Here is a 56,089-nt window from a genome sequence, read left to right on the forward strand (position 1 = left end):
TAATTGGGCCCCCGGCCAACACCCCAGTGGTGGTGGCCTCTCGGCGGGGCGCCTAAAACGCCCCCGCCCCGGTCTTCCAGGCGGCCGGCCTGGTCGAGCACCTCGTCGGGGCCGCCGACCCGCATCACGACCTGCTCATCACCAAGGGCCAGGCGTCCGTCCTGCACCCCGCCTTCGGCGGCCTGGCCACCTCGATACTCCAGGGCTCAAGGCCCGACGCCGTCGTCTTCGTGCACGACCCGTCCCGCCGGACGCGCTACCACTGGGAACACCTGCCGGTGGCGTCCCCGGAGCGGGAGATTCCGCTGGTGGAGGCGCTTGGCGGCGCTCCCGTGGTGGCCGTGGTGACCCGGGGCCGGGAGAACGTACGAGCCCTGGGCGGCCTGGGACTTCCGGTCGCGGACGTCCTGGACGGCGGCGGCGCCGACCTCGTCATCGACGCGGTGGATGCCGCGCTGGCCGGGCGGCCGGAGTTCCGCCTCTGATCGACGTGGGCCAGGGTCGATACCCCGCCGTGTACTTCCGCCGTTGCGTCCCCGTGTCGTTGCGTCCCCCTAAGGAGTCTCCATGACCACCCCTCAGGTCGCGCTGGCCGCGCGGGCTTCGTTCGCCGAGTGCCCCGCGTGGGACGCCGTGGACGGCACCCTGCTCTGGGTCGACATGAACGCCTGCGCCGTCCACCGCTTCGACCCCGCCCGGGGCCCCGTCGCGACGTGGACGTTCGACCAGCCCGTCGCGGCGGCGCGGCCCCGCGCGGGGGGCGGCCTCGTACTCAGCCTGCGCGACGGGATCGCTGTCACCGAGGCGGACGCCAACTCCCTTCGGTGGCTGGTGAACTGGTCCGACCGTGGCGTACGCGGCAACGACACCGGGATCGACGCGGCGGGGCGGCTGTGGGCCGGCACCATCGCCGGTGAGTCCGCCCCGGGGTGGCTGTCCCGGGTCTCCCCGGACGGGACGCTGGACGTCGCGGCCGACGGCGTACGGCTCAGCAACGGCATCGGATGGAGCCCGGACGGCAGCCGGATGTACTTCGTGGACACGTTCACCCACCGTATCGACGTCTTCGACTACGACGCCGGGACCGGGCGGGCCACGGGGCGGCGTGTGTTCGCCGAGGTCGCCGATACCGCGGGGGCACCGGACGGCCTGTGCGTGGACGCCGAAGGCGCGGTGTGGGTGGCTCTGTTCCGGGGCGGCGCGGTCCGCCGGTACACCTCCGGCGGGCGCCTCGACCGGGAGATCTCCTTTCCGGTGTCGCTCACCTCGTCCTGCGCGTTCGGCGGGCCCGGCCTGACCGATCTGTACGTCACCTCGGCACGGCGCGACCTGGGCGACGTCGAGCCCCTCGCCGGGAATCTGTTTGTGATCCCCGGCGCGGGCCAGGGCATGGCGTCCGTGCCCTTCGCCGGCTGAGCGGCCCGGCCCGGCCCGGACCGGCCCGGAGCCGGCGGACCTTTCCGCCGGCTGAGCGGTCGGCCGTGCGCGCGGGGTCAGCTGCGCGAGGGGCCGGTTGTGCGAGGAGCCGGTTGTGCGCGAGGTGCCGGTTGTGCGTGCGGGGTCAGCTGTGGGTGCGCGCGTACGCGCGCGAGACCGACGTCAGCCATGCCACATCGGCGGAGAAGTCCTGGATGCCCGTCTCCGGTGTCGGCCTCGTTCCACCGGGCGCGGCGGAGGGCCGCGCGTCGGCTCGCGCGGACCGGGTCTCTGGTCCCCCCGAGGAACCGGTCTCCCCGGAGGAACCGGTCCCCCCGGAGGAACCGGTCCCCCCGGCGGGCCCGGTCTCCCCGGCGCGAACGGTCTCCGCGACGCGACCCGGCTCCCCGGCGCGGCCGGTCGCCAAGGCCGCCGCGATCCAGCCGGCCTCCCGTTCCGCTTCGGCTTCCGCTTCCGCGCGCCGCCCGTCGCGTGGGCCTTCCGACGCCCCCGCGACGCCTTCCAGCGCCAGATAGCCATCCCGGATCTCGATCACTCTGCGGTGCAGATGGAAGCGGAGATCCCGCACGGCGGCGATGTCGTGGGCGAGAGGCGGCTGGAGCAGGATGCGCGGATAGGCGCGGTGCAGTGCGCACCACAGGGGCCGCAGCCTGCGGTAGTCGCGGTAGTCGCGGCACCAGGCGAGGACGGCCGAGGCGCGCGTGCCCCACAGGGGGGCGGTCCAGCCGACGATGTTGAGGACCATGCCCACCGTCAGGGCGCTCCGTGAGACCACCGCCCACTGCGCGGAGTTCCAGCCGTACGAGGCGAGAAAGATGTCCGCGAACCGGCCCAGCGGATAGAGGAGTTCGACGGCGGCGCCGACGGCCGCGGTCCGCAGGCCGCGCCGCAGCCAGCTGCCCTCGTGCTGCTGTCCGTACAGCCCGTTCTGGCGTACGTACAGCTCGCTCTGTCGGGCGAAGGTCCAGCAGGCGCGCGCCACCAGGGCCTTCCCGGTGGCCAGCGTGGCGAGGTAGACGACCTGGTACGCGACGAAGAACGGCTGGTCGGCCGGGCGGTACCCGGGCAGGTCGATGAACGAGTTGTGCGGGGAGCCCTGGAGGGTGGCGCAGAGGAAGAGAGCGGCCATCACCGTCGGCACACAGGCCAGGACGAGCATGCGGCGCAGGGCGACGGTCCGGGCACGGGCGACCGGGTGCGTCCAGTGGACGAGCAGCACCTGCTGGCAGGCCAGCGTGGCGATCATCCACATCTGGACCGAGACGTTGTACCAGGTGACCGTGCCGAAGAGGGTGCCCGTCCAGCGCTTGGGGACCGAGAGCAGCAGATACATCGCCTGGCTCCCGAAGGCGGCGCACAGCGCGATGACCGGCGGGTCGCGGCGGTAGCCGTGCAGCAGCGGGATCAGCGTGCAGGCGAAGGCGACCCAGCAGGCCAACGAGCCGACGAGATACCAGGGGTTGGTCATGTCTCGTCCCGCCGTCGCCAGTCGAGTGAACTCTGTATCCGGCCCAGGGTGCTGTCAGGGGCGGGGGCCCGCCCCGTGGAGGCGTCCGTGGCCCGCAGCCGGGTGCCGATCAGGAAGGCCATCACCTCGGCCTCCTGCTCCTGCACGTCCGAGTAGTGCTCCCGGTAGAGCAGGTCCCGTACGAGACCGGGGTCGAGATCGGGGAAGAGCAGGGCCGCCGCATCGCCGGATGCGGCGGCGTCCGCCTGGTCCGCGGTGCGGTGTCCGCAGATCAGGTGGGCCAGCTCGTGGGCGATGATGTGCTCCTGGTGGTGGCGGCTGGTCTGCACCTCGTACACGACGTAGTCGGCGCCCGGCAGGGAGAGCACGATGCCGCACGGGCCCGTCGCGTCCATGTGCATCGGCACGAGGTGGATGGTCCGGCCGCGTGCCCTGCCCACGTGCTCGCAGAGCAGGGGCAGATCGTACGAGCGCGGCAGCGTCAGGGTCTCCAGGCGCCGCCGGCAGCCGCGACGCAGGGCGCCGATGGCGCGTCGCTGGTTCGGTATGCCGCCTTCGCCGTCGTGGCGTCGCGTGGGGTGGAACACCGGGCCCCCTACTCCTCGTTGTCGGGCGGCTCGTGGTGGTGGGGATCGTCGGCGGGCCGCGCGGCGTGCAGGATGCTGACCTCGTGGATGATGCGGGCCAGGGATTTGCGGCCCGCGTCATCGAGACTCATCGCGCGCAGGGCGATGTCGCGAACGTCCGCGTTGCGCATGGCGGTGGCCACGGCCAGCTGGGAGTCGACGCGTTCGGTGGTGCCGTCGTCGAAGAAGTAGGCCACCGGGACCCGGAAGAAGGCGGCGAGTGCCTCTAAGTGGCGCTTGGTCGGGTTGTCCCGCAGACCGGTGCGCAGCTGCCAGGCGTACGTCTTGGAGAAGGTCCCTCCAGTCAACTCGGCGCAGCCGCGCGCCACTTCCTCGTAGGTGTACTCCCGGCCCTCCTTGCGTACCGTGGTGAAGAGTGTGTCGAGTTTTTCGGACAGCGTCGGCATCCGTATCCCCTCCTCGGTGCCGGTCGGTGCCGGGCTTCGTGTGGCCGTTCATCTTAGTTGACAGTGCATTGAGGCGTCTCTAGGGTCACATGGCGTCAGCGGAAATGGGCGGACAGCTGTTCTTCTGTTAGCTCAAATGGGCGGATGTGGTTCGGCTCGATCTGATCCCGGCACCTCGTGGGGGAGACCGTTCACCGCCGCGGGGGGGGGGGCCCCCGGCGCCGGCGCGGGGACGTGGCGCCGGGGGGGCGGGGGGCGCCCCAGCAGAAGCTTGGGTCGGTTGGGGGCGCGCCCCGCCCGCGGGGGGGCGCCCGCGTCCCCCGCGCCGCGCCCCCCCCCCGCCGGGGGGGGTTCGGGGGGCGGGGCCCGCGCCAGACCTTGCGGGCCCGCTGACGCGGGGTGTCCGAGTCGGCGGGGCGCGCGTGCTGGTTCAGGCCACCGTGTATTCGGTGTCGCCGAAGTCCGCGACCACGCGGAGCCGCCCTCCCAGGGCCTGGACGTACGACCGCATGGTGGCGATCTCCGTACGGTCGACCTCGCCGTTCTCGATGGCGGACACCCGGGGGGCCGAGACGCCCATGCTGGAGGCGACATCGCGCTGGGTCAGATCCTGCTCCGCGCGGATCTCGGCGAGCCGGTAGGCCCGTACCTCGGCGAGGAGCTGGTCCATGGCCGCCTGCTTCTCCTCGGGAGACTGGACGGGCAGTCCGGCTGCCACGCGCTCCTCGTGGATGCGGCGCTTGAAGTCTTCCCACCTCACCGTGCTCATTCGTACTCCCTCGTGTCCAACTCGGCGATGTGGTCCTGGTACCGCTGTTCGGCGAGCGGAACGTTGGTGTCGTACCAACCGCGCCAACTCCCTGTCTTGTCCCCTGCTGTCAGGAGGACGGCCCTGCGTACGGGATCGAATGCAAAGAGGATCCGAATTTCGCTGTTTCCTCCGGACCCTGGACGAAGCTCCTTCATGTGGTGCTGTTCGCAACCCTTGATCCGGTCGACAAGAGGCCGTCCCAGCACAGGGCCGAAAGCGGCGAGGACATCGATGGCGTGCTCCACCTGCTTGGCGCTCTGCCAGTCCGTCTCGATCAGTTTCTCCATCCATGTCGCCACTTCTGCGACGAGGAGCACTTCCCATTGAGCCATGCCCCGGAAGTTAACGCAAGCGTTAAGTCGCGGGTTGCTGTTGCCCTGCCGCTCACCCCATCGGGTGAGGCCGTCTACCCCCGCCCCAGCACCACCGTCCCCGACGAGCAGAACCAGCCGCCCGTCCCCGACGCCACCGCCAGTTCCGGCAGTCGGCCGCCCGCCTTGTGGACCTGGCGGTTCTCGCCTGCCTCGCCGCGCAGCTGTCGTACCGCCTCGACCAGCAGGAACAGGCCGCGCATCCCGGGGTGGCAGGCCGAGAGGCCGCCGCCGTCGGTGTTGACGGGTAGGTCGCCGTCGCGCAGCAGGCGGCCCTTCCCGACGAACGCGCCGCCCTCGCCCTTCGCGCAGAATCCCAGGTCCTCCAGGGTCACCAGCGTCATATAGGTGAACGCGTCATAGATCTCCGCGAGATCGATCTCCGCCGGGCGGACCCCCGCACGCTCGAAGGCCAGCCGGCCGCTGACCGCCGCGGGGGAGACCGTGAAGTCGTCCCACTCGGACATCGTGGTGTGCGAGACGTGTTCGCCCGTGCCCAGGACCCATACGGGGGTCTTGGCGCAGTCCGGTACGTACTCCTCGGCCACCAGCAGCACCGCGCAGCCGCCGTCGCTGCGGATGCAGCAGTGCAGTTTCGTGAACGGGTCCGCGATCATCGGGCCGCCCAGTACCTCGTCCACGGTGATCGGCGTGCGGTACAGGGCGTCCGGGTTGTGGGCCGCGTTGGCGCGGGCCTGGACCGCGACCGACGCGAGCTGTTCCAGTGTCGTCCCGTACTCGTGCATATGGCGGCGGGCGGCCATCGCGTACTTGGCGATGAGCGAGTGGCCGTACGGGACCTCGAACTGGAGCGGGCCGCGCGCGCCGAAGGAGAGGTTCGATGTGCGGCGGCGCGCCTTGATGTCGGCGCGGGCCGTGGAGCCGTACACCAGCAGCACCGCGTTGGCGTGGCCCGCGGCGATGGCGTCGGCCGCGTGGGCGGCCATCACCTCCCAGGTGGAGCCGCCGACCGATGTGGAGTCCACCCAGGTGGGTTTCAGGCCCAGGTACTCGGCTACCTCGACCGGTGCGAGGGTGCCCAGGCCCGCCGAGCCGAAGCCGTCGATCACCTCGCGGCCGAGGCCCGAATCGGCGAGCGCGCGGCGCGCCGCCTGGGCGTGCAGGGCGTACGGGGTCGCGTCGTCGGCCTTGCCGCAGTCCGACAGGGCGACACCGGCGACGGCGACCCGCCGCCGCGGACGGGCAGATATGACGGTGGATGACATAAATCTGACGGTACATCAGATCAGTTGCCGGGCAAGGGTGCGGAGCAAGGGTGCCGGGCGGCCGTCGCGCCTCTCGCGTACCGCCTCTGGGCATCTGGTTCGGCGCGCTCTACTATGACGCGCCGTCAGATCAGGAGAGGGGCCCGCCCATGGATGCCGCCTTCACCGCGGAGCAGGACGAGATCCGCCGCACCCTGCGTGAACTGCTGACCAAACGCTGCGGCCCGGACGGGGTCAGAGCCGCAGCCGCCACCCCCGCCGGGTACGACCAGGAGCTCTGGCGCACTCTCGCCGGACAGCTCGGGCTGCCCGGCCTCGCGATCCCCGCGGAGTACGGGGGAGTGGGGTGCGGCCCTGCCGAGCTGGTGCTCGCCTGCGAGGAGACGGGGCGGGCGCTGCTGCCGTCTCCGCTCCTCGCGACGGCCGCGCTGGCCACACCGCTGATCACCGCGCTCGGCACCGATGCCCAGCGTGCGGAGCTGCTGCCGGGCATCGCACGCGGTGAGCTGACCGCCACCCTGGCGGCCCCGCTCGGCCCGGCGCTCGGGCTGCTCGGCGACAACGCGGGCGACTGGGCGGGCGGCGGCCGGGCCGGCGGTGTCCAGGCGCGGCCCACCGACGACGGGTGGCGGCTGTACGGGCAGGCCGACCAGGTGCTCGACGGGCACAGCGCCGGGGTGCTGCTGGTCGCCGCACACACCGGGGGCTTCGCCCGGAGCCGTACCCTGCTCTTCCTGGTACGGGCCGGCGCCGCCGGGATGTCCCGGACACGGCAGACCGCACTGGACGCGACCCGGCCGCAGGCCCGAATCGAACTGCGCGACACAGAAGCCGAGTTGCTCGGCGATGAGCCGGAGCGCGGCGGGGCGGGCGGGGTCGCCGGTGTGCCGGGAGCGCTCGCCCGTACCGGATGTGCGGCGGCTGCCGTGCTGGCCGCCGAAGCGGTGGGCGCGGCGGACCGTGCGCTGGAGCTCACGGTCGAACACGTAAGGCAGCGCGAGCAGTTCGGACGCCCCATCGGCTCGTTCCAGGCCGTGAAGCACCGGCTGGCCGGGCTCTATGTGCAGGTGCAGGCGGCCAGGTCGGCGGCGTATTACGCGGCCTGGGACCCGGCAGCGGGCGGGCTCGCGCTGGCGCAGGGCCTGGAGGCGCTGCGCGGCGCGGCGTCCGACGCGGTCCAGCTGCACGGCGGGATCGGCTTCACCTGGGAGCACGACATCCAGCTGTACTTCAAACGGGCGTCGTCGGACGAGCTGCTGTTCGGCCCGGTGCACGGGCTGCGCGCGCACGCGGCGGAGTGTGCGGGGCTCTTCGCGGGCCGAGCGGCGGTCGCGGTCTGATGACGCGGGGGACCCGACTGGTGCAGAAGGTGTCGTCCACCCGTACGTTCGCCCGGTTCGCGCCGCACGTCGTACCGGCGGTGGACCGTGCGGTGCACCGGCTGACCCGGGGAAAGGTGCTGCTCAGCGCGCGGATGCTGCCCGGCGTGATCCTCACGGCGACCGGTGCGAGGAGCGGGGCGCCGAGGGTTACGCCATTGGCGTGCATGCCGGAGAAGAGGGGAGTGGGGAGCGGTGTCGAGGGCGCACCGTGGCCGTCGTCATGGGTCCTGGTCGGTTCGAACTTCGGGCGTCCCGGCCATCCGGCGTGGACGGCCAACCTGCTGGCGCACCCGGACGCCGACATGAACTGGAAGGGCGAGGACATCCAGGTCAGGGCGCGGCTGCTGGAGGGTGCGGAGCGGGCCGAGGTGTGGGCCACGGCGCTGGCGTTCTGGCCGCCGTACGCCGCGTACCAGGCGAGGGTGGACCGGGAGATCAGGCTCTTCCGCCTGGAGCGCCGCTGAGGCGTGTGCCGCGCGAAATACGCCCCGTATGCCGCACTCCACGCCGCGGGTACGCGGACGGCGGACCACCGATGTGGTCCGCCGTCTGCGCGACAGGACGAAGGACGTGGTGGCGCCCCGCGGTTACTTTGTCGGTTTCTTGCCCGTGATGCCCAGGTGGACCAAGAGGGCGAGGTTCGGGCGGAGTTCGGCCTGTTTGACGCCCCAGGTCTGGAACCCCTTCTGGTGCGCGGCCACGGCGGCGAGCATGGCGACCAGGGAGCCCGCCATCGCCGCGGGGCTGACGTCCTTGTCGACGCGGCCCTTGGCCTGGAGCTCCTTGACCGCGTCGGTCAGGGAGTTGGTGACGGAGTTCAGGATCTTCATGCGGATCTTGTAGAACCGCTTGTCGCCCTCGGCCGCACCGAGGTCGACGACGCGGAGGATCGCGTCATGGCGGCGCCAGAAGTCGAGGAATCCCTCCACGAGTTCCTCGGACGTCTGCCAGCCGGCCTTTCCGGTCCAGGAGCGCCCGGAGACCAACTCGGTGAGCCCCGCACCCTCCTTGGCCATCTCCTCGGCGATTTCGAGGACCGCGCCCTCGACGTCCGGGAAGTACTGGTAGAAGGTCGCGGGCGAAGTCCCCGCCTTCCGGGCCACGTCGATGACCTTGACGTCCCGGTACGGCGATGAGCTGAGCATCTCGCTGAGGCAGTCGAGCAGCTTCTGCCGCGTCGCCTGACCTCGGCGGCCGGCCACACGGCCGTCGACGGTGCGTACTTGTCCTGTCATGCCGTCAGCTTACCGAGGGGTGATCGGAGCGCGATTCGGCCGACTGCAAATGGGGTCCCGGCCGGTATTCGTGCTGGTGCCCGCGCCGCTCATGGGGCGGCCCGGGGCGGCCCGGCGGCTGGATCCGCATTGATATTGTTATCAACAGGCTGTGGATAACTTCCGTGGACAACTCTGTCAAACCTGTCCGCGCTGTGACGGGCATCACTCCTGAGCGGCTCCACCGTACAAGAGCGGCAGCCCCGGCCCGTACGGTCCGTGGGTCCCCGGTGGGCGCCATGTCCGGATCGCGGTGAGACACCCCGATCCGCCCCCGGGTTCGCAACGAGCACCTCGGACAGGAACAATCGGGGTGCGCACCGCCGGGCGGTGCCCAGTGGTGAGACGCTGAACTCAGCTGTATTTCGCGGTCCCCCTTCCCCGGGGCCCGTACGGGGAGGTGGGAGGCGCGTGGTGGAGCAGCTGACGCAGCACGATCCGAGGCGGATCGGCCCGTTCGAGGTGCTCGGGCGGCTCGGGGCCGGCGGTATGGGGCTGGTCTATCTGGCGCGCTCGGCATCGGGCAGGCGCGTGGCGATCAAGACCGTACGGACCGAGCTCGCCGAGGACCAGCTGTTCCGGGTCCGCTTCTCCCGCGAGGTGGAGGCCGCCCGCGCCGTCAGCGGCTTCTACACGGCCGCCGTGGTCGATGCCGACGCACGCGCCGCCGTGCCCTGGCTGGCCACCGCGTATGTGCCCGCGCCCTCGCTCGAAGAGATAGTGAGTGAGTGCGGGCCGATGCCGGCCCAGGCGGTCCGCTGGCTGGCCGCCGGGATCGCCGAGGCCCTCCAGTCGATCCACGGCGCGGGCCTCGTCCACCGGGATCTCAAGCCGTCCAATGTGCTGGTGGTGGAGGACGGGCCGCGCGTCATCGACTTCGGTATCGCGTCGGGCGTCTCCAACACCCGGCTGACCATGACGAACGTCGCGGTCGGCACCCCTGCGTACATGTCACCCGAACAGGCGAAGGACTCGCGCAATGTGAAGGGCGCGAGCGATGTGTTCTCGCTCGGCTCGACGCTGGTCTTCGCGGCGACCGGCCATGCGCCGTTCCACGGGGCGAACCCGGTCGAGACGGTGTTCATGCTGCTGCGCGAGGGCCCCAATCTGTCGGGCCTGCCCGATGAGCTGCGCCCGCTGATCGAGGCGTGTATGCAGCAGGACTTCACCCAGCGGCCCAGCCCCGAGGACCTCCAGGCGCAGCTGGCCCCGCATCTCTTCGCGTCCGGCGGCGACGACAGCGGCACCGCGTCCGCCTGGCTGCCGGCCCGCGCCACCGCGATGATCGAGACCCGGCGCGGAGGCCGCCCGCCCGCGCCCGTGCCGCGTCCGGCGAACCCCTCGCCGCCGCCGAGACCGTCGTACGACCCACCGCAGCCGGCCCAGCCGTCCAGGGCCGCCCAGCCTCAGCCCCAGCCCCAGCCGCAGTCGGCCCAGGCGCAACAGGCGCCCGCACAGCAGCCGCAGCCCGCCCAGGCACAGCAGCGACACCAGCCGCAGCCGGCTCACGCGCAACACCAGCCCCAGCCGCAACACCAGCCGCAGGCCCAGCACCAGACCGGGTGGCGGGACGGATCCGTACGGCTGCCGGGCGCCCAGGTGCCCATCGGGCCGGGGCCGCGCGTCGCCGAGGCCCGGGCGCACGCCGCCACGCCCGCCGGATCGGCCGGTCCCGCGACCGGGTGGGTACGCCCCCCGGCGGGCCGGCACGGAGCGGAGGCGGCGCCCGCGACGGCCGCGCCACCCGCCCCCCGGGCCCCCGAGGGGGCCACCCGCTGGCGCCCCTGGCGGTTCCGTATGTCGAACGACGTCTGGGGGACCCCGGCCGTCGAGGGCGAGCTGCTGTACGTCACCTCCTTCGAGGTGCACGCGCTCGATGTGGGCAGCGGGCGGCGCCAGTTCAAGACCAAGGACGTGGCGTGGGCGATGGCCGTGGCGGGCGGTCTGATCCACGCCTCCGACGGCCCGACCCTGTACGCGCTCGACGGCACCGACGGCACCGACCGGTGGCGCCTCTCGGCTGACGCGTGGGTCTACTCGCTCCAGGCCGAGCGCGGCACCGTCGTCACCGGCACCCGGGGCGGCGGCGTACAGGCATGGGAGGCGTCCAACGGCGAGAAGCTGTGGGAGCTGAGCGGAGCCCAGACGGATTTCGAGACACCGGAGTCAGGGCCGGCGATCCACGGGGACACGGTGTACGTCTGGAAGGACGCCCGCCTCTTCGCACTCGACCCGCGTACCGGCACCGAGCGCTGGTCGTACCCGGTGGGCGACGCGGCGGCGTGCGGGGGAGTGCCCGTGCGGGTGACGTCCGCCGACGACGGCTGTGTGTACATCGCGGCCGGCACCCGCGTCCTGTCGGTCGACCGCACGTCCGGCCTGGTGCGCTGGCACTTCGAGGCCCCCGCGGTCTTCCTGTCGGCCCCGGCCTTCGCCCCCGGGCCCGCGGTGGCCGGGGGCGGTGTGTACCTCGCCGACTACCTCGGCACGGTGTACGCCATCGACGCGGCGACCGGCAAGGACCGCTGGCGCATCGCCACCGAGTCCCGGCAGTCGCTCCACCCGCTGCTCGTCGCCCAGGGCAACGTCCATGTGGGCAGCGGCAGCGCGCTCTACACGCTGGACGCGGTGACCGGCACCCCCAAGTGGCGTTTCGCCGCGGGCGGCGAGGTGGTCGGAGCGCCGGTGGTCGCGGACGGCAGAATCCACTTCGGCTCGGCGGACCACTGCCTGTACACGCTGGACGCGGTGGGCGGCCAGCTCCGCTGGAAACTGGCCACGGGCGGCGAGATCACCGGCTCACCGGTGGTACGCGGGGGAGTCGTGTACGCGTGCAGCAAGGACCGCTGCGTCTACGCCCTGGACGCCGCCAAGGGGACGGGCACGGGCCGGGCCAGTTGAGGAGCGGGGGTCCGGAGGCGGAGCCCCCGGAAGCGGTCACTCCCCCGGGGGCCGAGCCCGCGTGGCCCCACCGCCCGAACCGCCGCGCTCCCCCGGCTCCTCAGGAGCCGTGAGCTCCGCAGGCAGATCGGCCGAACTGAACGACAGCGTGTCGTGCTCGTCCTCCGGCTGGTACGGCCGGTCCAGAGGTGCCCCGGCCGACCCGGTCTCGTACGGCCGGTCCAGAGGTGCCCCGGCCGACCCGGTCTCGTACGGCCGGTCCACCGGCGCCCCCGGCCCGGTCCCGTACGGCCCGTCCACCGGCGCCCCCGCCCCACGATCCTCGTACGGCGGAGGCGCCGCATACGCCCCCGTACCCCCGGTCCCCGCCCCCGGCGCCCCCGGAGGCGCGGGCGCGGGCGCGGGCGCCCGCCGTCCGCGCATCAGCCCCGCACCCAGCAGCATCAGCACCCCGCCGATCAGCGCGTCACCGACACCGAGGCCGAGCCCCCGCCCACCGGAGCTGATGGCCAGGCTGTGTTCCGCGATGCCTACGCGGACCATCCACAGCACGGTGAAGGCGATGGTGATCAGGCCCGCCAGCGTCACCAGCAGGCGCGAGCGCAGCAGAATGCCGATCACGGTGATGAGCGCCGCGAAGGCGAACGGGATCAGGATCGAGCCGCCCGCGTCGGGCTTGTGCGCCGTGATGCCGTTGAAGAGGTCCTGGATGCGGTACTCGCTGCCGTGGCGACCGTCGTACCAGTTACGGAAGGGGCTGTATACGGCGGCCGCCGCTCCGACGAGAGCGACGAGGGAGCCCAGGGCGTTGCGCATCATCTTCGGTCTCCTCCGCCGGATCTCGTTTTCGACGCTACGCCGGGCTTCCGGCACCTGCCACCACAGCGGTGTGCCTGCTGCTACCGTGTCCGCCGAACGGGGGAGATGACATGATCATGCGACGTTTGCGGTTCGGTGCCGTCCTGGTGGGGGTGGTCCTCGCGCTGACGGGCTTCTCGCGCCACAGCAGCCACAGCCACAGCCACAGTTCCGGCGGCGGCTGCTCCAGCAGCAAGAGCCACAGCACTTCCACCACGCACCACCACTACAGCGACAACGACAGTACGTACGACAGCACATACGGCTCGTCGAGCGGTTCCACCACAGGTCACACGAGCGGCACCCGCCGTGCGCCCGACCCCAAGGCCACCGGCACCGTGGTGACCTGTGCGAAGAAGGGTGCGGCCGCCGCCACCGTACGGGTGTCGGCCCGTAAGGCGAGCGGCAGCAACAGCTACCGGGTCAGCATGAGCTTCCTCGGCAGGGGCGGTTCGGTCGTGGACACGGGCAGCGCGACCGTCCAGGTGTACGGCGACTCCAGCGCCACGGTGAAGGTGCCGATGTCGGTCCCGTCGGACGCCGGCTCGGTCACCAGGTGCCGTATCGACTCGGTGCAGTACGCCTACTGACCCGGCACGCGGCATCCGGCACCCGGCACTCGCCACCCCGGTCACCGCACCCGGAAATCCCCTTTCCTGCCCCCGAAGAGCGCCGACTGCCGGTCCGGTGGCAGGTTGCCCAGGGCCACGAGGTGGGGGGCCTGCGCCAGCGCCTGTGCGCGGGCCGCCTCCTTCGCCGCCCACACCGCCCGTACCGTCCCCTGCACCGCATCCGTCGGATACGAGGCCATCGTCTCGGCGCAGCCGACCGCGGCGGCCAGCTCGTCGCCGGGCGGTGTCACCTCGCTGACAAAGCCCGTCTCGTACGCCCGTCGCGCCGAGATCCGCTCGGCCGTCCCCATCAGCGCCATCCGGGCGACCTCGCCGAAGGGCATCCGCTGGGCGAGGTAGATGGTCTCGTACGCGCTGACCATGCCGTACGTCGTGTGCGGGTCGAAGAACGTGGCGTCGTCGGCCGCGATCACGAACTCGGCCTCGCCCAGCAGATAGAACGCCCCGCCGCACGCCATGCCGCGCACCGCCGCGACCACCGGCTTCCACAGGTCGTTGGCCTTCGGGCCGATCGCGATGAGCGGATCGTCGACGGAGTACGGGGACGGGGGCTGCGGCACATCGGCCGCGCGGTCGATCCCGGTGCAGAAGGCCCGGGTCCCGGCCCCGGTGACGACGGCTGCCCGTACCGAGGTGTCGAAGCGGAACTCCTTCCAGACGGCGGCCAGTTCACCGGCGGTCGCCAGGTCGACGGCGTTGAGCCGGCCGGGCCGGTCGAGGGTGACGACCGCGACCCCGGTCTCCTGGTTCCTCTCGACGCGCAGACTCATGGCCGCTCCAGGAGCCAGCGCGGCAGGGTCGCCCCGTCCGTCTCGGCGAAGGTGACCTGCACCCGGGCGCCGATCCGCAGCCGCTCGGGGTCCACCGAGTTCAGCGGGGCGTCGGGCCCGGCGACCACATTGCCGACGAGCCGGATGTGCGGGGCGTCCGCCAGCTCCACCACGACCGCGTTGTACGGGGCCTCGGCCGCGTAGTCGGGCAGCAGCGGCGGATGCGGGACGACGTACGACCAGATGCGGCCGCGCCCGGACATCCGCTGCCACTCGCTGTCGAAGGACTGGCACCGCGGGCAGCAGGGGCGGGGCGGGAAGCGCAGCGTCGAGCAGCCGGCGCAGGACTGGACGCGCAGTTCGTGCCGGGCGGCGTACTCCCAGAAGGGGGCGCCGTCGTCGTCGGTGACGGGCTGGAGCACCGGGCTCAACTCCTCAGCAGGATCGCGGATGTGGGGACGCACTCGCCCGCCGTGACCAGGCAGGTGCCGGCGCCGGGCACCTGGGCGGTGGAGGTGCCACGCAGCTGTTTGACGCCCTCGGTGATCAGGTTGAAGCCGTGCACATAGCCCTCGCTGAGACCGCCGCCGCCGGTGTTGAGCGGCAGCCTGCCGCCGATCTCCAGCGCGCCGCCCTCGGTGAACCCGGCGCCCTCGCCGCGCCCGCAGAAGCCGTACCCCTCAAGCGAGAGCGGGACGAGCGGGGTGAAGGCGTCGTAGATCTGCGCCACGTCGACGTCGTCGGGGCCGAAGTCCGCGTGCTTCCAGAGGTGACGGGCGGCCGTCCAGGCGGGGCCGGTCAGCGGTTCGTCGGTCCAGTAGTTGACCATGCCGTGGTGCTGGGCGGGCAGGCCCTGGGCGGCGGCGTGTACGTAGACGGGCCTGCGGCGGCAGTCGCGGGCGCGTTCGGCGGAGACGATCACGCAGGCGAGGGCGCCGTCCGTCTCCAGGCAGTTGTCGAAGAGGCAGAGCGGTTCGCTGATCCACCGGGAGGTCATATACATGTCGCGGGTCAGCGGGCGGTCGTACATGATCGCGGCCGGATTCTGGTTGGCGCGGTTGCGGCAGGCCAGCGCGACGTTGAAGAGGTGGTCGCGGGTGGCCCCGTACTCGTGCATGTACCGGCGGGCGAGCATGCCGATCTCGTCGGCGGGCCGCAGCAGGCCGAAGGGGCGGGTCCACTGGGCAGGGGTCGGCAGCTGCACCGCCGTGTTGCTCCAGGGGCGCGGGCCGCTGCCGCGTTTGCGTGAGCGCCAGGCGACTCCGACGTTGGCCTGCCCGGTCGCGACGGCCGCTGCGAGGTGGGCGACGGTCGCGCAGGAGCCGCCACCGCCGTAGCCGACCTTCGAGAAGAAGGTGACATCACCGGCTCCGACCGCCTTGGCGACCTCGACCTCGTCGGTGTCCTCCATCGTGTACGAGGAGAAGGCGTCCACCTCGGACGGTGCGATCCCGGCGTCATCCAGCGCGGCGAGCACGGCCCGGCAGGCCAACGCCTTCTCGGATTCCTGGAGTTGCCTGGCGAACGCGGTCTGGCCTATCCCGACTATCGCCGTTGCGTCTTTGAGCGTCGCCACTGCCATCGCCACCTCCGGGGACGTCATGACTGCTGACAGCGGGGAAGGCTACAGCTAATCTGACGGATAGTCAGCTACGGCGTTCCGGCTACTGGGTGTGGGAGGCAGACGATGCGCGGGGATGTGGAGTGGGGCAGTATTCCGGCGCTGGTGCGGTCCGCCGCCGAACGGTACGGCGAACGGGAGGCGGTCGTCGACGGCCGTACCCGGATCTCCTACACGGAGTTGGGCGAGCGGGTCGAGCGGGCGGCGGCCGCGTGTATCGCGTCCGGGGTGGAGGCCGGTGACCGGGTCGCGGTCTGGGCGCCCAACACCGTCGACTGGATCGTCTCCGCACTCGGCGCGGTGACCGCGGGGGCGGTCCTGGTCCCGCTGAACACCCGCTTCAAGGGCACGGAGGCCGCGTACGTACTGGAGCGCAGCCGGGCCAGACTCCTCTTCGTCACCGGCACCTTCCTCGGCACCTCCTATGTGGCGTCGCTGCGGCGCGCGGCGGGCGGGGAGGGCGGGGGCGCTGCGGGGAGCGCGGACGGTGCGGGGGACGGGGCCGGTACGGGGAGTGCGGACGGTACGGGGAGTGCGGACGGTGAGAGGAGCAGAACCGGCGCCGGGAGCAGGGCCGGAGCCGGGAGCGGGACCGGAGCCGGGAGCGGGGCTGCCGGGCCGCTGCCCGCGCTTCCGCAGCTGGAGCAGGTGGTGGTCCTCTCCGACGACGCCCCGGAGTCCTTCCGCACCTGGAAGGACTTCCTGGCGGGCGGCGAGCAGGTCTCCGGCGCCGAGGTACGGGCCCGCGCGGACGCGGTGGACTCCGCGTCGCCCTCGGACATCATCTTCACCTCCGGCACCACGGGCCGCCCCAAGGGCGCGGTCATCAGCCATGCGCAGACCCTGCGCTGCTACGACATCTGGTGCGAGCTGGCCGGGCTGCGCGAGGGCGACCGCTATCTCATCGTCAACCCGTTCTTCCACACCTTCGGCTACAAGGCCGGCATCATCGCCTGTCTGATGCGCGGCGCGACGATGGTGCCGCAGCCGGTCTTCAATGTGGACACGGTGCTCGCCAACGTCACCGCCGAACGCATCTCGGTCCTGCCAGGACCGCCCACCCTCCACCAGTCCCTGCTCGACCACCCCGCCCGCGACCAGCACGATCTCAGCCCGCTGCGGCTGGTCGTGACGGGCGCGGCGGTCGTCCCGCTCCAGCTGGTCGAGCGGCTGCGCACGGAGCTGCACATCGCGACGGTGATCACGGCGTACGGCCTCTCCGAGGCGAGCGGCATCGTCACGATGTGCCGCGGGGGCGACAGCGTGGAGGTCATCGCCTCGACATCGGGCCGCGCGATCCCGGACACCGAGGTACGGGTCTCGGCCCCACCGGGCGAACCGGGCGAGGTGCTGGTGCGTGGCTTCCACGTCATGCGCGAGTACTTCGAGGCCCCGGAGGCGACGGCGGAGGCGTTCACCCCGGACGGCTGGCTGCGCACCGGCGATGTGGGCGTCCTGGACGAGGCAGGAAATCTGCGGATCACCGACCGGATCAAGGACATGTTCATCGTCGGTGGCTTCAACGCCTACCCGGCGGAGATAGAGCAACTGCTCGGCCTCCACCCGGACATCGCGGACGTGGCGGTCGTCGGCATCCCGGACGGCCGCCTCGGCGAGGTCGGCAAGGCGTACGCGGTCCGGCGCCCCGGGGCGACCCTGACGGCGGACGACCTGATCGCGTGGTCCCGCCGCGAGATGGCCAACTACAAGGTCCCGCGCGAGGTCGAATTCGTGACCGGCCTGCCGCGCAACGCCAGCGGGAAGGTGGTGAAGGGGGAGCTGCGGGGGAGGGGGTAGTGGGGGTAATCGGTCCGCGAACTCGGCATTGGCTGGCATGGTGGACGGTATGGCAGCCAAGAAGTACAGCGTGACGCTCCCGGAGGAGCTGGCCGAGGAGATCCTTCGCGAGGTCGGCCCCGGTGGCTTCGGCGCGTACCTCACCGCAGCTGTGGAGCGCAGGTGGGAAAGCGAGAGGGAGCGCTACCGGGAGCGCGACCGGGAGCGCGAAAGGCTGGGTGAGCTGGTGGCGTGGATGGAGAAGCAGGGCGGGCCGGTCACTGAGGCCGAGATGGCCGCGGCCCAGGCCGAGCGACGTGAGGTGGAGCGCCACTTCGCCGCGCAGTCAGGCGAAGCCGCTGGTCAGCGAGGTGCTTCGTGAGGGGCGGGACCACCCTGAAAAAGCTCTGCGCGCCTCGCGTACTGACGAGGTCCGTCTGACGTCCTGGGGTGGGGGACGCGGTGTGGCGTGCCGCATCCCCCACGGTCGGCGCGGGACGTCAGCTCGCGCGGGACTCCAGCGGGGCCGAGGTGATGTGGCCGTTGTCCGGGACCACCTTGGCGGCCTGGACCTGGGCGGTCGACGGGGCGGTGCCCGTCACGTGACCGTTGGCCAGGGCCGGTGTCGCGGAGGCCGCGGCGGTGGCTATCACCAGGGCGGCGGTGGCGAACAGCTTCTTCTTCAGTGTCATGGCAGCTCTTTCGTTACGGGAGTGTCGGACGATGGGTGCGCACATACGGCAGCGGCCGTGGTGGCTCCCCCTCCGGGCCACCACGGCCACTGTTCCCCCGGTTCCCCCGTGCCCCGTCGTGCAGGTCTCAGATCACGCGGTCTTGTCGGTGATGTGTGCGTTGTCGGGCTTCACCGTGGTCGGCTTGTCGGTGATGTGCGCGTTCGCGGGCTTCGCGACGGTGGGCTTGTCCGTGATGTGCGCGTTGTCCGGGTCGACGGCGGCGTCGCTCTGCGGCTCTGCGGTCATGGTGGTCAACTCCCCTGTTAGTGAATCCGTGGTGCTGAAGCCCGTCCGGCTGCTCCCCCGAGCGCGGCCGGACGGACGTTCCGCAGGCCGCTCACCTTAGTTCGCCGGTGCGGGGCCCTCCTGACGGCCGCCTGCCCCCCGACACGACGGCTCGTCGTGGAATGAGAATGTCGGGTCGCGATAAACAAACGATGAACGCCCGCTAGGGGGCCGGGCGGCCCCTTCCCGCCCCGGAACGCGCCTGCTCCTGACGGGAACATCCGCTCCGGAAACCGGAACGCATTTGCCGGTCCCCGGTGCGGAACGTACCCGCTCACCGGCCGCGACGCGTCCTTCTCCGCCGCCCTCGAAGCGCGTCCGTCCCCGCCCCGGATCGTGTCCGCCCGAGCCCCTCGAAGCGCTTCCGTCTCCGCCCCGGAGCGCATCCGCCACTGCCCCGAAGCCCGAAGCCCGAAGCCCGAAGCCCGAAGCGCGAAGCCCGAAGCCCGAAGCCCGAAGCGCGGTCCGCCTCCGCCCCGCTCTCAGGCCGCCGCCACCGGTGTCAGCAGTTCGCGTACCCCGTCCGCCTCCTGCGAGCCCAGCTCCTCGTAGATGGCCAGCGCCTCCAGCCAGCAGACCCGGGCGCGGCCCGACTGCCCTATGCCGGACAGGGCCCGGCCCAGCACGGTCAGGACGTTGCCGCGCCGCCAGTCGCCGCCGATGCCGCGCAGGACGGTCAGCGCCATCTCCGCCCCGGCCGCCGCCTGGGCGCAGCGGCCCGCCGCGATGTCGACCTCGGCGAGCCGGAAGAGCGCCATGCCCTCCCAGAGCCGCTGCCGGCTGTCGCGGAACACCTCAAGGGCCTCCGTCAGCCGCTCGGCGGCTGCGGTGAGCTGTCCGTCCTCGGTCAGCGCCAGCCCCAGCGCGTAGCGGCCGTTGGCCCCCTTGAGGGCGTGGCCCATGCGGTCGTACATCTCCGTGCCCTGCCGGGAGAGCGCCACCGCCTCGGGGACGTCACCGGTGACGAGGTGGAGCCGCGACAGGTTGCACAGCGCGCTCGCCTCGCCCGCCATGTCCTCGCAGTCGCGGAACCCCTCGACGGCGCGGGTCAGTTGCTCCGTCGCGCTGTCGAACCGGCCCTGGTAGAAGTCCATGATGCCGAGCAGATTGGCCGCCCAGCACCCGGACAGCCGGTCCCCGGTCCTTACGGCCAGCCGGTCGGCCTCGCCCGCGTCCTGCCCGGCCAGTTCGAACCGGCCCGACACATGGTGCACATAGGTCAGCGTGAGGGCGGCCCGCCCCTCGGCCCGCTCGTCCCGCGCGGCGCGCGCCGCGTCCCGCAGCAGACCGGCCGCGTAGCTGTACTCCTTCGAGTTCGCCCCCGACTCCGCCAGATCCAGTGCCGCCCACAGCAGGTCCACCGCCCGCCGCAGGGTGCCGGTCCCGGTGGCCGACTGGCGTACGCACGCCAGCAGCGACATCGCCTCCGCGTACAGCCAGTCCTGGGCGTCGTGCCGGTCGGTGAAGACCAGCCCCTCGTACGTGGTCGGCTCCAGGTGGTCCACCAGCCGGTCGCCCGGGCGCTCGATCGCGTACACCCGGGCCGCCGTCGCCAGATAGAAGTCGAGCAGCCGCGAGAGGGCCAGCTCCCTTTCCACCGGGGGCTGTTCGTCGCGCTCGGCGCAGGAACGCGCGTAGAGGCGGACCAGATCGTGGTAGCGGTACCGGCCGGGCGCCGCCGACTCCAGGAGCGAGGTGTCGACCAGCGATTCGAGCAGGTCCTCCGCCTCCCGGGCCGGCATGTTCAGTACGGCGGCTGCCGCGGCCAGCGAGAGGTCCGGGCCCTCCGCGAGACCGAGCAGCCGGAACGCCCTTGCCTGCTGGGGTTCCAGCTGCCCGTACCCCAGCTCGAAGGTGGCCTTCACCGCCAGGTCTCCCGCCTGGAGTTCGTCCAGGCGCCGCCGCTCGTCGGCGAGCTTCGCGGCGAGCACCGAGACCGTCCAGGTGCGGCGGGCCGCCAGGCGCGAGGCCGCGATACGGATCGCCAGCGGCAGGAAACCGCAGGCCGCCACCACGTCGAGCGACGCCTTGCGTTCACTGCCGACCCGCTCCTCGCCGACGATCTTCGTGAAGAGCTGGAGCGCCTCCTCGGGCGACATCACATCGAGGTCCACCAGATGCGCGCCCGCCAGATCGACCATCCGGGCGCGGCTGGTGACCAGGGCGGCCGAGCCCGCTGTGCCGGGCAGCAGCGGGCGGATCTGCGCGGCGTCCCGCGCGTTGTCGAGCAGTACCAGGACCCGGCGGCCGTCGAGCGTCGTCCGGTAGAGCGCCGCGCGTTCGTCGAGCGAGTCGGGGATGGCCGAGTCCGCCGCCCCGAGGGCGCGCAAAAACGCGCCGAGCACGGTCTCCGGCTCCGCGGCCCGTGCCCCCGCGCCCTGGAGGTCCACATACAGCTGCCCGTCCGGGAAGTGCGGCCGGGCCGCGTGCGCCACATGCACCGCGAGCGTCGTCTTGCCCACCCCGCCGATCCCGGCCAGCGCCGAGACGGCCATCACCGAACCCTCGGCGGTGGCCAGCCGGTCACCCAGCTCCCGTACGAAGGCGTCCCGGCCGGTGAAGTCCGGCACGGTCGCGGGCAGTTGCGCAGGCCGGGCGGCGCTGGGGGCGGGCGGCGCGGACTCCTCGGCCGGCCGGGCCAGCTCCGCGTCCGCCTGGAGGATCCGCTGCTGGAGCCTGGCCAGTTCGGGCCGGGGGTCCACCCCCAGCTCGTCGGCGAGCAGCTTGCGGGTGTCGGCGTACACGGCGAGCGCCTCCGCCTGCCGCCCGCTGCGGTACAGCGCCAGCATCAGCAGCTCGCGCAGCCGCTCCCGCAGCGGATGGTCGGCGGTCAGCGAGGTCAGCTCGGATACCGCCTCCGCGTGGCAGCCGACCTCCAGGTCCATGTCGAGCCGTGACTCGGTCAGCTGGAGCCGCCACTCGTCGAGGGCGGCCCGCTGGGTCTCGGCGTACGGCCCGGGGACGTTCGCCAGGGGTTCGCCGTCCCAGAGCGCGAGCGCCTCGTCGATCAGGGCGCGCGCCGTGGCGCGGTCGCCCGTACCGGCGGCCTTCTCGGCGTTCGCGGCCAGTTGCTGTGCCCGGTGCAGGTCGACCGATTCGGCCCCCGTGCGGATCGCGTAACCGCCCGACTCGCTGACCAGGACCCCGGGGTCCAGGACCTTGCGCAGCCTGGAGGCGTACGTCCGTACCGCGGCCAGCGCCTGCGACGGCGGGTCCTCGCCCCAGATCGCGTCGATCAGCTCGCCCGCGGTGGCCGTGCGTCCGTCGCGGGTCAGCAGCGCGGCCAGCAGTGCGCGCTGCTGCGGCGATCCGGGCGGCAGCGCCTCCCCGTCGCGCCAGGCGCGCACGGGTCCGAGCACGCTGAACGTGAGCCCACCGCCCCGGCTCTGCTGCGGAGTCCGCTGCCCCGGTACGCGCGGCCCGCTGTCACGGTCCATAGCTGCCCTGCCTCCTGCCGTGCCTGCTGCCGTGTTGCCGTGTCTGCTCTGCCGTGTCTGCCGCTTCGGGGCGGTGCCCGGTTCGCGGCCCTCCGCTCCCCTGGCCCCTGCCCAGGCCAGTTTGCCTTGCTCATGGCGAGTACGTCAGCTCTGGGGGTGCCTCTCCACAAGCTCTCCGCCAACCGGCGCGCCGGTCCGTTGCCGCATCTTTCCGCAGGGAGAGCCGTACCAGTAGCTGACGGTTCGTCAGATCAGCGCTACGGTGGAGAACATGGAGACATTCCCGAAGATCATCTCGGTGGACGACCACACGGTGGAACCTCCCCATGTCTGGCAGGACCGGCTCCCGTCCAAATACCGGGACACCGGCCCGCGTATCGTCCGCGCCCCTCTCAAGTCCATGTCCTTCCTGGGCGGCAAGTTCGCCCCGGTCATGGGCGCCAAGGGCGACGAAGGGCCGATCGGCGACTGGTGGATCTACGAGGACCTGCACCGGCCGCTGACCCGCCTGGACACGGCGGTCGGCTACGACAGGGACGACATCAAACTCGAAGTCATCACCTACGAACAGATGCGGCCCGGCTCCTTCTCGGTGCCCGACCGCCTCGCCGACATGGACGTCAACCACGTCCAGTCCGCGCTCTGTTTCCCGACCTTCCCGCGGTTCTGCGGCCAGACCTTCACCGAGGCGGCCGACCGCGAACTCGCGCTGCTGTCCGTGCGCGCGTACAACGACTGGATGGTGGAGGAGTGGTGCGGCCCCGAGGCGCACGGCCGCCTCATCCCGCTGCCGATCATCCCGCTCTGGGACGCACGGCTCGCCGCCGACGAGGTCCGGCGCAACGCGGCGCGCGGAGTGCGCGCGGTCGCGTTCTCGGAGATACCCCCGCACCTGGGCCTGCCGTCCATCCACACCGACGAGTGGGACCCGTTCCTCGCCGCGTGCGACGAGACCGGCACGGTCATCGGGATGCACATCGGCTCGTCGTCGAAGATGCCGTCCACATCGGCCGACGCCCCGCCCGCCGTCGGCTCCACCATCACCTTCGCCAACTGCTGCTACTCGATGGTCGACTGGCTGATGAGCGGCAAGTTCGAGCGCTTCCCGAACCTGAAGATCATGTACGCGGAGGGCCAGATCGGCTGGATCCCGTACATCCTGGAGCGCGCGGACGTGGTCTGGGAGGAGAACCGCGGCTGGGGCGGGGTGGCGGACAAGGTCCTGCGGCCGCCGTCCGAACTGTTCACCGACCACGTCTACGGCTGCTTCTTCGACGACGCCTTCGGGCTGAAGAACCTCGACTCGATCGGTGTGGGCAACGTCCTGTACGAGACGGACTACCCGCACTCCGACTCCACCTGGCCCAAGTCCCGCGAGGTCGGCGAGACGCAGATGGGGCACCTCGCTCCCGACGTCATCGACCGCATCGTGCGCGGCAACGCGATCGAGCTGCTGGGCCTCACGGAGGACGGTCTCTGGGCGGGGTGACCTGTCCTGTCCGGCATGAGCACCGGAGCGTGCGAGGTCCTGTTATCTCGGTCCACTTTCCGTAGGGCACACAGGAGGAGTCCCACCCATGCCACGGGTCTTTCCCGAAGGGCAGCTCGTCTACGGGATGCAGCTGCCCGTCCAGTCCCAGAGCACCATCTACGCGGAGGAGTGGGAGGCCGCCGCCACCCCGCACGACCTGGCGGAGATCGCCCGCACCGCCGACCGCACCGGCTTCGCCTACATCGCGGGCTGCGACCACGTGGCCATCCCCCGGCGGCTCGCCGACGCCATGGGCACCATCTGGTACGACCCGGTCGCCACCCTCGGCTTCCTGGCCGGGATCACCCGGCGGGTACGGCTGATGAGCCATGTCGCCGTACTCGGGCTTCGCCACCCGCTGCTCAACGCCAAGCAGTACGCGACCCTGGACCACCTCAGCGACGGCCGGCTGATCCTGGGTGTCGGGGCGGGGCACGTACCGGAGGAGTTCGAGGCGGTGGGGGCGGACTTCCCGGGGCGCGGTTCCGTACTGAACGAGTCCATCGACGCGCTCCGGGCCGCGCTCGGCCCCGATGAGTACCCCGAACACCACGGCGAGCTGTACGAGTTCGAGGACCTCGCCCAGCTGCCACGCCCGGTGCAGCGCCGGGTGCCGGTGTGGGTCGGCGGATCGTCGCCCGCTGCCGTGCGCCGGGCCGCCGAACGGGGGGACGGCTGGCTGCCGCAGGGCGACCCGCGCGAGCGGCTGCCCGAGCAGATCGCCCGGCTCAGGGCGCTCAGGGAGGCGGCCGGGGTGACGGAACCGATCGAGATCGGTGCCATCACCGAGCCGCTGTACGTCGGTGAGCCCGGCCGTCCGGTCGGCCGCCGGACCCTGACCGGCAAGCCGGAGGCCATCGCCGAGTCGCTGCGGGAGTACGCGGCGATGGGCGTCGACCAGATCCAGGTGCGGTTCCGCAGCCGCAGCCGGACCGAACTGACCGACCAGATGGCGGCCTTCGCCGCCGACGTCGCCCCGCACCTCAACCCGTAGCCCCCGACAGCCGGGACCCCCGACAACCAGCAGCCCCCGACAACCAGCAGCCCCCGATCGGCAGTCCGCACCTCGACCAGAGCAGGGAGAGCGGTATGGGCACAATCGACGGACGGGTCGTCGTCATCACCGGCGCGGCACGCGGCCAGGGAGAACAGGAGGCGCGGCTCTTCGTCGCCGAGGGGGCGAAGGTCCTGCTCGGGGACGTCCTGGACGAGCAGGGCGCGGCGCTCGCCGAGGAGCTGGGGGAGTCCGCCGCCTATGTACGGCTGGACGTGACCCGCGAGGAGGACTGGAGCGCGGCCGTCCAGGTCGCCAGGGAGACCTTCGGGAAGATCGACGGCCTGGTCAACAACGCCGGCATCCTGCGCTTCAACGAACTGGTGACGACCCCGCTGGAGGAGTTCCAGCAGGTCGTGCAGGTCAACCAGGTGGGCGCCTTCCTCGGTATCCGGACGGTCGCCCCGGAGATCGAGGCGGCGGGCGGCGGGACCATCGTCAACACCGCCTCGTACACCGCGCTCACCGGGATGGCGTTCGTCGGCTCGTACGCCGCGACCAAGGCCGCCATCGTCGGGCTGACCCGGGTGGCCGCGATGGAGCTGGCCGCGAAGGGTATCCGGGTCAACGCGATGTGCCCCGGCGCCATCGACACCCCCATGAGCAACCCCGCCCAGCTGGACCCGGACGCGGATCCGGCGGAGTCGTCGGCGGCCCTGGACGAGCTCTACCGGAAGCTGGTGCCGCTCGGGCGGGTCGGCAGGCCCGACGAGGTCGCCAGACTGGCGCTCTTCCTCTCGGGCGACGACTCCTCGTACATCACCGGGCAGCCCTTCGTCATCGACGGCGGATGGCTGGCCGGGGTCAGCGTCTTCTGACGCACACTCCGCGGGCGAAAGGCACGTCTGACTACCAGTCAGCTATTGACGCTCCCCGTGCGCGGTGCCACAGTCGACTCCACCGCGATCTGACGGTGTGTCAGAAAAGCGGTCAGAGACCTAGGGACGGTGAACCCCTTTGGAATTCGGGCTCTTTGTACAGGGATACGTACCGAAGCAGCGCGCCCAGGCCGATCCCGAGGCCGAGCACAAGGCGCTCATGGAGGAGACCGAGTACGTCATCCAGGCGGACAAGTCCCACTTCAAGTACGCCTGGGCCTCCGAGCACCACTTCCTGGAGGAGTACTCGCATCTCTCCGCCAACGACGTGTTCCTCGGCTACCTCGCCCACGCCACGGACCGTATCCACCTCGGATCGGGCATCTTCAACCCGTTGGCGCCGGTCAACCACCCCGTGAAGGTCGCCGAGAAGGTGGCCATGATGGACCACCTCTCGGAGGGCCGCTTCGAGTTTGGCTCGGGGCGCGGGGCGGGCAGCCACGAGATCCTCGGGTTCATGCCGGGCATCACGGACATGAACCACACCAAGGAGATCTGGGAGGAGACGATCGCCGAGTTTCCCCGGATGTGGCTCCAGGACGAGTACGTCGGCTTCCAGGGCAAGCACTGGTCGCTGCCGCCGCGCAAGGTCCTGCCCAAGCCGTACGGGAAGGCGCACCCGGCCATGTGGTACGCCGCCGGGTCCCCCGCCTCGTACGCCATGGCCGGCAAGAAGGGCCTCGGGGTGCTGGGGTTCAGCGTCCAGAAGGTCGGGGACATGGAGTGGGTCGTCGAGTCGTACAAGAACGCGGTGAAGGAGGCCGAGCCGATCGGCGCCTTCGTCAACGACAACGTCATGGTGACCTCGACCGCGATCTGTGCCGAGACCCATGACAAGGCGGTCGAGATCGCCGTCAGCGGCGGTCTGAACTACCTCCAGTCGCTGCTGTTCCGCTATCACGACACGTTCCCCAGGCCGGACGGCATCCCGGAGTGGCCCGAGCTGCTGCCCGAGTACAGCAAGGAGATCATCGAGCTGCTCATCGCGGAGGAGCTGATGATCTGCGGTGACCCCGGCGAGGTGCTCCAGCAGTGCAAGCGGTGGGAGCAGGCGGGGGCGGACCAGTTGTCGTTCGGGCTGCCGATCGGGATCTCGCCCGAGGACACGCTCAACACCATCAAGCTCATCGGTGAGCACGTCATCCCGCAGATCGACACGGATCCGGTCCACCGGACGACCCGCTTCCGGCAGGCGGGGGAGTAGGGGCCGTCACCTCGGGGCGGACGGTGGCACCATCCCGGACGACCGCCGTCCGGTTCCGGCCGGTGCGTACGGGGAGCGGCCTTCCCGTACCCACCGGCCGGAACCATGCCCCCAGTACTGCGAGCCCGGCGGGCCCACCACCGGCCGGAAGAACCAAGAGTTCGAGCCCGGCGGGCCCCACCCCGACCAGAAGAACCAAGAGAAGGGACCAGACCACATGCTCGACCACCTCATCCGCGGAGCGACCGTCGTGGACGGCACCGGTGCCCCCTCCTACGTCGCAGACCTGGGGATCCGCGACGGCCGCATAGCCGTGATCGCGAAACCCGGCACCGTCACCGAGCAGGCCACCACCACCGAGGACGCGACCGGACTCGTCCTGGCCCCCGGCTTCGTGGACCCGCACACCCACTACGACGCACAGCTCTTCTGGGACCCGTACGCGACCCCGTCCATGAACCACGGAGTGACCACCGTCGCGGGCGGCAACTGCGGCTTCACCCTCGCCCCGCTCAACCCGGACCACCCCGGCGACGCCGACTACACCCGCCGCATGATGTCCAAGGTCGAAGGCATGTCGCTGGTGGCGCTCGAAGAGGGCGCCCCCTGGAACTGGTCGACCTTCGCGGAGTACCTGGACGCCCTGGACGGCCGTACCGCCGTCAACGCCGGTTTCATGGTGGGCCACTGCGCCCTGCGCCGCCACGTCATGGGCGCAGACGCGATCGGCGGGCAGCCCACCGGGGAACAGCTCGCCGAGATGCTGCGGCTTTTCCACGAGGCGATGGACGCCGGCGCCTGGGGGTTCTCCACCACCCAGTCGTCCACCCACTCCGACGGCGACGGCGAACCCGTCGCCTCCCGGCACGCGGGCCCCGCCGAACTGCTCGCCCTCTCCAAGGCCGTCGGCGAGCACGAGGGCACCCAGATCGAGGCCATCGTCGCGGGCTGCCTCGACCAGTTCAGCGACGAGGAGGTCGACCTCTTCGTCGGGATGAGCGCCGCGGCGGGCCGCCCGCTCAACTGGAACGTCCTGACCATCGACGCCGCCGTGCCCGAACGCGTACCGCGCCAGCTCAGCGCCAGCGACCGCGCCCGCAAGGAGGGCGGCCGGATCGTCGCCCTGACGATGCCCATCCTGACCCCGATGAACATGTCGCTCGGCACGTTCTGCGCGCTGAACCTCATCCCCGGCTGGGGCGACATCCTCGGCCTTCCGGTGCCCGAGCGGATCGCGAAGCTGCGCGACCCCGACGTACGGACGGAGATGCTGCGGCGCGCCAACAGCAAGGAGGCGGGCGTCTTCCGACGGCTCGTCAACTTCGGTCGGTACGTCATCGGCGACACCTACTCCGAGGCCAACGAGGGGCTCAGCGGCCGGGTGGTGAAGGACATCGCGGCCGAGCGCGGGCAGGAGCCGTTCCACTGCCTGGTGGAGATCTGCGCCCACGACGAACTGCGCACCGTGCTCTGGCCGATGCCCACCGACAACGACCCGGAATCCTGGGAGCTGCGGCGCAGGACCTGGGAGCACGAGGACGTGATGCTGGGCGGCTCCGACGCGGGCGCCCATCTGGACCGGATGTGCGGGGCCCCGTACACGACGCGGTTCATCGGCGACTGCCTGCGCGGCCGCAAACTGGTCGGCCTGGAAGCGGCCGTGAAGATGCTGACCGACGACCCCGCCCAGCTCTTCGGGCTGCGCGAACGCGGCCGGATCGAGAAGGGCTTCCACGCCGACCTGGTGCTCTTCGACCCGGAGCGGATCGCGGCGGGCCCGGCGACGCTCGTGCACGACCTGCCGGGCGACAGCCCCCGCCTCGACTCACGGGCGATCGGCATCGTGTCGGTACGGGTCAATGGCGTGGAGACCATCCGGGACGACGAGATCACCGGCGCCGTACCGGGCACGGTGCTGCGGTCGGGCCGCGACACCAGGACGGTGGCGACCCGTTGACCGCGGACCGGCAGCAGGGGCGGGGAGTGGACGGAAACCAGGGCCTGTTCATCGACGGCGAGTGGGTCGCGCCGGACGGCGGGCACTACGACGTGATCAACCCGGCCACCGAGGAGAGCGTGGGCCCCGCGCCCGAGGCGAGCCGCGCCCAGGTGTACGAGGCGGCAGCCGCCGCCCGCGCGGCCTTCGACGGCTGGTCACGGACGCCGCCGGAGGAGCGCGCCGCGATCCTCGGCCGCGCCGCCGACCTCATGCAGCGCGACTTCCTGCCGTACGCGGCGCTCGCCCAGGCGGAGAGCGGCGCCACCACCGGCACCGCCCGCGGTATGCAGGTCGGGGTGGGGGTGGCGCGCTTCCGGCGCTATGCGAAGGGCGCGCTCGAACCGGTCGAGCAGGGTCTGCCCCCGCAGATCAACGAGGCGGGCCTGATGGGCAGGGCCGGTGTCTTCGGCGCGCTCGCGGCCCGCCGCCCGGTGGGCGTGGTCACCTGCATCACCTCGTACAACAACCCCTGGGCGAACCCCGCGGGCAAGGTCGCGCCCGCGCTCGCCATGGGGAACACCGTGCTCGTGAAGCCCGCCCCGCAGGACCCCCTCTCGGTCTTCCGGATGGCGGAGGCACTGGCGGAGGCGGGAGTTCCGCGCGGGGTCGTGAACGTGGTGAGCGGTACGCGTACGGAGGTGGGCGAGGCGGCCGTCGACTCGCCGGACGTCGACATGGTCAGCTTCACCGGCTCCACGGCCGTCGGCCGGCGCATCGCGGAGGTCTGCGGCCGCGGCATGAAACGGCAGCTGATGGAGCTGGGCGGCAAGGGCGCGGCGCTGGTCTTCGACGACGCCGACCTGGAGTCGGCGGTGGCCGGGATCGGCACCACCTTCTCCTTCTACAGCGGCCAGATCTGTACGGCGCCCACCCGGGTCCTGGCCCAGCGCGGCATCCACGACCAGCTGGTCGCCCAACTGACGTCGTACATGGCTCACTTGAAGATCGGCGATCCCACCGAGCGGTCCACGGTGGTCGGCCCGGTGATCTCGGCGGCCCACCGGGACCGGATCGAGTCGTACGTCGAACTCGGCCGGAAGGAGGGCGCGACGGTCGTCGCGGGCGGCGAACGCCCCGCGTGCGAGAAGGGTTTCTACGCCGCGCCGACCTTGCTGGCCGACTGCACCAACGACATGCGGGTCGTCCGCGAGGAGATCTTCGGCCCGGTCGTCGTGGTCGTCCCCTTCGACGACGAGGAGGAGGGCATCGCCCTGGCCAACGACAGCGATTACGGCCTGCTCGACTACGTCTGGTCGGGCGATGTGGCGAGAGCCTTCCGGGTGGCGGCCCGGCTGCGCGCCGGCGGGGTCGGGGTGAACACCATCGGCCGGAACATGGAGGCACCGTTCGGCGGCTTCAAACAGAGCGGCGTGGGCCGTGACGTGGGCTCGTACGCCCTGCACGCGTACAGCGAGACACAGTCGATCGTCTGGCCGGGGTGAGTACGAGTACGCCGTCCGGCCGGGGTGGGAAGGCGTGGCGTACCGCCGTCCGGCCGGGGTGGGAACACGTACCGCCCATGACGCGGTTCACGTGCGGGTGCACCACGTCTCCTGGAGCGCGGAGGTGATGTCGTCCCGGGTCCGGGCGGAGAGCCTTTGACTGGTGGCCAGGCTCAGCGGGATCGCCGGAAGAGGCGGGAGGTCTTCGACGCGCCGCAGGCCCGGCTCCTGGTCCCGGTCCCGGCCCCGGTCCTGGTCCCGGCCCCGTGTCCGGGGGAGGGCGGTGACACCGCCGGTGGTCCTGACGGCGGCGACCAGGCTGATGAGATCGATGCATTCGCGGACCAGCGGCCGCCTGCCCGCTGCCGCCCCGGAGGCGAGAATGCGCTCCCGGATGGCGCAGGGGGCGGTGAAGGCGATGAGCTTGTCCGTCTCGGGCGCCCGGTCGGCGGGACCGAGCCAGGTCAGGGGGAGGTCGGCGATGTGCCGGCTGCCGTGGCCGAGATCGCCGATCCCGAGCGCGACGTCCGCTGAATGGTCGTGCACCGATTCGCGCACCCGTGCGCTGCGGCGGAACTGGAACCGGACGGCCCGGTCCGGGTAGTCGCGGGAGAGCACCTGGACGACAGCACGGAGCAGCGGTTCGGTGGCGTACTCGGTGGAGACGACCACGAGATCCCCGGTGCCGGGTCCCAGCAGACGGCTGAGCGCGTCGTCGTGCTCGCCGAGCAGCCGGTATGCCTCGCGCAGCAGGTCCTCGCCGCGGGAGGTGAAGGCGATACCGCGACCCTGGCGCCCCACGACGGGGAACCCCAGCTCTGCTTCCAGGCGGCGCAGATGTCCACTGACGGCCGGCTGCGAAAGGTGCAGGGCTCCGGCGGCCCTGCGTACTCCGCCGAAGGAGGCCACTGTGACCAGGCTGCGCAGGCAGGTGATGTCGAGGGTCGTCATGTTCCCATGGTGGCCGTGACCGGCCGCGGGCAGAGTTCTGATCGCGATTCGTGATCGGTCACGCAGGTGCAGGTGGGGTGGTGCTGGGCTCGGTGTCATGAACCAGCGCCTTCTTCCCGCCGTGACCGTCCTTCTCTACGCCGTGAGTTACCCACTCGGGGCGCTCACCCTCGACGCCATCACCCCGTTTCTGCTGATCCTGCTCCGCTTCGTGCTCAGCGCCGGGCTGATGTGGGCCGTCGTGGCCGTCCGGCGTATCCCCCTCCCACGCGGGCGGATGCTCGCCCGGACCGTCGCCGGCGGGGTGCTGGTGCACGGGGTGCAGTTCCTGGGGCTGTACTGGGGCATGGCGCACGGCGTCAGCGCCGGTATCGCGTCCCTGGTGATCGCCATGAACCCGGTCGCCACCGCCGTACTCGCCCGGCTTCTGCTGCACCAGCGGGAGAACCGGTGGGGACTGCTCGCGCTCGGCTGCGGTGCGGTGGGCGTGGTCGCGGCCTGCCTGCCCCGGCTGCTGTCCGACCCGGCCGTGGGCCCTGGACTGATCACCGTCCTCGTCGCCCTGGGCGGTCTCTCCGCGGGCTCCCTCCTCCAGGGAAGGCGACTGCGCGGGGTGGACCCCTTCGTGTTCACCGCCATCGGCGTCACCGGCTCGATCCCGCCGGCCGGCGCCCTCGCCCTCACCACCGCGCAGCACGTCTCCGACCCGGTGCGGGCCGTCGTCCTGCTGGTCATCCTGGTCCTCACCAGTGCGCTTGCCATGGTCTGCTACGCGGCCTGCGTCCGGCGCACGGGAGCCAGAGAAGCCTCGGTGCTGTTCGCCCTGATCCCCGCCGCCGCGGTGGTCGCGGCCTGGCTCCTCCAGGGCACGCCCCTCGACATGACCACAGCGATCGCCCTCGGCTGCGGCGCGCTCGCCTGCACCGCCCAGACCAGGGCAGGACGCACCGTGCCTGCGGCGCCGAGTTCTCCAGCCACGCACACGCGGGACTGGCCGCTCCGCCAACAGGGCAGCCCTGAGGCGCGTTGACAGCGAGTATCCACCAGTGAACCCTTTGGTGATCTGGATCACGTTTGGACGACTTTCGCACAAGAATCCCATGCCTGGGAGTCCCAGTTTTGTGTTCAATCGCCCCATTCAGGGTGCTTCCATTTTTATCACTCGATGTTTATTGTCTTGACTGGATTGCCCGTATGCCTTCATGAGTGACCGGTAAAGGTGTGGTTGGTAGTTCAACAATTGGATCACGGCGGCGGTTTTGCGCAGTAAAATTGCACGGCGGATATTTACGACTTGTGGGGCGCTTGCCGTGGCGTCGACGTCGGTCGTCGGGGTCTCTGCGGTATCGGCCGGAACGGCGTACGGTGCGGATGCCTGCACCGTGAAGTCGACACAGCATGTAGTGAAGAATTTCTACCGTGGCCCAAGGGTTGTCCCTTTGCGGTGTGGAACTTCCACGTGGGGGTACCGTCATCTGCAGCCGAAGCATGGTTACAACAGTGCGATGATCGCTAATACCGTTTCGCGTGGCGGTGAAAAGTTCGGCTTCTACTACCTCAACCTGACTCAGTGCCCGCCGATGAAATACAAGGTGGTTTTCAACCCTGGCGGAATCGGAGGATCCGGCCCCGGCCCTCAGAGCGTCATAACGGCCTATTACGAGGCTGGACATCAAAGCGTGGCGGCCTCCTGCTAGCCTCTCGGTATGATGACAGAGGTCCCTGCGGGTCTACGCTCACTTCTCGAAACGCCATTCGGGGTACCAGGGTTCTCCGATTTCCAAATTCGCGTGACCGGGTTTGACGTATCTGAGGGTGAGCTTCGGTTGACGATGGCCATCTCTGTGCGCCATGTACACCCGGCGGAGGAATGGGAATTGCAGGTTGGTTTCCCTGGGGAAGACGCGGAATCGGCGTCACCGTCCTCACCTCATTCGAGCTACGAATGGTTCACGCTTATGGTGAGGGAGAATGTTATCGAGTGGTGGAGCACGAGAGAGGAAGAGCCGAATATTCTTTTCGCTCGGCGGATCGGGTGACTGCGGCGTCTGAAAAATACGTGATGAGGATCTGCATGACGCTCCTGCGCTTCGGGACCCCGGTCGCCCAAGGGAATCAAGCTGTGAGTCTGGCGAAGAGCTTTTCGAGGCTGCGGCACGCGATTTCGATCGACCTGTGTGAGTGCGAAATCGACCTGTCTATGACACTCCGTGGCCTGGCTCTCCTCCGTCCCGGCTGGAAGGCAGCCCCCTCACCGTCCCAGAAACACCGGATTGGTCAGCGCCGTCAGTGCTCCTGGCAGCCCCGCAGTCGTCGGGGTGTGCCGGATCTCGGCGCGTACGTAGGCGGCGTACGCGGGTGTGGTGTGCCATTCCGCTGTGCCTGTGCCGGACTTGGGCAGGGGGGTGGAGTACAGCGTGCCCTGGTCCGTGACGAAGTTCGCTGTGCAGCCGGGGGCGCCCGTGACGTCGAGGCGTACCGTCACCGGGGTTTCGGGGGCCACCCGGAGGCGGTCGCCGATGCCCGCGTGGGCGGCGCGGCCGCCTGTGGCGCCGAAGGTGAGGGAGACCGCTGAGGACTCGGTGATGTATGAATGGCCCGCGCGGATGCCCGTCAGGATCGCGTCCCTGCTGAGTTCGTCGGCCAGGACGACCGTCTGCGGGGTGCCGATCCGGTCGGGGTCCTTGTGGGCGTCGCTGTTGCCCATCGCCGGGGTCCAGTTCCGGCCGTTGCTGACCAGGGTGTTGTCCCAGTCCGCCACCGACACCTCGTCGTCCAGGGTGTAGGGCCCGTTCCACACCTCCACCGCGTCCGCCTCGCCGAAGCCGCCTACGAGGAGGGCGATACCGTCCCGACCCGCAGATACTTCGCGAACTTGATACCGGTGAGGGGTGCGTAGGAGCCCGTGGTGTCGCCCGGCGGCTTCGATCCGTACTCGGACATGAAGCTGAACTCGTCGGCGTTCTTGACGTCGAAAGCGCCGTACTCCTGCAGTGCCTTGGCGACCATCCGCTCGTACGGCTTGAGCGTGGTGTCGGCGTCGATGTCGTACGCGGGGTCGAGCCAGATGAACTGCCCCTCGCGCCAACGGCCCTTCTCCCGGCCGTCGCTGCCCACCGCAGGGAGGACGTACTGACCGTTGTTGTCCGGGGCGCCGAAGCTCAGGGCGTGAGCGATACGGCCGGCCTTCCAGTCCGCGCGGGTGATCATTCCCGCGAGCCGGGACAGACCGCTGCCGGTGGCCTGGCCCGTGCGGACGACGGATTTGTGGCGGCTGTCGGACACGGCCCCCCACTCGCAACTCGGCCTGCCACCCTGCACCTTGATCCGCCAGCACTCCACGGCCCGCCCGTCCGGTGCGATCACCACCGTCCATTCGCGCTTCGGCGCCTTCCACGACGCGTCCCAGGGGAAGCCGATGCCCTTGAACGGGTCGGGCCCCCAGCTGCCGACGTGCTCGCGCGGGGTGATCTCGTAGGCCGGGGTGCTGGAGGTGGCCCGGTACACCGGAAGACCGGCGGTACCGGTGGACAACCGCGCCCGGCCCGGAGCGAGCAGTTCGCCAGCCAACGCCGCTGAATCCGCATCAAGTTGATGAGGCGGATGCAGCTGATTGAAGACGTCGCCATCGGCGAAGAAGCGGGAGGCGGCGGCAGCTCCCGAGGGCGGCGGCCTGTGCCCCGGCCGATTCGCGAGCACGACCCCGGCGACCACCAGCACCAGCGCGCCGGCACCGGCAGCGGCAACGGCCCCCCACCGCCGCCCCGGCCCCGGTGGCGGCGGTGGCATCGGTGGGGTGACGCCCTCGGACCTCGCTGCCCGCCACCGCCGTTCCCACTCCGCGCGGTCCCCGTCGCAGGCTTCGGCGTAGGCCAGGGCGACGTCCAGGGGCGGAAGTCGCCCGCCCTGCGCAGCCGCGGACAAGGCGCTGGACGACTGTCCCGTACGCGCCGCCATCTGACGGTAGGTCGGGCTACCGGCCGAGTGGCGCAGGGCCCGTAACTCCGAGGCGAACCGCGCTGCCGGATCGTCCGCCGGATCGCCCGACGGGTGTGATGAGGATGAGGTCGCGGTCACCTGCTCGCCCTCCAAGCCATGGCCTGTGATCGCCCCCGGGTGACGTGCGGACGACTCCTCCGAGTGTAGGCGCGCGGTACGCCACTCGGAGTGGCCCCGTTTCGGCCCCGTTGCGGCAGCCTCGTTGGCCCTCCGGCTCGGTGGACCGTGATCGTTCCGCCGGACACGCCCCGAGAGACCGCCGGATCCGCGAAATCGACCCCGCGCGGAGGCCCACCGCAGAAGGATGGACGCATGGACCAGGGATGGGCAGCACTCGCCGGGGCCGGAGTGGGCGTACTCGGCACGCTGTGCACCGCGTGGCTGACGTCCACGGCGGCCCGGCGGCTGGCGCGCGACCAGGGAACGGCCGATCACGGCCGGGAGCTGAGGAGCGAACGCCGCGAGGTGTACCTCGCCTTCATGGAGGCCGCGGAGCCGGTCGACGCCGTACTGCACCGCATCGCCCACCAGGACGGCGTACCGGCCACCGTCCGGGACACCCCGCCACCGGCCCGCGCGCTGCGCGAGGCCGTCGAGGAACTCGGTACCGCCGTACACACCCTCTACAAGGCCCAGGCCCGGCTGGACCTCATGGGACCGGAGGCCGTGGCCGTGGCGGCCGTGAACGTGTGGTCGGACGTGCGGTCCCTGCGGACGTACCTGGAGCGCGTGCTCCAGGGGGAGTTACCGGACGACGGATACCGCACCGGCCTCGAACGCGCGGTGGACGCGGTGGAGGTGAGCCGCGAGAACTTCGCCCGTCGCGCCCGCACGGTGATGGAGGCCGCGCCGTGAGGCTGTGCGGGGCAGGGGCGGGGGGAAAGGCAACCTCCGTGGCGGAAGCCCCACCGTGCCTGACTCTTCCTTCCCGGGTAGATGGCAGCCCCCTCACCGTCCCAGAAACACCGGATTGGTCAGCGCTGCCAGTGCTCCTGGCAGCCCCGCAGCCGTCGGGGTGTGCCGGATCTCGGCGCGTACGTAGGCGGCGTACGCGGGTGTGGTGTGCCATTCCGCTGTGCCTGTGCCGGACTTGGGCAGGGGCGTGGAGTACAGCGTGCCCTGGTCCGTGACGAAGTTCGCTGTGCAGCCGGGGGCGCCCGTGACGTCGAGGCGTACCGTCACCGGGGTTTCGGGGGCCACCCGGAGGCGGTCGCCGATGCCCGCGTGGGCGGCGCGGCCGCCTGTGGCGCCGAAGGTGAGGGAGACCGCTGAGGACTCGGTGATGTACGAGTGGCCCGCGCGGATGCCCGTCAGGATCGCGTCCCTGCTGAGTTCGTCGGCCAGGACGACCGTCTGTGGGGTGCCGATCCGGTCGGGGTCCTTGTGGGCGTCGCTGTTGCCCATCGCCGGGGTCCAGTTCCGGCCGTTGCTGACCAGGGTGTTGTCCCAGTCCGCCACCGACACCTCGTCGTCCAGGGTGTAGGGCCCGTTCCACACCTCCACCGCGTCCGCCTCGCCGAAGCCGAACTTCCAGTTGCAGCCGATGCAGGTCGCGTGCGGGTGGGCGGGGACGACCAGGCCGCCCGCGTGGCGGATCTCGCGGGCGTAGCGGCCGAAGCGGTTGTCCCGGGCGCGGTAGCGCCAGTCGACCCAGGTGCCGTGGTCGGTGGAGATGCCCAGCACATGGCCGTTGCGGGTGGTGATCTCCTCGCCGGTCAGGATCAGCAGGTCGTCGCCCCACAGTCCTTCCCACGCCCGGTGGCCCGAACTCGTGTTGTGCTCACTGGTGTTGATGAAGTCAAGACCCGCCGACCGGGCCAGCGCGGCGATCTCGGCCGGGGTGCGTTTGCCGTCCGAGTGCACGGAGTGGATATGGCAGTCGCCCCGGTACCAGCCGCGCCCGCGCCCCTTCGCACGCACCGGCGGGTACACCGGCTCCGGTGTCCCGGGCGTGGGACCGAAGCGCAGGGTGATGGTGACGGTGTAGGGGAGGCCGTCGGGGGCCGTGGTGTACGGGCCGAGGGCGATGTTCCACCGGCCCGCCCGTACCGGTCCCGGCAGGTAGCCGGGCGTCGCCTCGTCCCCGCGGATGAAGAACTCGCTGCGCGCACCGCCCGACCAGCCGCGGAACCCCGCCCCGCCGAGGCCGGTGCCGCGCTCGTCGAAGACGCCGATGTCGAGTGCGTTGCCCTGGGTGCCGGCGGGCACGGGCGGCTTCTCGTACGTGTACGAGACCGCCAGCTCCCGGACCCCTTCGGGCACGTCCACCGGCAGATAGACATAGTCCGGCGAGCCGGGCGGCAGCGTGCCGCGCACGGTCTTCGTCCGGTCCGGGGGTGTGCTTCCGGCCGGTGCGGTGCCGCCCGGTGCTCTGCCGTGGGGCGCACCCCCGGCGTTGCCGTCGTCCGCCGCTGCCGCGAAGCTCACGCTTCCCAACGTAAGCGCGGCGGCTGCTCCCGTCACCAGCAGGCCGCGCCTGCCCAGTTCACCGGGGGTCGGGTGGTCGTCAGGGTTCATACCAACGGCTCCAGGGGTCTGTGGGGGACACGAGGGGTGCGGTTGAACCCTGGTATTCAGCCGTGAACCGGGTGAGAAGGGAAGAGGGCAGGACGGAGACCGTGACGCGACGCTCGGATTTTCGGCCTTGACGCCATACTCTCTGCGGCCACAGAGCGGAACGTACGGATCACATGCATCACACGGATCACATGCATCACACGGATCACATGCATCACACGGATCACATGCATCACACGGATTGCACGGATCGCACGGACTACACGGATCACTCGGATTACACGGCGACTGAGGGCGGATGTCATGCGGCTGAGTACCACGATCTTTCTGACCGACCGGACCATCACCCCCGTACGGCTGGCCCGGGAGCTGGAGCAGCGCGGGTTCGGCGGGCTGTATCTGCCCGAGCACACGCACATCCCGGCCGAGCGGACCACCCCGTACCCGATGGGCGGTGAACTGCCCGCCGAGTACGGCAGGACGCTCGACCCGTTCGTCGCCCTGGGGCAGGCCGCGGCGGTGACGGAGACCCTGACCCTGGGCACGGGCATCACGCTCATCGCCCAGCACGACCCGATCGACCTGGCCAAGCAGATCGCGACCCTGGACCTGCTCTCGGGGAGCCGCTTCACGTTGGGCGTGGGCTTCGGCTGGAACAGGGAGGAGGCCGCCGACCACGGGGTCGAGTGGACGCGCCGCCGTGAGATGGGCCGGGACCGGATGGCGCTGATGCGGGCGCTCTGGGCAGCTGAACCGACGGCGTACGAAGGGGAGTTCGGGTCGGTCCGGGCTAGCCTGGTCCATCCGAAACCGCGGGGCGGCAGCGTCCGCACACTGATCGGCGGGGCCGCCGGGCCGAAGCTTTTCGACCACATCGCGGAGTACGCGGACGGCTGGCTGCCCATCGGCGGCGGGGGGCTCACGGAGTCCATGCCGGTGCTGCGCCGGGTGTGGGAGGACGCGGGCCGCGAACCGGCGGAGCTCCAGGTCGTCCCGTACGCCGTACTCCCGAACCCCGGGAAGCTGGCGCACTACGCGGAGCTGGGGGTCGAGGAGGTGGTGCTGCAACTGCCCTCCGCCGAGGAGGACGCGGTGCTGAAGGTGCTGGACGAGTACGCGCCGTACCTGGTCTGAGCGTCCCTTCTGTGGGCGGGGCGGGGCGGGGCGCCCGTTCCCGGTGTGGGACGAGGCGCCCGTGCCCTGTGCGGGGGCACGGGTGTGGGTGCGGCCACGGTTTCGGGTGCGGCCACGGTTTCGGGTGCGGCCACGGTTTCGACGTGCGGCGACCGGCGGCCGGGCGGAAGCTGGTGGGTGTGCTCCAGGAACCCAAGTACAGCGGCCGGGCGGTGCTGGTCATCGACGCCCATGTCCTGCCGGTGACAGCCACGCTCGCCTTCTCCGCCCACGGCTGCTCGGGCGTCCTGCGTACGCAGGTCGTGTCCGATGCCGATCTGGACTTCCCGCAGAAGCCCGTACCTCTCACCCTCCTGCAGGAGCCGAAGGGCGAGGTCTGGGGCACGGTCTCGATGTGCCGCCGGACGCCCGAGGGGGCCGTGTCGATGAAGTTCAGGGGCGTCGACGGCTGACCTGCCCGGGGGCGGCGCCGTGGGCGGGGCGTCCAGAGCCACGCGCCCGAACCTGGTCCGGTCAGTCCGGTCCAGTCCGGTCCAGCCGGCCCGGTCCGGGCCGGAGAGAACCGGCACCCGACCTTCGTCGCCGATGACGGTGAAGCTGCGCCAGTGGCCGGGGGCGCAGTGACTTCGAAGATCATTCCGCATCGAATAGGTGCGCGGTTGGGGCCGGCCGGGTCGGATGGAGGTGCGGTGACCCCTCCGCGCCGCCGGGTCGGGCGTGTACGCTGACCGCAAAAACCGATCACTGAACGTTTTTGGGGCCGGCCCTTACGGTGCCGGTCCCGGCTGAAAGGATCACCGTGACCGCGCTCTCGCCCCAGCCGGGCTTCCCGCTTCCGGACGGCTTCCTCATGGGTGCCTCGACATCGGCGCACCAGATCGAGGGGAACAACGTCTCCAGCGACTGGTGGAACCTGGAGCACCGCCCCGGCACCTTCGTCGCCCAGCCCAGCGGGGACGCGGCGGACAGCTTCCACCGCTGGCCCCAGGACATGGACCTGCTGCGCGAACTCGGCTTCAACTCCTACCGGTTCGGCATCGAGTGGGCGCGCGTCGAACCGCAGCGGGGCTGTGTGTCCAGGGCCGCCCTTGAGCACTACCGCAGCATGGTCCGGGGGGCGCGCGACCGGGGGCTCGAACCCGTGGTGACCCTCCATCACTTCACCTCGCCCCAGTGGTTCAGCGACCTCGGCGGCTGGCGGGCCCCCGAAGCGCCCGGTCTCTTCGCCGCGTACGCCCGGACGGTGGCCGAGATCCTCGACGGCGTCCGGTATGTGGCGACGATCAACGAGCCGAACATCCTGGCCGTGATGCAGACCATCCGGCAACTGGCCGCCGAGCACGGCTGGGAGAGCATCGACCACGGCAGGAAACGCGACCGGCCGGTCGGGGCCGCGGCCATCGATCCCGCCACCGTCGATCCCGACGAGGGTGTGGTCCGGGCGCTCGTCGAAGCCCACCGGGCCGCCTCCGCCGCGCTGAAGTCCGCCGACCCCGGGCTGAAGGTCGGCTGGACCGTCGCCAACCAGGCGTACCAGGCGGAACCGGGCGCTCTGGAGGCCATGACCGCGCACGCGTGGCTGCGCGAGGACATCTTCCTGGAGGCCGCCCGGCAGGACGACTGGATCGGGGTGCAGGCGTACACCCGCCATCGCTTCGGGGCCGGTGGCCCGCTGCCGGTGCCCGAAGGCGCCGAGACCACCCTGACCGGCTGGGAGTACTACCCGCAGGCCCTGGGCGAGGCGGTGCGGCACACCGTCGGTGTCGTCGGCCCGGACGTGCCGATCCTGGTCACCGAGAACGGCATCGCGACCGCCGATGACGAGCGGCGTATCGCTTACACATCGGCCGCGCTTGCGAGCCTCGCGGACGCCATGCGGGAGGGCGCCGACGTGCGGGGGTATCTGCACTGGAGCGCTCTGGACAACTACGAATGGGGCACGTACGGCCCCACCTTCGGGCTGATCGCGGTCGACCGGGAGACGTTCGCCCGCACCCCCAAGGGGTCGGCCTCCTGGCTGGGCGGCCTCGCACAGGCCGGGCGCGTCCCCGACGGGCGGTCACTGTCCGGGGCCCGCTCCACAGCTGCGCGCTAGGGTGGCGGCCATGGCGAAACGGGGCCCCTACGAGAAGGGCGAGGCGAAGCGAGCCGAGATTCTGCAGGCCGCTCTGGAGATCTTCGCGGCTGAGGGGTATCGCGGCACTTCCCTGCGGAAAGTCGCGGCCAAGTGCAATCTGAGCCTGCCGGGGCTCATGCACTACTTCGACTCCAAGGAGGACATGCTGACCCGGGTCCTGGAAGCGAGGGACGAGGCGGCGCGTATCAAGCAGATCGAGCGCGGTGGTTCCTTCAGCGCCCGGGAGATCATGCGGGACGGTGCCAGGACGCCGGGCCTCGTCGAGCTGTTCGTGTCCATGGCCGCGGCGGCCGGCGACCCCTCCCATCCGGCACACGCCCACTTCAGCGAGCGCTACCCGGTCATGCGTGAGCGTCTTGCCGCGTACCTGCGGGAGCGCATGGAGGACGGCGGGATCAGTGACGCCATCCCGGCCGACCGGCTGGCCGTGCTCTTCATCGCGCTGGCCGACGGCATCCAGCTCCAGTGGCTCACCGACCGGTCCATCGACATGAGCCAGCCCTTCAATGACCTGATGCGCCTGCTGGAGAGCGGCTCCGGGAGCTGACGGCCGTCTGTGTACGGGGCGCCGTACGCGTGTACGTGGCGGCGCCTTGCGTGTACGTGGTGGTGTCCGTGCGCGGTGAATTCGTCTGTGTGCGTGGTGGTGTCCGTGCGCGGTGAATTCGTCTGCGTGCGTGGCGGTGCCCGTGCGCGTGAACTCGTAGGTGTACTTGGTGCTGTCCGTGTACGTAGCGGTGCCGCGGCAGCCGGATCGGGTCGGTGGCAGCGGCGGATTCTGCCTCCCGCCTCTTGACGGCCAGAAACCGATCACCGTACGTTTTTCGTGCTCGGGCGGTGGGCGGCGCCGGATGCCCCGCTGACGCCCGCCTCCGGGCCTTCAACCCCGCGCCCCTCAGCCCCGAGCCCCTCGACTCAGCGCCCCTCGACTCAGCGCCCCGCAACCCCGCGCCCTCCAACTCCGCGCCCTTTCAACTCCGCCGCGTCGGGCGGACAGCCGGACGGGAATCCAGTCTCATGCTGAATTTCATCGCTCGCAGGATCGCGGCGGGAGCCGTGCTCCTGCTCGTCATCTCCTTTCTGGCCTATCTCCTGCTGTCGGTCCCGCACATCGACGTGGGACGCCAACTGCTCGGCGAGAGCGCCCCCCAGAAAGCGGTCGATGCCAGGAACACCGCCCTGGGCCTGGACCGGCCGGTCCTCCAGCAGTACGGCGAGTGGCTGTCCCACGCCGTGCGCGGTGACCTCGGCACCTCCTGGTTCACGGGCGAGGACGTCGGCGATGCGGTCGCCGGCCGGCTGCCCGTCACACTCAGCCTGGTCATCGGCGTCACGTTCGTGACCGCTTCGGTCTCGTTCCTGCTCGGTGTGTGGGCCGGGGTGCGGCGCGGTGCCGTCGACCGGATCGTGCAGATCATCGGCGTCGCGGGGTACGCCCTGCCCGGCTTTCTGGTGACCCTGGTCCTCGTACTGGTCTTCGCCGTGCACCTGGACTGGTTCCCCGCCATCGGCTACACGCCGTTCACGGAGTCCCCCGGCGGCTGGCTGTCCACCGTCACCCTGCCTGTACTGTCCCTGTCGGTCGCCTCCGTCGCGGGCGTCTCGCAGCAGGTGCGCGGCGCCGTCATCGACGTGATGCGGCAGGACTACATCCGTACCCTGCGCACCCGTGGCCTGACGACCCGGCGGATCGTGTTCAAGCACGTCCTGCGCAACGCCTCCGCGCCCGCCCTGTCCGTCCTCGGTATGCAGTTCGTCGGCCTGCTCGGCGGCGCCGTCCTGGTCGAGCAGATCTTCGGCCTGCCCGGTATCGGCAGCATGACCGTCGCCTACACCACGCGCGGCGACATCCCCGTGATCATGGCGCTGGTCATGCTCACCGTCGTCGGCGTCGTCCTGATCAACCTCGCCGTCGACGTCCTCATCGGCTGGCTCAATCCGAAGGCGAGGATCGCATGAGCGAGAACCTCCCGACGACCGCAGCTCCCGGCCCCGGCCCCGGTGCCGCTCCGCCGGCGGAGCCTGCGGCCCGCGGCGGCACCGTCCGCCGGGTGCTGCGCAACCCACTCGGCGCCCTGTCCGCGCTGGTCCTCGTGCTGCTGGTCGCCGCGGTCGTCCTGGCCCCGCTGATCGCGCCGCAGGCCGCCGACGCCTCGGCGCTGGGCGACGCGTTCGCGCACCCCAGCGGCGCGCATCCGCTGGGCATGGACTCCGCGGGCCGCGACATCCTCTCGCGCATCCTCTACGGCGGCCGGAACACCCTCGGCGGTGCGCTGCTGGCCCTCGCGGTCGCCCTCGTCCTGGGCGTGCCCAGCGGTCTGTTCGCCGGGTACTACGGCGGCAGGTTCGACGCCGCCGCCGCTTGGGCCGTCAACCTCGTGATGGCCCTGCCGGCCATGGTGGTGCTGCTGGCGTCCCGGGCCATCCTCGGCCCCAGGGTGTGGGTGCTGATGGTGGTGCTCGGCATCCTCGTCGCCCCCAGCTTCTTCCGGCTGGTACGCGGCATCGTGGCCAACATCCGCGGAGAGCTGTACGTCGACGCGGCCAAGGTCTCCGGGCTGTCCGACGCCCGGATCGTCGCCCGCCACGTCCTCATCGTCGTACGCGGCCCGGTCATCATCCAGGTGTCCCTGGTCGCCGGTATCGCCATCGCCCTCCAGGCGGGCCTCGAATTCCTCGGTGTCGGCAGCGGCTCCACCGCCACCTGGGGCGCCATGCTCAACGAGGGGTTCCAGAACATCCAGCGCGCGCCCCGCCTCATGCTGTGGCCCGGACTGGCCCTCGGCCTCACCAACGCCGCGCTCGTCCTGCTGGCCGCAGCCATCCGCGACGCCCTGGAGGACCGCACCCCGGGCGCCCCGGCCCGCCGCCGCCCCCGCCGTTCCCACCGATCCGTTCCGTCCCCGGCCCCCGCCGCACCGCGTACCGCCACAGCACCCGCTACCGCATCACCCCTCAGCGCACCGATTGCCGCCGCCCCGGAGCGGGCCTCGCTGCTCTCGGTACGTGATGTGGCCATCGCCTACGCCCTGCCCGACGGCACCGAGAAACACGTCGTGCACGGCGTGGACCTCGACGTCCACCCCGGCGAGATCGTGGGGCTCGTCGGCGAATCCGGCTCCGGCAAGTCCCAGACCGCGTTCGCCATGCTCGGCACCCTGCCCGACGGCGGCCGGATCACCGGCGGCAGCATCACCGTCGACGGGCAGGAGGTCGTCGGCCTGCCCGAACGCGACCACCGCTCCCTGCGCGGCACCACCCTCGCGTACGTACCGCAGGAACCCATGAGCAACCTCGACCCCGCCTTCACCATCGGCAGCCAGCTCGCCGAGCCCCTGCGCCTCCACCTCGGCCTCTCCCGCGGGCAGGCCGCCCAACGGGCGCTGGAACTGCTGCGTCTGGTCGAGATCCCGGACCCGGAGCGGATGCTGCGGCGCTACCCGCACGAGATCTCCGGCGGTATGGCCCAGCGTGCTCTCATCGCGGGCGCGATGTCCTGCGACCCCCGGATCCTCATCGCCGACGAGCCCACCACCGCTCTCGACGTCCGCGTCCAGGCCGAGGTACTGGATCTGCTCCGCCGCCTCCAGCGCGAACGCGGCCTGGGCGTCCTGCTGGTCACGCACAACCTCGGTGTCGTGGCCGACCTGTGCGACCGGGTCGTGGTGATGAACGGCGGACGCGTCGTGGAGACCGGTTCCACCGAGCAGATCCTCAGCGAGCCCGAGAGCCCCTATACCCGCACCCTGCTGGACGCCGTACTCGACGACACCCCCGCCCGCCCCGCCTGGCAGCCACAGCCCCGCACAGCAAGGACCGTCATCGCATGAGCGCCCAGCAGCAGACCGGCGGCAGCACCCGGAGCCAGGAGCCCGCCGGGGAGGCTCTGCTCGCGGTCGACGACCTCCGCGTCAGCTTCCCCGGCAAGGGCCGGCGCATCCCCGCGACCGACGTACTCAGAGGTGTCAGCCTGACCGTCCGGCCGGGGGAGACCCTCGGCCTGGTCGGTGAGTCGGGCTCCGGAAAGTCCACGATCGGGCGGGCCGTACTCGGCCTCGTCCCCGTCACCTCCGGCACCGTCACCTTCGGCGGTGAGCGCATCGACCACCTGGGCAGGGCCCGGCGCCGCGCCCTGGGCCGTGACCTCCAGGTCATCTTCCAGGACCCCTACACCTCGCTGAACCCCGCACGGACCATCGGCGACGCCCTCGCCGAACCGCTCATCGCCCAGGGCACGGACGCACGCGCATCCCGGGAGCGGATCACCGCCCTGCTCCGGCGCGTCCAGCTGCCCGCGGACGCCGCAGCCCGGCTGCCCCGCGAATTCTCCGGAGGCCAGCGCCAACGCATCGCCATCGCCAGGGCGTTGGCGCTCAGCCCCCGGCTGATCATCTGTGACGAGCCGGTCTCCGCCCTCGATCTGACCACCCAGCGCACCGTCCTCGATCTGCTCCTGGAGATCCAGGAGACGACCGGTGTCGCCTATCTGTTCATCTCCCACGACCTGTCCGTGGTCCGTTCCATGAGCCACCGGGTCGCGGTCATCCACCGCGGCGAGATCGTCGAGACCGGGGACGCCGCCACGGTCACCACCCGGCCCGGTCACGCCTACACCCGCACGCTGCTGCTCGCCTCGCCGGTCGCGAACGTCGCAGGGCAGCGGCAACGCCGTGAAGCCGCCCGCCGGGCAGCGCTCGCACGGACCCCCACGCGTGAACGCTGAATCCCCCTCGTACGTCTGCCCCCCAACAGGCAAGGAGCAGCCATGCCGGTCCAGCGGCCGAACTTCGTCTTCTTCATCCCGGACCAGCTACGGGCCGACGCCGTGGGGGCGTTCGGCAACCCGCATGTGCGCACGCCCCACCTGGACGCGCTCGCCGCGCGCGGCACGCGCTTCGACAACGCCTATGTGCAGCACCCCGTCTGCTCACCCAGCCGCGCCTCCTTCCTGACCGGCTGGTACCCGCACACCGCAGGCCACCGCACCCTCACCCACCTCATCAGGCCCGACGAGCCCAACCTCCTGCGCACCCTCAAGGAGAGCGGCTACCACGTCGTCTGGCCCGGACTGCGCGGCGACACCTTCGCCCCCGGCGTCACGGAACTCAGCGTCGACGCCCACGGTTTCGGCGTCCGGCCGACGGTGCTGCCCGAGCTTCCGCACATCGAGAGCTGGCCCGGCGGCGAGGAGTGGGCGCGCCTCTACTACCGGGGCCGCCGCCCCGCCGACGAGACCCGTGTCGACTCCGACGAGGCCACCATCCGTACCGCCCTGCGCTGGCTTGAGGAGCCGCCGGACCAGCCCTGGGCCCTCTTCGTCCCGCTGATCGCCCCGCACTGCCCGTTCGAGGCCGACGACCCCTGGTTCTCGCTGTACGAACGGGATTCGCTGCCGCTGCCCGTTCCGGCCGCGGACGATCCGGCCCGGGAACCGGCGTACATGCGGGCGATCCGCGAGCGCTTCGGCATCACGGACACCTCCCCGGAGATGTGGCGGGAGATCACCGCCACCTACTACGCCATGATCTCCCGCATGGACGACCAACTCGGGCGTCTCATGAGCGCCGTCGACGCGACCGGACAGCGCTCCCGCACCGTCACCCTCTTCTTCGCCGACCACGGTGAGTACCTCGGTGACCACGGGCTGATCGAGAAATGGCCCTCCGCCATGCACTCCTGCATCACCCGCGACCCGCTGGTCATCTCCGGGGGCGGACTGCCCGGGGGGCAGCACACCGATGCCATGGTCGAGCTCCTCGACATCGTCCCCACTGTGCTGGAGCTCGCCGCCGCCGACGCACCCCACCGCCACTTCGGCCGCAGCCTGCTGCCCGTCATCGCCGACCCCGGGACCCCGCACCGCGAGTACGCGTTCACCGAAGGGGGGTTCTCCAGGGACGAGGAGCCCCGGTTCGAGCGGGCGGGATTCCCCTACGACCTCAAGGCCGCACTCCAGCACGAACAGCCCGAGCTGGTCGGCCGCGCCATCGCCGTCCGCGACCGGGAGTGGACCTATGTGTGGCGCCTGTACGAGCAGCCCGAGCTGTACCGCCGCGCCGACGACCCGGACGAGCGGGTCAACCTCGCGGGCCAGGCGGTCCACGCCGCCGTGGAGCACCGTATGCAGCAGGCGATGCTGCACTGGCTCGCGGACACATCGGACGTCATCCCCGCTGACGAGGACCCCCGCTACCCCGCTGTCGATCTGTCGGTACCGGCCGGACGCCCCGGCCCCGACGGGGGCGTGGAGCGCGCCTCGCAGTACCTGGAGGAGGTCTTCGCCCACCTGAGGCGGGCCATGGGGCGCTGAGGCCCCGGTGCCCGCAGCGGGCACGCCCTTCGGCTGCACCCACAGCGGGCACGCCCTTCGGCCCAGGGCACATCCACCGGCCGCGGGAACCGTCCGGGGTCTGCGCATGACCCGTCCCGCGGGACCCCCGCCCGGCGTGCTGGAACGCTGGAGGAGGAGCACCCTGGAGATATGAAAGTGCCGGTCATCATCTACCCGCCGGACCCCTCCGGCGGCCGGCCCGTGCGGTCCGGTACGGAGACCCTGGGGCTCCCCCACCCCCGGGTGGACGGGGTCGATAAGCTGGACCCATCCGGGCTCGAAGGCGTCGACGAGCTGGAGCTCGCGACGACCTCGCTTCTCGAATGGCACGGCGGCGGCCCCGACGTGTGGCCGACGCCGGGGTGACCCGCAGACAGGGTGAAAACGTCCTCGTATGCTCGGTCCATGACTGATCCGCAGCCCGCAGCCCCCACCGCAAATGCCATGCGCCGCGCGCTCAGGCGGGCCAGGGACGGTGTGGCCCTCGACACCGCCGAAGCTGCCGTACTCCTCCAGGCGCGCGGCGACGACCTGCGCGACCTCGCCGCTTCGGCGGGGCGCGTGCGGGACGCAGGACTGGAAGCGGCCGGGCGGCCGGGAGTCATCACGTACTCCCGCAAGGTGTTCATCCCGCTGACCCGGCTCTGCAGGGACAAGTGCCACTACTGCACGTTCGTCACCGTGCCCGGCAAGCTCAGGCGGGCCGGACACGGTATGTACCTCTCGCCCGACGAGATCCTGGAGATCGCCCGGCAGGGCGCCGAACTCGGCTGCAAGGAAGCGCTCTTCACACTCGGCGACCGCCCCGAGGAGCGCTGGCCCGAGGCGCGCGAGTGGCTGGAGGCCGAGGGGTACGACGACACCCTTGCCTATGTGCGCGCCATGGCCGTCCGGGTCCTGGAGGAGACCGGACTGCTGCCGCACCTCAACCCCGGCGTGATGTCCTGGACCGACCTCCAGCGGCTCAAGCCCGTCGCCCCTTCGATGGGCATGATGCTGGAGACCACCGCGACCCGGCTGTGGAGCGAGCCGGGCGGCCCGCACCACGGCTCGCCCGACAAGGAGCCCGCCGTTCGGCTGCGCGTCCTGGAGGACGCCGGACGTTCCAATGTGCCCTTCACCACCGGGGTGTTGATCGGGATCGGCGAGTCGTACGAGGAGCGCGCCGACGCCTTCTTCGAGCTGCGCAGGACCGCCCGCTCCTACCACGGCATCCAGGAAGTCATCGTCCAGAACTTCCGGGCCAAGCCCGACACGGCGATGCGCGCGATGCCGGACGCCGAGCTGGAGGAGCTGGCCGCCGCCATCGCGGTCGCCCGGCACCTCCTCGGCCCGTCCGCCCGCATCCAGGCCCCGCCGAACCTGGTGGACGCCGAGTACGCGCTGCTCATCGACGCCGGGATCGACGACTGGGGCGGGGTGTCCCCGCTGACGCCCGACCACGTCAACCCCGAGCGCCCCTGGCCGCACATCGACGAGCTGGCGGAGCGGACCGAGGCCGCGGGCTTCCAACTCCGTGAACGGCTCACCATCTACCCGGAGTTCATCCGGCGCGGCGAGCCCTGGCTCGATCCCCGGCTGGTGCCGCACGTGCGGGCGCTCGCCGACCCGGAGACCGGTCTCGCCCGCGAGGGCGTCAAGCCGTCCGGGCTGCCCTGGCAGGAGCCCGACGAGGGGTTCACCGCCACCGGCCGCACCGATCTGCACACCACCATCGACACCGAGGGCCGCACGTCCGACCGCCGGGACGACTTCGACGAGGTGTACGGGGACTGGGACGCCCTGCGCGAGCAGGCGGCCCCCGGCATGGTGCCGTCCCGGATCGACACCGACGTCAAACAGGCCCTCGACCAGGCCGCCGCCGACCCGACGCGGCTCACCGACGACGAGGCGCTCGCCCTGCTCCACGCGGACGGCCCGGCGCTCGACGCGCTCACCCGGATCGCGGACGAGTTGCGGCGGGACGTGGTCGGCGACGACGTCACGTACATCGTCACCAGGAACATCAACTTCACCAACGTCTGCTACACCGGCTGCCGCTTCTGCGCCTTCGCCCAGCGGCGCACGGACGCCGACGCGTACACGCTCTCGCTCGACCAGGTCGCCGACCGGGCCGCCCAGGCGTGGGACGTCGGCGCGGTCGAGGTCTGCATGCAGGGCGGTATCCACCCGGACCTGCCCGGCACGGCGTACTTCGACATCGCGCGCGCCGTCCGCGAGCGCGTCCCCGGCATGCACGTCCACGCCTTCTCGCCGATGGAGGTGGTGAACGGCGCGACCCGCACCGGCCTCTCCATCCGCGAGTGGCTCACCGCCGCGAAGGAGGCAGGACTCGGCTCGATCCCCGGTACGGCGGCGGAGATCCTGGACGACGAGGTGCGCTGGGTCCTCACCAAGGGCAAGCTCCCCACGGCGACCTGGATCGAGGTCATCACGACCGCCCACGAACTGGGCATCCGCTCCTCGTCCACGATGATGTACGGCCATGTCGACCAGCCCCGGCACTGGCTCGGCCACTTCCGCACCCTGGCGGAGATCCAGCAGACCGCGCTGGCCAAGGGCGTCGAGGGCTTCACCGAGTTCGTGACGCTGCCCTTCATCCACACCAACGCCCCGGTGTATCTGGCCGGTATCGCCCGCCCGGGGCCGACCACCCGCGACAACCGCGCGGTCACCGCGATGGCCCGGCTGCTGCTCCACCCGTACATCCCCAACATCCAGACCAGCTGGGTGAAGCTGGGCGCCGAGGGCGCGGCGGAGATGCTGCGCTCCGGGGCGAACGACCTGGGCGGCACGCTGATGGAGGAGACCATCTCCCGTATGGCGGGCTCCGGTTACGGCTCGTACCGCTCGGTCCAGGACCTCATCGCCATCGCCGACCTGGTGGGCCGCCCGGCCCGCGCCCGGAACACGCTGTACGGGCCGGTGCCCGATGAGCGGATGCGGGCGGCCCGGTCGTCGGACGGGCATCTGCCGGAGCTGCTGCCGGTGCTGGACTGAGCCTGCCCGCTGGGTGGTCGGTGGTGAAGGGAGGCTGCCCGGCTGCCCCTGCCCGGCGGCTCCCGGCGGCTGCCCGGCGGGTTCGTCCGCGTGGCGGTGGACGTCACCCGACCGTGTTGTCGCCGCCGGGCAGGAAGTCGGTGCGGTGCGGGGTGCCGTCGAGCGCCGCGTCGACCCTGCCCCGGATGTAGTCCCCGGTCATCGGACAGTCGAGGGCCGCGTCGGTATGGCACCCCAGCATGTGGGTGAGGACCGCCGCGGCCCGCTCCATCCGCTCGATCCGCCGGCGCATCGCATCGCGCTGGACGGTGATCAGTTCGCGCCGGTCCGCCGCCTTCTCGCTGTCGACGATGGCGCTCGTCTCGGCCAGTGTGAGCAGCCCGTCGTCGTGCCAGAGCTGTGCGTAGGCGAGCTGGGCGAGATCGTCCCGGCTGTAGTAGCGGACGCGTCCGCGCCGCTCGCTGTGGTGCAGCAGCCCGCGCTCCTCGTAGAACCGCAGGGCAGGGACGGTGAGGCCGAACGCGTCGGCCACCTCGCTGATCGAGTACAGATCCGTGCGGCCGGGGTGCGGCATGGACGGCGTGGGGGCCATGGGAACCTCCTGGTTGCGCTCAAGCGTACTTGAGCGTGAAAGCTGGCGGGGTCGCCAAGGACTGGAGGGTCCCCGTGTCCGTATCTGCCCCGCCCCCGACGCCTTCGTCGTCCCAGCCCCTGAAGCCGTCGTCCCCGGTGCCTTCGTCGTCCCCGTCCCCGGCGCGGGCCGACTCCCGCGATGCCGTCCGGCCGGCCCCCGTCGGCGCTGCGCCGCCGCCTGCGAGAGCCGCGACCGTGGTCCTGGTGGCGGGCTTCGTGCTGCTCAGCCTCAACACCCGGGTCGCGTTCGGCCAGCTCGGTCCGCTCGCCCCGGTGGCGGGGTTCAGCACCGGGGCGGTGACCGCCCTCGGCCTGCTGCCACCGCTCTGCATGGGCGTATTCGCCCCGCTCGGCTCCCTGGTGCGGCGCAGGTTCGGTGAGGAGCGCGGGCTGTTCTGGGCCAGTGCCCTGCTGCTCGCCGGGGCGCTCGTCCGGATGCTGGGCCTGCCCGGTCTCTTCGTCGGCACGGTGCTCGTCAGCGTGGCCACAGCCGTGGTGAACGTCCTGGTCCCGGTCTTCGTACGGAGCCGGTTCACCCACCGCAGGGTCGGCGTGATGATGGGCGTCTACGCCCTCTCCATGGGGGCGGGATCGGCGCTGATCGCGGTGCTGATGGTCCCGGTGTGGCAGGCGAGCGGCCACTCCTGGCAGACCGCGATCGGCCTGGCCGTGATCCCGGCGGCGCTGGCGGCGGCAGGCATCGCACCGCAGACACGCCACCGCGCCGGGCGTACGGGGCGGGCACCTGCGGCGCGGGTCCTGCCGGCCGGGGAAGGCACGGGCACCACCGCCACCGCGGGCACCGCCACCGTGCTGCGGACCGGGCTGGTGTGGAGCCTGGCCGCCTTCTTCGGCCTGCAGACGCTGCTCTTCTACACCACCCTCGCCTGGCTGCCCGCGATCCTCGTGGACGCCGGGGTGGCCGAGGCGACGGCCGGCTCCATGCAGTCGCTCTTCATCCTTGGCATCGCCATCGGCGGGTTCACCGTGCCGGTGCTGGCCGCGGCCCGCTCCGACCAGCGGCCGCACCTCGTCGCGATCATCCTGGTCTGCGCGGCCGGATACACCGGCCTGCTCATCGCGCCCGCCGCCGCCCCCGCACTCTGGGCGATCGTGCTCGGCGCCGGGCTGGGCGGCGGCCAGGCGGTGGCCGGGGTGCTGTACGTGAAGCGGGGCAGGGACCACGAACACGTGGCCGCCCTGTCCACGGTGGCGCAGACGGCCGGATACCTGCTGGCCGCCACCGGGCCGGTGACCGCTTCCGTACTGCACGCGACGACCGGGTCGTGGAGCGTCCCGCTGCTCATGTTCCTGGGTCTGCTCGCGCTGAGCGTGCTGGTGAGCCTGCGGGCGGGACACGACACCGGGAAGGGGAATGAGAAGGGCGAGAAGGAAACTCCACCTCTCGCCACTCCTAACGTATAGCGCACCGGGGGGCTTGCGGCAAGGCCCTGGTCATGGCGGAGAATCGCCGACCGAAGCCGTGACCGGGGATCCGGCTTCCGGGAAATCAGCGCAGGTGAACTGGGGGTTGTGATGATCGACGTGATCGTGGCCGGCGGCGGACCGACCGGCATGATGCTCGCCGCGGAGCTGCGGCTGCACGGCGTACGGGTGCTCGTCCTGGAGAAGGAACCGGAGCCGGTCACGTACGTCCGCGCGCTCGGTCTGCACGCGCGCAGCATCGAGGTGATGGACCAGCGCGGTCTGCTGGAGCGGTTCCTCGCGGAGGGCAGGAAGTATCCGCTCGGCGGCTTCTTCGCCGCCATCAGGAAGCCCGCCCCCGGCGGCCTCGACACCGCGCACGGGTACGTCCTCGGTATCCCGCAGCCCGTCACCGACCGTCTGCTGGCCGAACACGCCACCGAGCTGGGCGCCGAGATCCGGCGCGGCTGCGAGGTGGTCGGACTGAGCCAGTCCGGGGACGGTGACGGTGCCGGGTACGGCGCCAAGGACGAGGACGGTGACGGGAGCGGGGACGGTGACGGGGCCGGGGCCAGGGCCGGAGTGGCCGTAGAGCTGAGTGACGGCACGGTGCTGCGCGCCCGCTACGTAGTGGGCTGTGACGGCGGCCGCAGCACGGTGCGGAAACTGCTCGGCATCGGCTTCCCCGGTGAGCCCAGCCGGGTCGAGACGCTGCTGGGCGAGATGGAGGTGACCGCCCCGCAGGAGACGGTGGACGCCGTGATGGCCGAGGTCCGCAAGACCCAGTTCCGGTTCGGTCTGGGGCCTGTCGGGGACGGGGCGTACCGCGTCGTCGTGCCCGCCGACGGGCTGGCCTTGGACCGCACCCCGCCGACCCTCGACGAGTTCCGGCAGCGGCTGCGGGCTGTCGCGGGCACCGACTTCGGTGTGCACTCGCCGCGTTGGCTCTCCCGCTTCGGCGACGCCACCCGGCTGGCCGAGCGCTTCAGGGCCGGGCGCGTGCTGCTGGCCGGGGACGCGGCGCACATCCACCCGCCGACCGGCGGGCAGGGCCTCAACCTCGGTATCCAGGACGCGTTCAACCTGGGCTGGAAACTGGCCGCCACGGTCAACGGCTGGGCGCCGGACGGGCTGCTCGACAGCTACCAGGCCGAACGGCGCCCGGTCGCCGCCGACGTACTGGACAACACCCGCGCCCAGATGGAGCTGATGTCCACCGAGCCGGGCGCCCGAGCGGTGCGCCGACTGGTGTCGGAACTGATGGATTTCGACGACGTCAACCGGCTCCTGACCGAGAAGCTCATCGCGACAGCGATCCGCTACGACTTCAGTGAGGGCGGGGCCGAGGGCAAGGGCGAGTGCGAGGGCGAAGTCCACGGACTGCTCGGCCGCCGCCTGCGCGACGTACAGCTGAAACGCGGCCATCTGTACGGACTGATGCACGCGGGCCGCGGCCTGCTGCTCGACCAGACCGGCGGCCTCTCCGCGGCGGGCTGGGCGGACCGGGTCGACCACGTGACGGACGTCAGTGAGGAACTGGACGCGCCCGCGGTACTGCTGCGGCCGGACGGCCATGTGGCATGGGCAGGCGACGACCAGCAGCAGCTGCTGGCCGCCCTGCCGAAGTGGTTCGGCGCCGCGTCCGACTGACCGGGGGCCGGACCCCGCGCAGGGGGGCCGGCGGGGGCGGAAGGGGAGGGAGGGTCAGGACGCCGGAGCGAGCAGCCCCTGAGCCACAGCCGCGTCCCTGACCTCCTGGTACAGGGCGGTGAGGGCCTCGCTCACCTGGACGCGCGGCAGTTGGAGCCGGTCCAGTGCCTCCGCGTCGGCGCCGACGTCCTGCCACCCCTGACCGGTCAGGAACCGCATCAGCGCGGGGTTGAGCCGGTCCACTCCACGGACGATCCGGGCCTCGGGCGTCTCCCCTTCCTCGTACTCGTGCCACAGACCGAGGAACTCATCGCCGAGCCCGCCCGGGAGGGGCGCGAACCGGCGCTGGGCGACCTCTTCCTCGATCCGGGCCTTGTCGTCGTCGGGCCGGGCCTTCCAGGCCGACGGGTCGCCCGCGTCGATCTCCACGAGGTCGTGCATCAGGCACAGCTTGAGCATCTTTTCCAGGTCGAGGGAGTGGCCGCATTCCCGCTCGAACTCGCGGTGCAGAATCCAGCTGACCAGCGCCAGATGCCATGAATGTTCGGCCACACTCTCTTTTCTGGCCGAGGTGGCATTGTTGTGCCGGTCAACTTCCCGGAGGCGGGCGGTGAAGGCGATGAAGTCGAATACTTCGCGAAGGTTGCCGTCCATGGCATCTGCCTTATTTTTTCGTCGCATTGATGTTCTGGGGTCCGCGTGCGGACTTTAGCACCGACGATGTGCGGGGGTGCATTTTTCGGCCAGTAAGAGCCCTCATCGTCCGACGCGGATGGGCAGTTGGGGCCCGTCGAAACTGTCCAAAAGTCATCGTTGACCGGGGTCTGGGCCAGTTCTAGTTTGCTACGTGCCATAACCGTAGATCAGCGAGGAGATTCTCGTGGCGAAATTTTATGCGGAGTCGGAACTCGACGGCGTACTGTCGGGGTTCCGCTCGCGCGGCTCCGCGACGCTCAAGGAATGCCTGGAACCGGGAACGCTGTGGCAGCCCGTATTCCAGGTCACGATCATGGCGAATGCGGAGAACGGCCCCAGTGTGCTGACCGGTACCCGCAGGGCCGAAAGCAACCCCACCCACCCCAATGTCATCAGTACACCGACCAGCATGCTCCCGTTAGAATTCGCCCGATGTTACGCCGAGAGCGTCACGGCTTCGGCGACGGAGCTGGTCCCGGTCCATCTCACCCAGCTGCGGGCCGACGACCTGAGGACCGTGGCCCGTTTCCCCGAGGGCGAGCGGGGGGCCGCGGTCCCCGACCCGTCATCGGCGTTGCCGTTCCTGGTGGGTGACCTGCTCGCCCGTAAACTCGGCTGTGAGAGCGCCATGGAGGCCGCGTCCCGCGAGAAGCCGCTCGGCGAGTGCCGCATCTCCATGATCGGGGCCGGCTTCAGCTATGTCGCGGACCGCCCCACGGAGGACCCAGAGACGTTCGAGCCGCTCTACGAACCGCTGTTGATGTTCGGTGCGGTCCTGGAGCTCAAGGACCCGGCCGTCATACCCGAGCACACCTCCTCGTACAAGGATCTGTGCTGGACGGCGCCCGAGGACTTCGCCGAGGGCGTCCGTACCAAGCGCATCGAGAGCTTCAACCCGAAGTTCCTCGACGGGGCCGACGCAGCGGACAGCGACAGCGTCACCGTCTGCGCCCGCGGCCTGTGCCTCCAGACCACCAACAAGGTGCTGGCGGACCTCGGCAACGGTGCCTCCGCATGAATGTCGCAGACAGAGCCCAGGCGCTTGATCCGGCCCGGATCCGCTCCGACTTCCCGATCCTGCGCCGAACTGTCGAGGGCGAGCGGCTGGTCTACCTCGACTCCGCGGCGACCGCCCAGCGGCCCGTGCAGGTGCTCGACGCGGAGCGCACCTTCTCGGAGACATCGAACGCGGCCGCGCACCGGGGAGCACACCAACTCGCCGAGGAGGCGACCGCGGCCTACGAACAGGCCCGCACACAGGTCGCGGACTTCATCGGCGCGGACCCCGGCGAAGTGGTGTTCACCAAGAACGCCACCGAAGGCATCAACCTCGTCGCCTACGCGATGAGCAACGCCGCCACATCGGGTGACGCGTGCACACGGTTCCGGGTCGGGCCCGGCGACGAGATCGTGGTGACCGAGATGGAACACCACGCCAACCTGGTGCCCTGGCAGGAACTGTGCCGGCGCACAGGCGCGACGCTGCGCTGGC

The 56,089-nt window shown here is 71.2% G+C and carries 50 protein-coding genes and 1 pseudogene (1 of these 51 running past the window's edge); 30 read left to right on the top strand and 21 right to left on the bottom strand.

Translation table 11 applies throughout. The annotated features are described in order from the left end of the window. Nucleotides 1–89 precede the first annotated feature (89 nt). The gene (locus ACFXBC_RS02975) at nt 90–485 is read left to right on the top strand and encodes a DUF1611 domain-containing protein (protein ID WP_385018127.1); all 396 of its coding nucleotides are present in this window, start codon (nt 90–92) and stop codon (nt 483–485) included. A gap of 82 nt (nt 486–567) precedes the next feature. Further along, nucleotides 568–1,416: an SMP-30/gluconolactonase/LRE family protein gene (locus tag ACFXBC_RS02980; protein ID WP_385017988.1), complete on the top strand. Its 849-nt coding sequence runs from the start codon at nt 568–570 to the stop codon at nt 1,414–1,416. A gap of 145 nt (nt 1,417–1,561) precedes the next feature. Here ACFXBC_RS02980 and ACFXBC_RS02985 read toward each other — a convergent pair whose 3' ends face one another. The 6 genes from ACFXBC_RS02985 to ACFXBC_RS03010 form a co-directional block, all read right to left on the bottom strand. Next, nucleotides 1,562–2,905, bottom strand: coding sequence for an MAB_1171c family putative transporter (locus tag ACFXBC_RS02985; protein WP_385017990.1), 1,344 nt, complete (start codon nt 2,903–2,905; stop codon nt 1,562–1,564). Continuing rightward, complete coding sequence (locus ACFXBC_RS02990) at nt 2,902–3,492, bottom strand: toxin (RefSeq protein WP_385017992.1); 591 nt, start codon at nt 3,490–3,492, stop codon at nt 2,902–2,904. The genes ACFXBC_RS02985 and ACFXBC_RS02990 overlap by 4 nt, the downstream gene beginning before the upstream one ends. Before the next feature lie 8 nt (nt 3,493–3,500). After that, on the bottom strand, nt 3,501–3,938 hold the full coding sequence (locus ACFXBC_RS02995) for an XRE family transcriptional regulator (RefSeq protein ID WP_385017994.1): 438 nt from the start codon (nt 3,936–3,938) through the stop codon (nt 3,501–3,503). A 430-nt stretch (nt 3,939–4,368) separates the two neighbouring features. Beyond that, nucleotides 4,369–4,707 (bottom strand): XRE family transcriptional regulator, encoded by a 339-nt coding sequence (locus ACFXBC_RS03000; RefSeq protein WP_385017996.1) that lies wholly within the window; start codon nt 4,705–4,707, stop codon nt 4,369–4,371. Next, nucleotides 4,704–5,081 carry a type II toxin-antitoxin system RelE/ParE family toxin gene (locus ACFXBC_RS03005; RefSeq protein WP_385017998.1) on the bottom strand — a complete coding sequence of 126 codons (378 nt, stop codon included), beginning with the start codon at nt 5,079–5,081 and terminating at the stop codon, nt 4,704–4,706. The genes ACFXBC_RS03000 and ACFXBC_RS03005 overlap by 4 nt, the downstream gene beginning before the upstream one ends. A 74-nt stretch (nt 5,082–5,155) precedes the next feature. Continuing rightward, entirely contained in the window at nt 5,156–6,346 is a 1,191-nt protein-coding gene (locus tag ACFXBC_RS03010; RefSeq protein ID WP_385018000.1) for an acetyl-CoA acetyltransferase, read from the bottom strand. Between the two features lie 149 nt (nt 6,347–6,495). Between ACFXBC_RS03010 and ACFXBC_RS03015 the strand changes: the two genes are divergently transcribed. Both ACFXBC_RS03015 and ACFXBC_RS03020 read left to right on the top strand, forming a co-directional pair. Further along, entirely contained in the window at nt 6,496–7,686 is a 1,191-nt protein-coding gene (locus tag ACFXBC_RS03015; RefSeq protein WP_385018002.1) for an acyl-CoA dehydrogenase family protein, read from the top strand. Further along, the gene (locus ACFXBC_RS03020) at nt 7,686–8,192 is read left to right on the top strand and encodes a nitroreductase family deazaflavin-dependent oxidoreductase (protein ID WP_385018004.1); all 507 of its coding nucleotides are present in this window, start codon (nt 7,686–7,688) and stop codon (nt 8,190–8,192) included. The genes ACFXBC_RS03015 and ACFXBC_RS03020 overlap by 1 nt, the downstream gene beginning before the upstream one ends. A gap of 123 nt (nt 8,193–8,315) precedes the next feature. On the opposite strand, the gene ACFXBC_RS03025 is transcribed toward ACFXBC_RS03020, so the two are convergent. Further along, entirely contained in the window at nt 8,316–8,963 is a 648-nt protein-coding gene (locus ACFXBC_RS03025; RefSeq protein ID WP_385018006.1) for a TetR family transcriptional regulator, read from the bottom strand. Nucleotides 8,964–9,413: 450 nt separating this feature from the next. Here ACFXBC_RS03025 and ACFXBC_RS03030 point away from each other — a divergent pair, with 450 nt between their 5' ends. Then, the gene (locus ACFXBC_RS03030) at nt 9,414–11,903 is read left to right on the top strand and encodes a serine/threonine-protein kinase (RefSeq protein WP_385018008.1); all 2,490 of its coding nucleotides are present in this window, start codon (nt 9,414–9,416) and stop codon (nt 11,901–11,903) included. A 36-nt stretch (nt 11,904–11,939) separates the two neighbouring features. Here the strand turns inward: ACFXBC_RS03030 and ACFXBC_RS03035 are convergent, their stop codons facing one another. After that, nucleotides 11,940–12,722, bottom strand: coding sequence for a hypothetical protein (locus ACFXBC_RS03035; RefSeq protein ID WP_385018010.1), 783 nt, complete (start codon nt 12,720–12,722; stop codon nt 11,940–11,942). 110 nt (nt 12,723–12,832) lie between these two features. On the opposite strand from ACFXBC_RS03035, the gene ACFXBC_RS03040 reads away from it, so the two are divergent. After that, nucleotides 12,833–13,351 carry a hypothetical protein gene (locus tag ACFXBC_RS03040; protein ID WP_385018012.1) on the top strand — a complete coding sequence of 173 codons (519 nt, stop codon included), beginning with the start codon at nt 12,833–12,835 and terminating at the stop codon, nt 13,349–13,351. Between the two features lie 41 nt (nt 13,352–13,392). On the opposite strand, the gene ACFXBC_RS03045 is transcribed toward ACFXBC_RS03040, so the two are convergent. From ACFXBC_RS03045 to ACFXBC_RS03055, 3 genes are read right to left on the bottom strand one after another with little or no spacing between them, the layout of a single operon-like run. Then, nucleotides 13,393–14,163 carry an enoyl-CoA hydratase/isomerase family protein gene (locus ACFXBC_RS03045; protein WP_385018014.1) on the bottom strand — a complete coding sequence of 257 codons (771 nt, stop codon included), beginning with the start codon at nt 14,161–14,163 and terminating at the stop codon, nt 13,393–13,395. Further along, nucleotides 14,160–14,585: a Zn-ribbon domain-containing OB-fold protein gene (locus ACFXBC_RS03050; protein ID WP_385018015.1), complete on the bottom strand. Its 426-nt coding sequence runs from the start codon at nt 14,583–14,585 to the stop codon at nt 14,160–14,162. Before ACFXBC_RS03050 ends, ACFXBC_RS03045 begins: the two co-directional genes overlap by 4 nt. A gap of 5 nt (nt 14,586–14,590) precedes the next feature. Continuing rightward, nucleotides 14,591–15,766 (bottom strand): lipid-transfer protein, encoded by a 1,176-nt coding sequence (locus ACFXBC_RS03055; protein WP_385018017.1) that lies wholly within the window; start codon nt 15,764–15,766, stop codon nt 14,591–14,593. Nucleotides 15,767–15,850: 84 nt separating this feature from the next. Between ACFXBC_RS03055 and ACFXBC_RS03060 the strand changes: the two genes are divergently transcribed. After that, on the top strand, nt 15,851–17,581 hold the full coding sequence (locus tag ACFXBC_RS03060; protein WP_385018019.1) for a fatty acid--CoA ligase family protein: 1,731 nt from the start codon (nt 15,851–15,853) through the stop codon (nt 17,579–17,581). 49 nt (nt 17,582–17,630) lie between these two features. Then, entirely contained in the window at nt 17,631–17,942 is a 312-nt protein-coding gene (locus tag ACFXBC_RS03065) for a hypothetical protein (RefSeq protein ID WP_385018021.1), read from the top strand. Between the two features lie 118 nt (nt 17,943–18,060). Here the strand turns inward: ACFXBC_RS03065 and ACFXBC_RS03070 are convergent, their stop codons facing one another. From ACFXBC_RS03070 to ACFXBC_RS03080, 3 genes are all read right to left on the bottom strand, one after another. Next, nucleotides 18,061–18,252, bottom strand: a complete 192-nt coding sequence (locus tag ACFXBC_RS03070; protein WP_385018023.1) for a hypothetical protein — start codon at nt 18,250–18,252, stop codon at nt 18,061–18,063. Between the two features lie 132 nt (nt 18,253–18,384). Beyond that, the gene (locus ACFXBC_RS03075) at nt 18,385–18,540 is read right to left on the bottom strand and encodes a hypothetical protein (protein WP_385018025.1); all 156 of its coding nucleotides are present in this window, start codon (nt 18,538–18,540) and stop codon (nt 18,385–18,387) included. Nucleotides 18,541–19,061: 521 nt separating this feature from the next. Further along, nucleotides 19,062–22,016 carry a BTAD domain-containing putative transcriptional regulator gene (locus ACFXBC_RS03080; RefSeq protein WP_385018027.1) on the bottom strand — a complete coding sequence of 985 codons (2,955 nt, stop codon included), beginning with the start codon at nt 22,014–22,016 and terminating at the stop codon, nt 19,062–19,064. 271 nt (nt 22,017–22,287) lie between these two features. On the opposite strand from ACFXBC_RS03080, the gene ACFXBC_RS03085 reads away from it, so the two are divergent. The 6 genes from ACFXBC_RS03085 to ACFXBC_RS03110 all read left to right on the top strand — a co-directional run bounded on the left by ACFXBC_RS03085 (nt 22,288) and on the right by ACFXBC_RS03110 (nt 30,124). Beyond that, a complete protein-coding gene (locus ACFXBC_RS03085) occupies nt 22,288–23,505 on the top strand; it encodes an amidohydrolase family protein (RefSeq protein WP_385018029.1) in 1,218 nt (405 codons plus the stop codon). Between the two features lie 88 nt (nt 23,506–23,593). Beyond that, nucleotides 23,594–24,541: an LLM class F420-dependent oxidoreductase gene (locus ACFXBC_RS03090; RefSeq protein WP_385018031.1), complete on the top strand. Its 948-nt coding sequence runs from the start codon at nt 23,594–23,596 to the stop codon at nt 24,539–24,541. A gap of 95 nt (nt 24,542–24,636) precedes the next feature. Beyond that, nucleotides 24,637–25,419 (top strand): SDR family NAD(P)-dependent oxidoreductase, encoded by a 783-nt coding sequence (locus ACFXBC_RS03095; RefSeq protein ID WP_385018033.1) that lies wholly within the window; start codon nt 24,637–24,639, stop codon nt 25,417–25,419. A gap of 139 nt (nt 25,420–25,558) precedes the next feature. Then, complete coding sequence (locus tag ACFXBC_RS03100; RefSeq protein ID WP_385018035.1) at nt 25,559–26,683, top strand: LLM class flavin-dependent oxidoreductase; 1,125 nt, start codon at nt 25,559–25,561, stop codon at nt 26,681–26,683. Between the two features lie 217 nt (nt 26,684–26,900). Beyond that, nucleotides 26,901–28,640: an amidohydrolase family protein gene (locus tag ACFXBC_RS03105; RefSeq protein WP_385018037.1), complete on the top strand. Its 1,740-nt coding sequence runs from the start codon at nt 26,901–26,903 to the stop codon at nt 28,638–28,640. A gap of 26 nt (nt 28,641–28,666) precedes the next feature. After that, nucleotides 28,667–30,124: an aldehyde dehydrogenase family protein gene (locus ACFXBC_RS03110; protein ID WP_385018039.1), complete on the top strand. Its 1,458-nt coding sequence runs from the start codon at nt 28,667–28,669 to the stop codon at nt 30,122–30,124. Nucleotides 30,125–30,211: 87 nt separating this feature from the next. Here ACFXBC_RS03110 and ACFXBC_RS03115 read toward each other — a convergent pair whose 3' ends face one another. Further along, nucleotides 30,212–31,075 carry a LysR family transcriptional regulator gene (locus ACFXBC_RS03115; RefSeq protein WP_385018041.1) on the bottom strand — a complete coding sequence of 288 codons (864 nt, stop codon included), beginning with the start codon at nt 31,073–31,075 and terminating at the stop codon, nt 30,212–30,214. A 97-nt stretch (nt 31,076–31,172) separates the two neighbouring features. On the opposite strand from ACFXBC_RS03115, the gene ACFXBC_RS03120 reads away from it, so the two are divergent. Beyond that, the gene (locus ACFXBC_RS03120) at nt 31,173–32,105 is read left to right on the top strand and encodes a DMT family transporter (protein ID WP_385018043.1); all 933 of its coding nucleotides are present in this window, start codon (nt 31,173–31,175) and stop codon (nt 32,103–32,105) included. A gap of 1,221 nt (nt 32,106–33,326) precedes the next feature. Here the strand turns inward: ACFXBC_RS03120 and ACFXBC_RS03125 are convergent. The 3 genes and pseudogenes from ACFXBC_RS03125 to ACFXBC_RS03135 form a co-directional block, all read right to left on the bottom strand. Continuing rightward, entirely contained in the window at nt 33,327–34,004 is a 678-nt protein-coding gene (locus tag ACFXBC_RS03125; protein WP_385018129.1) for a CehA/McbA family metallohydrolase, read from the bottom strand. After that, nucleotides 33,905–34,645, bottom strand: a complete 741-nt coding sequence (locus ACFXBC_RS03130; protein ID WP_385018138.1) for a hypothetical protein — start codon at nt 34,643–34,645, stop codon at nt 33,905–33,907. Before ACFXBC_RS03130 ends, ACFXBC_RS03125 begins: the two co-directional genes overlap by 100 nt. Before the next feature lie 273 nt (nt 34,646–34,918). Next, a pseudogene (locus tag ACFXBC_RS03135) lies at nt 34,919–35,152 on the bottom strand (helix-turn-helix domain-containing protein); the annotation flags it as partial. 234 nt (nt 35,153–35,386) lie between these two features. Between ACFXBC_RS03135 and ACFXBC_RS03140 the strand changes: the two are divergent. Continuing rightward, entirely contained in the window at nt 35,387–35,929 is a 543-nt protein-coding gene (locus ACFXBC_RS03140) for a hypothetical protein (RefSeq protein WP_385018045.1), read from the top strand. Nucleotides 35,930–36,022: 93 nt separating this feature from the next. On the opposite strand, the gene ACFXBC_RS03145 is transcribed toward ACFXBC_RS03140, so the two are convergent. Further along, nucleotides 36,023–37,591, bottom strand: coding sequence for a CehA/McbA family metallohydrolase (locus ACFXBC_RS03145; RefSeq protein ID WP_385018047.1), 1,569 nt, complete (start codon nt 37,589–37,591; stop codon nt 36,023–36,025). A gap of 303 nt (nt 37,592–37,894) precedes the next feature. On the opposite strand from ACFXBC_RS03145, the gene ACFXBC_RS03150 reads away from it, so the two are divergent. From ACFXBC_RS03150 to ACFXBC_RS03195, 10 genes are all read left to right on the top strand, one after another. After that, entirely contained in the window at nt 37,895–38,725 is an 831-nt protein-coding gene (locus ACFXBC_RS03150) for an LLM class F420-dependent oxidoreductase (protein ID WP_385018049.1), read from the top strand. 143 nt (nt 38,726–38,868) lie between these two features. Continuing rightward, nucleotides 38,869–39,177 carry a hypothetical protein gene (locus tag ACFXBC_RS03155; RefSeq protein WP_385018051.1) on the top strand — a complete coding sequence of 103 codons (309 nt, stop codon included), beginning with the start codon at nt 38,869–38,871 and terminating at the stop codon, nt 39,175–39,177. Nucleotides 39,178–39,575: 398 nt separating this feature from the next. Next, a complete protein-coding gene (locus tag ACFXBC_RS03160) occupies nt 39,576–40,820 on the top strand; it encodes a glycoside hydrolase family 1 protein (RefSeq protein ID WP_385018131.1) in 1,245 nt (414 codons plus the stop codon). A 10-nt stretch (nt 40,821–40,830) separates the two neighbouring features. Further along, nucleotides 40,831–41,409: a TetR/AcrR family transcriptional regulator gene (locus tag ACFXBC_RS03165; RefSeq protein ID WP_385018053.1), complete on the top strand. Its 579-nt coding sequence runs from the start codon at nt 40,831–40,833 to the stop codon at nt 41,407–41,409. Nucleotides 41,410–41,879: 470 nt separating this feature from the next. Then, a complete protein-coding gene (locus ACFXBC_RS03170) occupies nt 41,880–42,821 on the top strand; it encodes an ABC transporter permease (protein WP_385018055.1) in 942 nt (313 codons plus the stop codon). Further along, nucleotides 42,818–44,692, top strand: coding sequence for a dipeptide/oligopeptide/nickel ABC transporter permease/ATP-binding protein (locus ACFXBC_RS03175; protein WP_385018057.1), 1,875 nt, complete (start codon nt 42,818–42,820; stop codon nt 44,690–44,692). The genes ACFXBC_RS03170 and ACFXBC_RS03175 overlap by 4 nt, the downstream gene beginning before the upstream one ends. Beyond that, complete coding sequence (locus ACFXBC_RS03180; RefSeq protein ID WP_385018059.1) at nt 44,689–45,585, top strand: ABC transporter ATP-binding protein; 897 nt, start codon at nt 44,689–44,691, stop codon at nt 45,583–45,585. Before ACFXBC_RS03175 ends, ACFXBC_RS03180 begins: the two co-directional genes overlap by 4 nt. A 42-nt stretch (nt 45,586–45,627) precedes the next feature. Further along, the gene (locus ACFXBC_RS03185) at nt 45,628–47,172 is read left to right on the top strand and encodes a sulfatase-like hydrolase/transferase (protein ID WP_385018061.1); all 1,545 of its coding nucleotides are present in this window, start codon (nt 45,628–45,630) and stop codon (nt 47,170–47,172) included. Between the two features lie 171 nt (nt 47,173–47,343). Further along, nucleotides 47,344–47,559 (top strand): hypothetical protein, encoded by a 216-nt coding sequence (locus tag ACFXBC_RS03190; RefSeq protein WP_385018063.1) that lies wholly within the window; start codon nt 47,344–47,346, stop codon nt 47,557–47,559. A gap of 39 nt (nt 47,560–47,598) precedes the next feature. After that, nucleotides 47,599–50,193: a bifunctional FO biosynthesis protein CofGH gene (locus ACFXBC_RS03195; RefSeq protein ID WP_385018065.1), complete on the top strand. Its 2,595-nt coding sequence runs from the start codon at nt 47,599–47,601 to the stop codon at nt 50,191–50,193. Between the two features lie 103 nt (nt 50,194–50,296). Here the strand turns inward: ACFXBC_RS03195 and ACFXBC_RS03200 are convergent, their stop codons facing one another. Further along, nucleotides 50,297–50,785, bottom strand: a complete 489-nt coding sequence (locus tag ACFXBC_RS03200; RefSeq protein WP_385018067.1) for a MerR family transcriptional regulator — start codon at nt 50,783–50,785, stop codon at nt 50,297–50,299. Nucleotides 50,786–51,030: 245 nt separating this feature from the next. On the opposite strand from ACFXBC_RS03200, the gene ACFXBC_RS03205 reads away from it, so the two are divergent. Both ACFXBC_RS03205 and ACFXBC_RS03210 read left to right on the top strand, forming a co-directional pair. Beyond that, nucleotides 51,031–52,251 carry an MFS transporter gene (locus ACFXBC_RS03205; RefSeq protein WP_385018069.1) on the top strand — a complete coding sequence of 407 codons (1,221 nt, stop codon included), beginning with the start codon at nt 51,031–51,033 and terminating at the stop codon, nt 52,249–52,251. 111 nt (nt 52,252–52,362) lie between these two features. After that, entirely contained in the window at nt 52,363–53,901 is a 1,539-nt protein-coding gene (locus tag ACFXBC_RS03210) for an FAD-dependent monooxygenase (RefSeq protein WP_385018071.1), read from the top strand. 54 nt (nt 53,902–53,955) lie between these two features. Here ACFXBC_RS03210 and ACFXBC_RS03215 read toward each other — a convergent pair whose 3' ends face one another. Continuing rightward, the gene (locus ACFXBC_RS03215; RefSeq protein WP_385018073.1) at nt 53,956–54,555 is read right to left on the bottom strand and encodes an HD family hydrolase; all 600 of its coding nucleotides are present in this window, start codon (nt 54,553–54,555) and stop codon (nt 53,956–53,958) included. A gap of 226 nt (nt 54,556–54,781) precedes the next feature. Here ACFXBC_RS03215 and ACFXBC_RS03220 point away from each other — a divergent pair, with 226 nt between their 5' ends. Then, on the top strand, nt 54,782–55,615 hold the full coding sequence (locus tag ACFXBC_RS03220; RefSeq protein WP_385018075.1) for a hypothetical protein: 834 nt from the start codon (nt 54,782–54,784) through the stop codon (nt 55,613–55,615). Next, nucleotides 55,612–56,089, top strand: partial view of a cysteine desulfurase gene (locus tag ACFXBC_RS03225; protein WP_385018077.1) — the beginning only. 833 nt of this gene lie beyond the right edge of the window; only the first 478 of its 1,311 coding nucleotides appear in the window; its start codon is at nt 55,612–55,614; the stop codon falls past the right edge of the window. The genes ACFXBC_RS03220 and ACFXBC_RS03225 overlap by 4 nt, the downstream gene beginning before the upstream one ends.

The organism is Streptomyces sp. NPDC059398 (assembly GCF_042751845.1).
In the GTDB taxonomy this organism is placed as follows: Bacteria; Actinomycetota; Actinomycetes; order Streptomycetales; family Streptomycetaceae; genus Streptomyces.

What these genes read in the sequence shown, in the direction of transcription:
- ACFXBC_RS03170 (WP_385018055.1), top strand. Translation starts at nt 41,880, where the DNA reads ATGCTGAATTTCATCGCTCGCAGGATCGCGGCGGGAGCCGTGCTCCTG.
- ACFXBC_RS03085 (WP_385018029.1), top strand. Translation starts at nt 22,288, where the DNA reads ATGGAGACATTCCCGAAGATCATCTCGGTGGACGACCACACGGTGGAA.
- ACFXBC_RS03160 (WP_385018131.1), top strand. Translation starts at nt 39,576, where the DNA reads ATGGGTGCCTCGACATCGGCGCACCAGATCGAGGGGAACAACGTCTCC.
- ACFXBC_RS03045 (WP_385018014.1), bottom strand. Translation starts at nt 14,163, where the DNA reads ATGAGTCTGCGCGTCGAGAGGAACCAGGAGACCGGGGTCGCGGTCGTC.
- ACFXBC_RS03080 (WP_385018027.1), bottom strand. Translation starts at nt 22,016, where the DNA reads ATGGACCGTGACAGCGGGCCGCGCGTACCGGGGCAGCGGACTCCGCAG.
- ACFXBC_RS03070 (WP_385018023.1), bottom strand. Translation starts at nt 18,252, where the DNA reads ATGACACTGAAGAAGAAGCTGTTCGCCACCGCCGCCCTGGTGATAGCC.
- ACFXBC_RS02995 (WP_385017994.1), bottom strand. Translation starts at nt 3,938, where the DNA reads ATGCCGACGCTGTCCGAAAAACTCGACACACTCTTCACCACGGTACGC.
- ACFXBC_RS03210 (WP_385018071.1), top strand. Translation starts at nt 52,363, where the DNA reads ATGATCGACGTGATCGTGGCCGGCGGCGGACCGACCGGCATGATGCTC.
- ACFXBC_RS03060 (WP_385018019.1), top strand. Translation starts at nt 15,851, where the DNA reads ATGCGCGGGGATGTGGAGTGGGGCAGTATTCCGGCGCTGGTGCGGTCC.
- ACFXBC_RS03075 (WP_385018025.1), bottom strand. Translation starts at nt 18,540, where the DNA reads ATGACCGCAGAGCCGCAGAGCGACGCCGCCGTCGACCCGGACAACGCG.
- ACFXBC_RS03150 (WP_385018049.1), top strand. Translation starts at nt 37,895, where the DNA reads ATGCGGCTGAGTACCACGATCTTTCTGACCGACCGGACCATCACCCCC.
- ACFXBC_RS03025 (WP_385018006.1), bottom strand. Translation starts at nt 8,963, where the DNA reads ATGACAGGACAAGTACGCACCGTCGACGGCCGTGTGGCCGGCCGCCGA.
- ACFXBC_RS03115 (WP_385018041.1), bottom strand. Translation starts at nt 31,075, where the DNA reads ATGACGACCCTCGACATCACCTGCCTGCGCAGCCTGGTCACAGTGGCC.
- ACFXBC_RS02980 (WP_385017988.1), top strand. Translation starts at nt 568, where the DNA reads ATGACCACCCCTCAGGTCGCGCTGGCCGCGCGGGCTTCGTTCGCCGAG.
- ACFXBC_RS03200 (WP_385018067.1), bottom strand. Translation starts at nt 50,785, where the DNA reads ATGGCCCCCACGCCGTCCATGCCGCACCCCGGCCGCACGGATCTGTAC.
- ACFXBC_RS03055 (WP_385018017.1), bottom strand. Translation starts at nt 15,766, where the DNA reads ATGACGTCCCCGGAGGTGGCGATGGCAGTGGCGACGCTCAAAGACGCA.
- ACFXBC_RS03090 (WP_385018031.1), top strand. Translation starts at nt 23,594, where the DNA reads ATGCCACGGGTCTTTCCCGAAGGGCAGCTCGTCTACGGGATGCAGCTG.
- ACFXBC_RS03195 (WP_385018065.1), top strand. Translation starts at nt 47,599, where the DNA reads ATGACTGATCCGCAGCCCGCAGCCCCCACCGCAAATGCCATGCGCCGC.
- ACFXBC_RS03000 (WP_385017996.1), bottom strand. Translation starts at nt 4,707, where the DNA reads ATGAGCACGGTGAGGTGGGAAGACTTCAAGCGCCGCATCCACGAGGAG.
- ACFXBC_RS03185 (WP_385018061.1), top strand. Translation starts at nt 45,628, where the DNA reads ATGCCGGTCCAGCGGCCGAACTTCGTCTTCTTCATCCCGGACCAGCTA.
- ACFXBC_RS03020 (WP_385018004.1), top strand. Translation starts at nt 7,686, where the DNA reads ATGACGCGGGGGACCCGACTGGTGCAGAAGGTGTCGTCCACCCGTACG.
- ACFXBC_RS03190 (WP_385018063.1), top strand. Translation starts at nt 47,344, where the DNA reads ATGAAAGTGCCGGTCATCATCTACCCGCCGGACCCCTCCGGCGGCCGG.
- ACFXBC_RS03145 (WP_385018047.1), bottom strand. Translation starts at nt 37,591, where the DNA reads ATGAACCCTGACGACCACCCGACCCCCGGTGAACTGGGCAGGCGCGGC.
- ACFXBC_RS03040 (WP_385018012.1), top strand. Translation starts at nt 12,833, where the DNA reads ATGATCATGCGACGTTTGCGGTTCGGTGCCGTCCTGGTGGGGGTGGTC.
- ACFXBC_RS03095 (WP_385018033.1), top strand. Translation starts at nt 24,637, where the DNA reads ATGGGCACAATCGACGGACGGGTCGTCGTCATCACCGGCGCGGCACGC.
- ACFXBC_RS03010 (WP_385018000.1), bottom strand. Translation starts at nt 6,346, where the DNA reads ATGTCATCCACCGTCATATCTGCCCGTCCGCGGCGGCGGGTCGCCGTC.
- ACFXBC_RS03035 (WP_385018010.1), bottom strand. Translation starts at nt 12,722, where the DNA reads ATGATGCGCAACGCCCTGGGCTCCCTCGTCGCTCTCGTCGGAGCGGCG.
- ACFXBC_RS03065 (WP_385018021.1), top strand. Translation starts at nt 17,631, where the DNA reads ATGGCAGCCAAGAAGTACAGCGTGACGCTCCCGGAGGAGCTGGCCGAG.
- ACFXBC_RS03165 (WP_385018053.1), top strand. Translation starts at nt 40,831, where the DNA reads ATGGCGAAACGGGGCCCCTACGAGAAGGGCGAGGCGAAGCGAGCCGAG.
- ACFXBC_RS03215 (WP_385018073.1), bottom strand. Translation starts at nt 54,555, where the DNA reads ATGGACGGCAACCTTCGCGAAGTATTCGACTTCATCGCCTTCACCGCC.
- ACFXBC_RS02985 (WP_385017990.1), bottom strand. Translation starts at nt 2,905, where the DNA reads ATGACCAACCCCTGGTATCTCGTCGGCTCGTTGGCCTGCTGGGTCGCC.
- ACFXBC_RS03105 (WP_385018037.1), top strand. Translation starts at nt 26,901, where the DNA reads ATGCTCGACCACCTCATCCGCGGAGCGACCGTCGTGGACGGCACCGGT.
- ACFXBC_RS03140 (WP_385018045.1), top strand. Translation starts at nt 35,387, where the DNA reads ATGGACCAGGGATGGGCAGCACTCGCCGGGGCCGGAGTGGGCGTACTC.
- ACFXBC_RS03015 (WP_385018002.1), top strand. Translation starts at nt 6,496, where the DNA reads ATGGATGCCGCCTTCACCGCGGAGCAGGACGAGATCCGCCGCACCCTG.
- ACFXBC_RS03005 (WP_385017998.1), bottom strand. Translation starts at nt 5,081, where the DNA reads ATGGCTCAATGGGAAGTGCTCCTCGTCGCAGAAGTGGCGACATGGATG.
- ACFXBC_RS03120 (WP_385018043.1), top strand. Translation starts at nt 31,173, where the DNA reads ATGAACCAGCGCCTTCTTCCCGCCGTGACCGTCCTTCTCTACGCCGTG.
- ACFXBC_RS03180 (WP_385018059.1), top strand. Translation starts at nt 44,689, where the DNA reads ATGAGCGCCCAGCAGCAGACCGGCGGCAGCACCCGGAGCCAGGAGCCC.
- ACFXBC_RS03175 (WP_385018057.1), top strand. Translation starts at nt 42,818, where the DNA reads ATGAGCGAGAACCTCCCGACGACCGCAGCTCCCGGCCCCGGCCCCGGT.